Source organism: Lacinutrix himadriensis (genome assembly GCF_001418105.1).
Taxonomy (GTDB): Bacteria; Bacteroidota; Bacteroidia; order Flavobacteriales; family Flavobacteriaceae; genus Oceanihabitans; species Oceanihabitans himadriense.
On sequence record NZ_LIQI01000005.1, the window covers coordinates 1 to 57,671 of the forward strand.

A 57,671-nucleotide genomic window follows, 5' to 3' on the forward strand; every position below is an offset into this window, starting at 1 on the left:
TACCAATAGCAACTCCTTCATAAGAACCTGCATATGCTGGATTAATAACATTCATGTTATACATATACTGTGTGTACTGCGGATCTTGTTGCGCTTGCATTTGAACCACAAACAAGAATGCGAGAATAATATATATTTTTTTCATTTTAATTAATTAGTTTATTAGTTTTCTCTATTTAAATATATCCAAGATGTTTTGGTCTTGTTTCCTTGGTATTCCATCAGATAGAAATAAGTTCCTACAGGAAGTTCATCTCCAGCATCCGATTGACCATGCCATTCATTTGTATAGTTTGTTTTTGAATATACTTTTACACCATGTCTGTTAAAAATTTCTAATCGACTTACTTCAAATCCTCTTAAATCGAAACTATCATTTTTATCATCATTGTTAGGAGATATACCTTGTGAGATAACGCAGTTAATACTTTCTACTAGTACTTCATTTGTTTCCACACAACCACTATTATCAGAAACCTCTACAATATAATTGTATGTACTTCCAGACATTGGTGCTGTAAAGATACTTTCATCTATTACAAATACGTTATCACCAACGGTGTTTGTTTGTAATAAAGTGTTCATATCATCATATAGCGCATAAGTCACAGTGTTTGCATCATAACCATTATTTATTGGGTCGATAGTTAACTCATAAATAGCTCCGTTACAATCACCGTTTACAGTAAAGTCGAATACATCTGTAAGTAAGGTTAGACTTTCGATATTTGACATTGGGCAAACTCCAGCAGTTGTATACTCTATAGAATATGTTTCTCCTGTTGTTCCATTAGTAACTTCTCCAGTCATACCATTAATTACAGCTCCATCACTTGGTGCTGGGTTGAAAGCAAATGTTCCTCCTGTATCTCCATCTATTGTTACTGTTCCTCCTGTACAAGACGCTATCACTGTAAATGAAGCATCTTCTTCTGGTAAAACAGTTACCGTTTCTGTAGTAGTTTCTGGACAAACTCCAGATGTTGTATACGTTACCGTATAAGTAGTTCCTGGTAATCCAGTAACAATTCCTGTTGTATCATCTATTACTGCTGTATCTGTTGGTAATGGATCGAAAGCAAATGTTCCTCCTGTATCACCATCTATAGTAGCTGTTGCTCCGTCACATGCTGCTGTCATAGTAAATGAAGCATCTTCTGATGGTAAAACAGTTACCGATTGCATACTTGTTGCTGGACAAACACCAGACGTAGTATACTCTATAGTATAAGTTACTCCTGCAGTTCCTCCGGTTACAGCTCCAGTTGAAGCATTAATTACTGCTCCATCTGTTGGTGCTGGGGATTGGAAAGCAAACGTTCCTCCTGGAGTTGTTACTGTATCTACAGTACCACCGTCACATGTATCTAACATGGTAAATGTAGCATCATCTGTAATTAAAACAGTAACATCTGCTGTACTTGTATCTGGACATGCTCCAGTTGTTGTATACTCTACGGTATATGTTGTTCCTGCAACACCGTCTGTTACTAAACCTGTTGCTGGATCAATTTGTGCACTATCTCCTGGTACTGGATTAAAAGTAAATACGCCACCTAGAGTACCAGTAATTGTTGCTGTACCTCCATCACATGTAGCATCCATAGCTATAGTTGCATCATCTGCTTGATCTCCTAAAAACTCAACTACTATATCATCTGTAATTGTAGCAGTTCCTCCACTACAAAGTTCATAAGTAATTGCTGCAGTATATGTAGTTGTTTCTGTTGGTGAAACTGTAATAACTTCTTCATTACCTAAAGAAGTAGTACCATCAAACCATTCGAAGCTATAATTTGGATCCCCTTGAGAAGGAGTAAATCTCCAAAACTCGTTATTTGCTGCCCAAACACCTGTATTTCTTCCTGGTGGTACGTAAGCAATATCACCTGCATTATTTTGAATTCCTGTAACTGCTAAGCCGCCATTCCAATCTAAACAAACTGGTTTTTCAAAGACATTAATATCAATAGCATTTGAAGACTCATATAATATGATTTGCGTTGACGATGTTAAGCTATTACATTGAAATCCGAAATGACATATATCTGTAAAGTTGATAATAAATTGTCTCGCTGGTGCTGTACCTGCAATAGTATAATTAATATCACCACAAACACTAGGATCAATATCATGACAAACACCAAATATATTACCTTCTGCTAAGGTTGGGTTTGTATTATTAGGTAATCCTTCTCCTTCATTTAAGTTCCAAGCATTAGTTCCCGGTCCAACATCGATAACATCGATCTCGAAACGTAACGCTCCATTTGCTCCAATTTGCACACGATCATAAACTTCTCCAAAATAACAAAATTCAAAACTTAAGTTAATAGGATCTGTCCAAGAATCATCAATAAATAAACTTGTTGGTGTACCTCCAGAAGCTGGTGGTGTAGGACAATCTAAAGCATTTATTTGGTAAGAACTAGTGTCTTGACCAAAAGCCATAAAGGCTGCTGATAATTCTACGGTATCTGCACAAGTAATACTTAAATCATCTCCCGCGTTAATAATAGGACATTGTACTACTGGTAACGGACAAACAAAAGAAAAAGGCTCACTACTAACCGTACATGTTAAGTTAGAAGTTGGTGCCGTAAAAATAACAGCTTCTATTACACCTCCATCTGGATAAGGACCGAAAGTTAAAACACCTTGTGTTGTTGCCTCTTGACTTGGACTACCTTGGTTATCTGTAACTGTAACCGAACCTGAACTTCCTAAGTTAGTTACATCTACATCCACATAAAACTCTCCATTTTCACAATCTGGAACAATAGTATAGGTAGCTTCTTGAACGATATAAGATTGACATCTCACCGTGTATTCCATAGATTCTTGTGATCCACTTGAACAACTTCCAGAACCATCTGATTGTACCTGTATAGACAATGAACTACCTGTAGAGGTAAATTGTAAACCACTAATGTCACCGCCATTTCCATAAGGAGTAGCTGCATTTAAATTTGTAACACCATCAGAGTCTAAAACAATAAGTTCATCCCAATTATTTTCTACTTGACCAGAATTAAATGTAATTACTACAGGCCCTCCTGTTTGACTTGTAAACATAAAAACATTCGTGTCATTATTTTCATAACAATAGTTACGAACTAATGGACATTCATCACAAATTATTATTGTATTAGGATCTGGTTTTGTAATAAAACTTTCTTCGATACATCCATCTGTTGCTGGACCATTAGCATTATAAGGTACAATAGAAACGTAATATGTTGTTTCATAATCTAGTACTGCTGTAGGTGTATATGTTGTAGTATCTCCTACGTCTACATTATCTGCGATATCATTTCCTCCTGGTGTTGACCCAATAGTAACATTGTAACCGGTTACAAAAATACTTGCTGGAGTCCAACTAATATCTGTATTTAGTTCTACATCAAAAGCTCCATCTACAGGTGCTGTTAATACAGAATCACAATTTGGTACAGCCGTTGTATCTAAACATAAAGCATCAAAATCCCAAGGATCATTCGTACAGTTTACAAAAATACCATCAGAAGTTACTCCTACAGTTATATTATCTCCTGAAGACACAAATACTAATCCTGTAAGGTCACCATTATTTCCATAACCATTATATAAAATAGTTCCGTCAGAATCTGTAACTACTAATTCATCCCAATTGTTTTCCGTTGTTCCTGAATTAAATACAATCACTATTTGAGAACCATCTAAACTGGTAAAACTAAATTCTGAAGTATCGTTATTTTCATAACAGAATACGGTATTAACCACTTGGTCTGTAGAACAGTCTATAAACTGATTTGGGTCATTTTTAGTTGTAAAACTTTCTTCGACACAACCAGCAGTAGCATTCCCATTTGTGTTATATGGTGTAATGCTTACATAATATGTTGTTTCATAATTTAAATCTGCAGCTGGAGTATACGTTAGAACATTTCCTACATCTACATTATCTATAACATCTGTACCTCCTGGAGTAGTTCCTACTGAAAGCACATAACCAGTAACAAATATTGAAGCTTGAGTCCAACTTATTACGGTATCAATTTCTACACCAATCTCTCCATTTGCAGGTGTTGCTAAAGCAGCATCACAATTTGGAGGAATAGTAGTATCTACACAAAACACGCTGAAATTCCATGGATTACCACCACATCCAATAACACTATTATCTGAAGTTACACCGACAGTTATCGTATCACCAGAAGAAGTGAATGTAAGTCCTGCTAGATTTCCACTAGTTCCATAACCTGAATAAATATTAGATCCATCAGAATCTGTAACCACTAATGCATCATAATTATTTTCTGTCTCTCCCGAGTGAAAAATCACAAATAATGGCGCTCCAGAACTACTTACAAAAGTAAACTCTGTAGTATCATTATTTTCATAGCAAAACACGGTATTTCTAGGTGCACCAGAATCACAATCTATAGGTGCATTTGGATCATCGCTAGTTGTAAAGATTTGCTCATTACAATTCTCTGCAAATCCATTATTGTTATATGGTCTTATAGTTACGTAGTATGTGGTTAAAAATGCTAATGTCGCTGGAGGATTCCAAGAAGTAACATTTCCAACATCAATACTATTAGCAATATCTGTTGCACCTGGAGTGCTTCCCACAGAAATCTCATAACCTGTTACCAAAATACTTGCAGGTAACCAATTGATATTTGTATCTGGATCTACATTAATATCTCCATTATTTGGATTATTTAATACTGCATCACAATTTGGTAATGCTGTAGTATCTACACAGAATACATCAAAATCCCATAATACCATACCAGATTGACAACTTGTAAATCCATCGGATTGAATTGTAATATAAATATCTCCACTAGTAGCGGTTACAGATAATCCTGTAAAATCACCACCGTTATCTCCTGTAAATAAGACAGGCCCTGAAGTATTTGTACCGTCATAAATAGTAATACCATCATCTCCTACTTCTATTTCACCAGCATTAAACTGTAAAAATAAAGGGGAACCATCAGAACTCGTAAAACTGAAAAAAGTAGTATCTAAACTTTCATAACAATATACGGTATTAATAGGTGCTCCTGAAGCACAATTTACTGGTCCGTCAGGATCTGCTCCTGTAGTAAATGAAAATTCAGAACAACCTGTTGCTTCTCCACTAGCATTAAAAGGAGTAACATTTACATAATACGTGGTTGCATATTCTAAAACTGGTAAATCATATGTTGTTGACAAACCAGTGTTTTCTCCATCTACAATGTCTACCCCTCCAGAACTTGTACCTACATTTAAAAGATAACCTGTAGGAATTCCTGTTGCATTAGACCATTCTAAATCGGTATTAATAGAAACTCCAATACTACCATTAGCAGGAGTAATCAAATTCACACAAGAAGGTGGATTTGCAACTACTTGAGTTGCTGAAATATTATCTAGATAAACATAATATGCTTGCGCAACTCTGTTTGTGTCTACACGTAATTTAAAATCGGAACCAACAGGTAAACTTGCTGATGGTACTACTATAGACCAGTTTACACAAGTATTTGAAGTTACATGATTTGTATCATTAATAGTTTCAATAGTTACCCAAGTTATTCCATCATCTGTAGAATACTGAACGAACATCTCTCCCCAACCTGCTGGAGTTGCTGTTAATGCTTCCGACCAATCTACTATTTTATAATCGAACGAGATGGTTAAATCTGTCCCGTTTGATTGTCCAAACACATTTGGCGATGTGATTTGTGCATTTAAAGTAGTATCATCTAAAATAGCTCTAATAGATCTACCGTCACAGTTTTGATTAAATGAAACAGCGTAGATATTTCCTGGGCTTGTCCAGCCCGCAGGCAAAGTAAAGCCAGAATCAAAATTTTCTACTAGTCCTATTTGAGAAAATCCTAAAAAGGATATTAGCCCAAATAAGAGTGAAAGGGTAATTTTTTTCATTTTATGATTAAGGTTAGTTACTAATTACTAAACATCCAATTTGTTGGTATACAAATCATTATGTTTAATTGATTTTTTTTAACAAAACACCGTATAAACTTTGATGCTTCAATTAATTTCCTAAAGTATAAAAAAAGATTAGCCCTAATAAATTAACTTTACTTTAATAGATTAAATACGTATTTTCACGATAAAAAGTTTAAAATATTAACAAGTAAGGGGTTTCTGCAAACAGGTTATGCTGTTGGATTTGGAATTATATCATGAACTGCTTTTATCTGCTTTAAAATAACATCATCTAGCTCGACATGTATACTATTAATATTCTCTTTTAACTGTGCCATACTAGTAGCTCCTATTATATTACTAGTAACAAAAGGCTGTTGTGTTACAAAAGCCAAAGACATTTGCGCAAGACTTATATTATTTTCTTCTGCTATTTTTAAATACTGCTTCGTAGCTTCTGTACAAGAATCACTACTATATCTTTTAAACCTTGGAAACAATTTCAACCTTGCATTATCTGCCGCTGTACCTTTTATATACTTTCCAGATAGTACTCCAAATGCCATTGGAGAATATGCCAATAAACCTATATTTTCACGCATTGCTACTTCCGCCATGTCTCCTTCAAAAACACGATTTAATAAAGAGTACGCATTTTGAATGGTTACCATTCTTGGCAAGTTATACTTTTTAGACTCTTCTAAATAACGCATGGCTCCCCAAGCTTTTTCATTAGAGATTCCTACTTGACGAATTTTCCCTTCTTTTACAATTTCATCTAAAGTATGTAAGACTTCCTTAAAATTATCTTGCCACTTATCGTTTGGGTTATGCACATAATCTCTAGTATCAAAAGTATTGGTTTGTCTTTCTGGCCAATGTAACTGATATAGATCGATATAATCTGTTTGTAAACGCTCTAAACTTTTATTTACGGCATCTTTAATTGCTTCGGGTTGAAACCCATTCGTTCTAATGTGCGCCGTATAATCTCCAGGTCCTGCAATTTTGGATGCTAAGACTACTTTATCTCTATTTCCAGATTTCTTAAACCAATTACCAATAATACGTTCTGTTTCGGCATAGGTTTCTGCTGTTGCTGGAACTGGGTACAATTCTGCGGTATCAAAGAAATTCACTCCTTGATCTAATGCGTAATCCATTTGTTCAAAACCTTCGTCTTGGGTGTTTTGGTTTCCCCAAGTCATGGTACCTAAACAAATTTTACTTACTTTAATATTGGTGTTTGGTAGTGTTGTGTATTTCATCTTTTAGTTCCTGCGAAAGCAGGAATCTCATTTTAGTTAAACGTTTATTTTAACAGATTGCCACGTCGTTAATACTCCTCGCAATGACACTAAATATCTTTTAAAAGTTTTGATACTTCATCTAACTTCGGAGTCAAAATAACTTCAATTCTTCTGTTTTTTGCTTTTCCTTCGGCAGTATCATTACCAGCAATTGGTGCAAATTCTCCTCTTCCAGCTGCTGTTAAGTTTTCCGGATTAATCGCATTATTTTCTCTTAATATATTTACAATCGCCGTAGCACGTTTAGTCGATAAATCCCAATTTCCTGAAATTTGCCCAGTTCCTGTATATGGTACATTATCTGTATGTCCTTCTATTAAAACCGCAATTTCTGGATTTTCCCCTAAAACAGTTCCTAATTGTTGTACCGCTTTTTTTCCTTGTACACCAACTGCCCAACTACCAGATTGAAAAAGAAGTTTGTTTTCCATAGACACATATACTTTTCCGTCACGTTGCTCTACCGTTAAACCTTTTCCTTCAAAATCGGTTAAAGCTTTAGAGATTGCATTTTTTAGTTGCGTCATTGCTGCATCTTTGGATGCTATCACATTTTCTAATTCCGCAACTCTATTAGAACGTTGTTCTAATTCGCTTTTCAATTTTTCAAGTCTAGTATTTTCTGCTTGTAAAGCTTGTTCTTTAGCCTCTAATTGCGCTAATAACTCTCTGTTTTTTTGAGAATTTTCGGCTAATGAAGCAGAACTGTTTTTTTCTAAAGCATCATAAGAAGCTTTTAAATTTTCAAGATTCGTTTTAGAAGCATTGTAATCTGCTTGTAATTTATCGCGATTTGCAATAGCTGCATCATAATCGCTCTTCAGTTTTGCGTAGTCGTTTTCGGTTTTATTATTTGCTCCTAATAGCGATTCGTTTGCATCAGAAAGTTTTCTATTCTCCTTTTTCAAGTGTGCATACTTACTTTCTAAATCTTTATAGACTTTAGGCGAAACACATGATGAGATTAAAATTGTGGCAATTGCTATTAATACTATTTTCCTTTTCATATTATATTTGGGTTTACTAATTATAAAATTTTCAGTCTCCGTATCCTGTTTGCAGAAGTGTTATTCTGATAACTGCAACTGTAAACGGACAACTATTTATCTATTTCTACTAAAACCGGACAATGATCACTATGCACAGCTTCTTGAAGGATAACGCTTCTTTTTATTTTTTCTTTTATCGGATTGGAAACCATCGTATAATCTAAACGCCAACCTTTATTATTCGCTCTAGAATTTGCACGATAACTCCACCAGCTATATGCTTGTTTTTCAGGATGAATAAAACGAAAAGCATCCGTAAATCCGTTATCAATAAAACTACCAATCCATTCTCTTTCTATAGGAAGAAATCCGGAAACGCCTTTCATTTTCGGGTTATGAATATCTATTTCTTCATGACATATATTATAATCACCACAGATAACTAGGTTAGGAATTTCCTTTTTTAGATTATTTATATACTCCTGAAACATGTCCATGTATTCTAACTTATGCTCCAATCTTGCAGCATTAGTTCCCGATGGCAAGTACAAACTCATTACAGAAACACCTTTAAAATCGGCACGAATGTTACGCCCTTCAAAATCCATAGACTCTATTCCTGTTCCAAACTCCACATGATCTGGTTCGGTTTTACTTAAAATAGCAACGCCACTATATCCTTTCTTTTGCGCAGAAAACCAATAATTATACTTGTAACCAGCTTCAACAAAAACATCTATATCCAGTTGCTCTTCCATTGCTTTTATTTCTTGCAAACAAATCACATCTGGATCTGCAGCTTTAAGCCATCCTATAAAGTCTTTTTTTAGTGCTGCACGAATTCCGTTTACGTTGTATGAGATTATTTTCAAGAGATTTTTATTTTAAAAAAGTTATGTTTCAGCTAAAATAAATAATGCTTTACATTTACACTATTATATTAATGTCCTTTTAACAAAAAACTATCAACAAAATATTTTAGGTATTTTGCAGTTTTAGTATCGCATGAAGTTTATTTACTTTCTTTTTATATTTTTTATTGGTTTTGCTGCTTTTGCACAAGATCAACAATCTAACTACAAAACGAAAACCGTTGTGGTAAAAGATACTATTGCCATAGATAGCGTGAGTATAAATTCGGCGCACTTTAGTATTAAAAGAAAAGACAATTCGGTAATAGATTCTACATACTATACCATAGATTTTGAAAAAGCCGTCCTTACTTTTAAAAAACCGATAGAAACAGATTCTATAATTATTGATTATTTAAAATACCCAGAATTTTTAACTAAAACCTATAAGCAGTTAGACGATAAAATCATTGTACAAAGCACCGAAAACCAACAGCAATTATACAAAATCAAACAATCTAGCGAAACCAATACTTTTACCCCTTTTGATGGTTTAACCACTTCTGGAAGCATTTCTCGTGGTGTTATTATTGGAAACAATCAAAACTCGGTTTTAAACAGTGAATTAGATTTACAAATCACAGGAAAACTGAATGACAAAGTTTCCTTAAGAGCTTCTATTCAAGATGCGAATATACCTTTACAAGAAAGTGGTTACTCCCAACGATTAGATGAATTTGATCAAGTTTTTGTAGAACTTTTTAGCGACAATTGGAAAATTCGCGCTGGTGACGTAGATCTTCAAAATACACGATCTGCTTTTGCTAATTTTCGAAACGCGTACAAGGGCTTTCGCTTGGCGCAACTATAAATCATTCCGATTCTAAAACCAATATTTTTGCTGCAGGTGCCATTGTTAGAGGCCAATTTACTTCTAGCCAATTTACCGCGCAAGAAGGGAATCAAGGTCCGTATAAACTTCGTGGTCCTAGTGGCGAATTATTTGTACTTGTGGTTTCTGGTAGTGAAATTGTTTACGTTAACGGAATTGCCCTAGAGCGAGGAGAAAACAGCGATTATATTATTAATTATAACGCTGGTGAAATTATTTTCAACTCCACATTTCCTATTACCAGCGAAATGCGAATTACTGTAGATTATCAATACAGCGAACGAAACTATTCTAGATTAGTGGTTTATGGAGGAAGTAATTACGAAAGCGAAAAACTAAAACTTGGCGTTTCTATTTATAGCGAGAATGATGCAAAAAACAATCCGCTACAGCAAAACCTATCTACAGTGCAAGTAGAAATTCTAGCAAATGCTGGAGATGATGAAACACTCATGACTGCACCTTCCGCAACTCCTGAAGCGTATAACGAAAATAGAATTTTATATAAAAAGGAAATCGTAAATGGCGTGGAAACCTTTGTATTTTCTAATAATGAAGACGACGAACTATTTAGTGTAAACTTTTCTTTGGTTGGCGATAATCAAGGAGATTACATAGTGAGTAGTATTAATGCCATCAGTACTATTTATGAATATGTTGGCATAGGTCAAGGAAATTACCAACCTATTACAAGACTGGTGGCTCCCAATAAATTACAAATAGCCGTTATTAACGGAAACTATGCACCAAGCGAAAAAACGAATATTGGCTTTGAAGTTGCCGGAAGTAAAAATGATTTAAACCTCTTTTCTAATATTGATGATACTAATAATGACGGTTTTGCTGCCAAAATAAAAGTAGAACAAGCCATTGTTAAAAAAGATAGCCTTTGGAATTATAACGCATTTGCCGATGCCAACTACATTCAAGAAAACTTTAGAACCATCGAGCGTTTGTATAATGCCGAATTTATTCGCGATTGGAATATCGAGCAACCAACCAGCAATCAAAATGTAATTAATAATGGGAATCAAACTCTTTTTGCTTCCGGAGTACAAGCATTACATCATGAAAAAGGATTCGCAAAATACCAGTTTGAGTATTTAAATTATTCGGAAAACTTTAACGGAAGCAGACATATCCTTTTTGGGGACTTAAGACTTAATAAATGGCAAGTACTTTCAAATTCTAGTGTGTTAAATGCAGCATCCAACTTAAATAATTCTACTTTTTTACGAAGCTACAATCGTATTACTTATAGCTTAAAAAATGCTTGGGTTGGTACAAAACTAGCCATAGAAAACAACGAGCAAAAAAGCATTGAAACCGATTCTTTTACGGCATTAAGTCAGCGCTACAAATCCTATGAAGTTTTTACAGGAATTGGAGATAGCACCAAAATATTTGCAGAAGTTGGTTACAAACATAGAGTTAATGATAGTTTGGTAGCTTCCAACCTTCAAAAGGTAAACAGCTCGAACACCTATTATATAGATTCTAGAATTATTCAAAACAGGAATACCAATCTATCGCTTTATGCAAATTACAGAACACTAAACAATGTGGATGCCGCTTTAGATAACGAAGAATCTCTAAACTCCAGAATGCAATTCAGTCAGAAATTATTTAAAAACATAATTCACTGGAATACCGTTTACGAAACCAATTCTGGAACTCTAGCACAACAAGAATTTACATACGTAGAAGTAGAAGCGGGACAAGGTGCTTACACTTGGATTGATTATAACAACAATGGCATTCAAGAATTAGAGGAATTTGAAATCGCACAATTTACCGATCAAGGAACTTACATAAGAGTCTTACTTCCTAACCAAGTATTTGTAAAAACACATCAAAATAGATTTAGCCAAACACTAACGCTTAATCCGCAACAATGGTCTACAAGTGAAAATAATTTCAAGAAAACGCTTTCTCGTTTTTATAATCAAACCTCGTATTTAACAGATAACAAACAAAAACGAGATGGTAATTCTTTTAACCTCAACCCTTTTAATGATGATGAAGAAAAGCGTCTAGGTTTACAGTCTAATTTTAGAAATGTTTTCTTTTTTAATAGAGGAAAACAGCATTATACAACATCGTATACTTTTTTAACCAATAGCGCCAGAAACCTTTTAACCATTGGTTCTTTGGAAGCAAAATCTAAAAGCCACCAACTGCTCTTTAATCATAAATTCGCCTCAAATTGGCTAGCAAATCTTTTAACTAGTTTAAATACCAATGAAAGTAAAAGCGAAAACTACACAAGTAAAAATTATACGATTGAAGAAACACAACTAAACCCTAAACTTTCTTACTTATTAAACGACTATACTCGTTTTGATGTGTTTTATCAATACACCAACAAAGACAATACCATTGGTGATTTAGAAACGCTGCAACAACAAAAATACGGCGCTTCTTTTTCTTTTTCTAACAAACAACAAATGGCTATTTCTGGAGAGTTAAATTATTTTGCCAATACATTTACTGGAAACGCTAATTCTCCTGTGGCCTACCAAATGCTAGAAGGTTTACAATCTGGAAAAAACTTTACTTGGTCCTTTTTAGCACAAAAAAAACTAACCAAATACCTAGATTTAAACTTAAGTTATTTTGGTAGAAATACAGAAACTAGTAAAACCATACACACCGGAAATATTCAGTTAAAAGCTTATTTTTAACCTTTTGTAACCTTTGTTACCGTTTGATTCTGCTAATTTTGTAATTTAGCACGTAATATGAGTAAAGTTTTAGCAATTACATATTCCTTTTTGATTCTCTTTCAGAGTTTCAACATAAACCTAGAAGATTTTTCTAAGTTTAATGTATTGCTAAACCATGCCGAATTTCATAAAGAAATGTACGGTGATTCGTTTTTTCAATTTTTAGCAGAACATTACGGAGATGCTAAAGAAGCGCATGGTAACGACCACAAAGAACATGAAGACTTACCATTTAAGGACAGTCATCACATGTGCACACACATCAACACTTCTTTTATTAGCATTGCTAATCATTTTGAGTTTACCTATCCCGAATTTATCGAAATTCCTTTTAATTTTCACTACAACGAAACGGTAACAGATTCCGAAAAAACTTCTGTTTTTCAACCACCCAAACACGCATAATTTAATTTAGAACTTAACCCTGTTAACTTAAAACAGGCATTTATTATTTCTTAATTATTATGAATTATGTTAGAAAACATCATAAGATTCAGCTTAAAAAACAAGCTGATCATATTTCTATTTACGGCCTTTATTGTAGGCTTTGGTATTTTTTCATTAACTAAAATACCTATTGGCGCAGTGCCAGACATTACCAATAACCAAGTACAGGTTATTACCACTTCTCGCAATTTATCTACACAAGATGTAGAGCAATTTATAACCTATCCTGTAGAGCTAGAAATGGCTAATTTACCGGGAGTTGAAGAAATTCGTTCGGTCTCAAAATTCGGACTATCTGTTGTTACTATTGTATTTAGCGACGATTTAGGTACTTTTTTACCAAGACAGCTTATCGCTGAAAAAATCAAATCAGCTACAGAGCAAATACCTGAAGGTTTTGGTTCTCCTGAAATGGGCCCAATAACTACCGGTTTAGGGGAAATCTACCAATACATTTTAGATGTAAAACCGGGTTATGAAGATACATATACCACCACCGATTTACGTACCATTCAAGATTGGGTTGTAAAACGTCAATTATCCGGAATTCCTGGTGTGGTTGAAGTGAATACTTGGGGCGGATTTTTAAAACAATACGAAGTCGCCATCAACCCAAACAAGCTAACCGCCATGCATATTACTATCGCAGAAATTTATGAAGCATTAGAAAAAAATAACAGTGTTTCTGGTGGTGGTTATATTGAAAAAAACAACAAAGCCTTTTTTATTCGTGGCGAAGGACTAGTAGCTTCACTAGAAGATATTAAAAACATTGTTGTTAAAAATGATGGTGCGCCTATTTACATTAAAGACGTTGCTACTGTTGGCTTTGGAAGTGCAACCCGATTTGGCGCCATTACCGGAAATGGAGAAGGCGAAAAAGTATTAGGCCAAATCATGATGCTAAAAGACGGTAACTCTAAAGAAGTTATTGATACAGTTAAAGAACGTGTGGCATCTATACAAAGTACATTACCAGAAGGTGTTTATATAAATGGTTTTTTAGAGCGAAGCGAACTGATTGCCAAAACCACATTTACCGTTGCCGAAAACTTAATTTTAGGATCACTAATCGTAATTTTTGTGGTGGTTTTATTACTTGGTAATTGGCGTTCTGGTTTAGTAGTTGCTTCGGTGATTCCATTAAGTTTATTATTTGCTATTATTTTGATGCGTCAATTTGGAGTAGATGCTAACTTGATGAGTTTAGGTGCCATCGATTTTGGAATTATCATTGATGGCGCAGTTATTATTGTCGAATTTATTGCGTTTCAAATCATGTCCAAAGCGGCACATCTTTCCGGAATCAGCAAAAATGAAAAACAAGCCGAAATTGACCAAATAACACTAAAAAGCGCTTCGAAAATGATGAATTCCGCTATTTTCGGACAATTAATCATCTTAATCGTATTTATTCCCATTCTATCTTTAAGTGGTATTGAAGGTAAAATGTTTAAGCCTATGGCAATGACTTTCAGCTTTGCTTTAATTGGCGCCATGATTTTATGTTTAACCTATGTTCCTGTAGTCTCATCGTTGTTTTTAAAACCTAGTAAACAGTCGCCAAAAAATATTTCGGTTAGACTAATGAACTTTTTAAATAAAGGCTACCAACCTATTATTCATTGGGCTCTATCTAATAAAAGAATAGTTGTTGTGCTATCGGCTATTTTATTAGCCTCTAGCGTTTGGATTTTTAGTAAAATGGGAGGTGAATTTGTACCTACTTTAGATGAAGGCGATTTTGTTATTCAACCTGTTTTAAAAACGGGAACATCGCTTGGAAGAACAATAGAAATCACGACAAGAATAGAACAAATTCTTTTAGATAATTTCCCAGAAGTAGACCAAGTAGTAACGCGTATTGGAGCTGCAGAAGTTCCAACTGATCCAATGTCTATGGAAGAAAGTGACGTGATTATTAAACTGAAACCTAAAAAAGAATGGACCTCTGCTAAAAGCAAAGATGCATTGGCGGATAAATTTAAAGAAGCCTTGGCTGTAATTCCAGGAATGGAAGTAGAGTTTACACAACCCATTGAAATGCGATTTAATGAATTGGTTACTGGTGTTCGTGCAGATGTTGCGATTAAGATTTTTGGAGAAGATTTAACTGTTTTAGCCACCAAAGCAAATGAAATTAAAACACTTATTGAAAATGTGGAAGGTGCTGCTGATATTTCGGTGGAAAAAGTAGAGGGATTGCCACAAATGAGTGTGAAATTCAATAGAAGTAAAATTGCACGTTACGGACTTAATATTTCCGATTTAAACGATGTTATTTCCATGGGATTTGCGGGTAAAACTGCTGGAAGTGTTTTTGAAGGCGAAAAACGTTTTGATTTAGTACTGCGCCTTCAGGAAAATAATAGAAAAGACATTGGAAGCCTTGAGAATTTATATGTAGATACGCCTAACGGAAATAAAATTCCGCTTAGCGAATTAGCAGAAATTAGCTATACAACTGGACCTGCACAAATATCTAGAGACGACACCAAACGTCGTATTGTGGTTGGTATTAATGTTAGAAACAGGGATTTACAATCTGTTGTAAATGATGTGCAACAAATTATAGAGAGCAAGTTAAAATTACCTGTTGGTTATACCATTACTTATGGCGGACAATTTGAAAATTTACAAAGTGCAAAAGACCGTTTATTAGTTGCTGTTCCTGTGGCTTTAGTTTTAATATTCATATTACTTTATTTTGCCTTTAATTCCATAAAAGAAGCACTAATCGTGTATTCTGCGATTCCGTTATCTGCAGTAGGTGGTATTCTATTATTATGGATTAGAGATTTACCTTTTAGTATATCGGCAGGGGTTGGTTTTATAGCATTATTCGGAATTGCAGTACTAAACGGCATTGTATTAATCGAGCATTTTAAAGAGCTTAAAGCGGAAGGTTTTTCTAATATTAATGAACGCATCAAAAAAGGAACTTCTGAGCGCTTACGCCCTGTTTTACTAACAGCAGCAGCAGCAGCTTTAGGGTTTTTACCTATGGCTATTTCTACAAATGCTGGAGCAGAAGTACAACGTCCTTTAGCAACGGTTGTTATTGGTGGTTTGGTTACTGCTACCCTATTAACCTTAGTTGTTTTGCCTATTTTATATGCTTGGTTTGAAGAAAAAAAGGAACTTAAAATGAATAAGAAAGCAATAGCTTCTGTAATTGTTTTGCTGTTTACTTTTAGTATTCAGGCGCAAAACAAACCATTAAATGTTGCACAGACTTTAGAATTAGCAATAGAAAATAACGCAAATTTAAAAGCGGAAAACTTAAAAATAGATCAATCCAACGCTTTAGTAAATTCGGCTTTTACGTTTAACAAAACCAATATTTATTATAATTATGACGAAAGCAATTTAGCCATAAATAACGAACCTCTTAAAGTTTTTGGTGTCTCGCAAGACTTTAAATTTCCAACGGTTTATTTTGCTGAAAAGAAAGCAAACCAATCTAAAGTGAAGGTACAAGAAGCCAATTTTAGTTTGCAATTACTGCAAATAAAAAAGCAAGTTTACGCCAATTATTATCAGTTAAGCTATGCTAAAAACAAAGCGAAAAATTATAAATATTTAGATAGTTTGTATCGGGATTTTGCAAGAAAAGCAGCCCGTCGTTTTGAATTAGGAGAAACGAATTATCTAGAAATGATTACGGCAAAATCGAAACAAAAACAATTAGAAACACGCTACAAACAATCCCTTCAAGAGGTTATTTTATATAGGGAGCAACTTAAAAAAATAGTACAAGTAGATTCTATTACTATTGCAGATGGTTTGCTTGAAAAACTAGAAGTCGAACAATTATCGGTCACTCAAAATGCTGGTTTATCTGTTTTTGATGCGTCTATGGATTATCAACAAGCGCAAACAAAACTAGAAAAGCAAAGCGTACTTCCAGACTTAAATGCCGAATATTTTCAAGGCACAAACAGTGGTTTAAATGATAACATTAAAGGCTATCAATTAGGGATTAAAATTCCTATTCTGTTTGGAGGTCAACGTTCTAAAATTAAAGCAGCCAAAATTGCGGAAGAAGTTATTGCAGAACAAAAACAAGATTATCAAACGCAATTAAATGCCGAGCATCAATCTTTATTAGCAAAGCTTCAGCAGTATGAAGAAGCAATAACTTATCATGAAACGCAAGGACAAACGCTTTCCGAAGAAATTATAAAAACAGCAAATAGAACCTTTAAAGAAGGAGAAATCGATTTCTTTCAATACATACAAAGTTTAGAGACGGCAAAAGATATTCAGCTGAATTATTTAGAGCAATTAAATCAATACAACCAAACTGTAATTACCATCAACAACTTAACATTATAAAAAGATGAAAAACATATATATCCTATTATTTTCACTGGTTTTAGTAGCCTGCGGAAATTCAGAAAAAAAAGCAGAAATAGTTCCGGAAACAGAAACACATAATAACGAAATAACCATTACAAAAGCTCAGTTTGAAGGCGAAAAAATGGCATTTGGCACCTTAGCAGCATATGATTTTAATGAAACCGTAAAAGTAAACGGCATGATAGATGTACCGCCAAAAAACAAATCTAGCGTTACTACTTTTACAGGTGGTTATATTACAAAAACACCATTATTAATTGGAGATAGTGTAAAAAAAGGACAACTTTTAGTAACCCTGGAAAATCCAGAATTTGTAGAGCTTCAGCAAAATTATTTGGAAGTTGCAGAGCAATTAAATTATTTAAAATCGGAATACCACAGACAAAAAACATTGTTTGAAGAAAATATTACTTCCGAAAAAAACTATCTAAAAGCGGAAAGTGCTTATAAAAGCAACCTGGCGCATTATAATGGTTTACGTAAGAAATTACAAATGTTAAATCTGAATCCGAGTAGTGTAGAACAAGGACGAATTTCTTCCACTATAAATTTATATGCACCAATTTCTGGACATGTCACTAAGGTTTATGTAAGTAGTGGAACCTATGTTTCACCAAGCGATGTTATTATGGAAATTGTAGATATTGACCATATTCATTTAGAATTATCGGTCTTTGAAAAGGACATTATGCAAATTAAAAAAGATCAGAAAATTCTGTTTACAATTCCTGAAGCTTCCAATAAAACCTTTGAAGCTGAAGTGCATTTAGTTGGGACCACTATTGATGAACAAACGAGACGTGTAAAAGTGCATGGACACGTAGATAATGATAAAGAAAACTTTATTGTTGGGATGTTTGTCGATGCAGATATTATTGTGGATAGCACGAAAAGTATTGGACTTCCAAAAGAAGCTATTATTGAAGTTGGCGACGCATTTTATGTTTTAGTTTTAGAAGAACAACAGGATGAGGAATTTCAATTAGAAAAAGTTAAATTAGAGCTTGGAAAGCAAACCGAAATGCATGTCGAAATTCTAAATACTGAAGTTTTAAAAGACAAAAAAATCTTAGTAAAAGGCAACAACATGCTTTTAAATGATAGTGAAAGCGGACATAGTCACTAATCAAAACTTAAAATAGATATTATGGAGGACCATAACCATGACGGACACAACCACAGCCATAATTTAATTTTTGGAAAAAAAACAGAACTGTATTTTGCTATACTATGTGGTGTTTTTTTAATTACTGGTTTTACTGTTGAAAAGCTAACCGATGCTCCTTCTTGGACATCGGTTTTCAGTTATATTATCGCTTATTTTTTTGGTGGCTATTTTATAACTATTGAAGCGTATCAAAAAATCATAAAAGGTGGTTTTGATATTGATTTTTTAATGATTGTTGCCGCCATTGGAGCAGCCTATATTGGTAGTTGGGCAGAAGGCGCTTTGCTTTTGTTTTTATTTAGTTTAGGTCATGCCCTAGAACACTATGCGATGCATAAAGCTAAAAAAACTATTGAAGCTTTAAGTGATTTATCGCCAAAAACAGCATTGGTTAAAAAAGGAAATCAGCTAATAGAAATACCAATTGAAAGTTTAAAAATTGGCGACATAATCGTTGTAAAACCAAACACTAAAATAGCAGCAGATGGTGTAATCATAACCGGAAACAGTAGCATCAATCAAGCACCAATTACTGGAGAAAGTATGCCTGTGGATAAAACTGCCATTACGACTTTAGATAAGTTACCAGAATTTAAAGACATCGACAAAAAACATATCGCATTTTCTGGAACAATAAATGGAGATAGCACCCTTGAAATACATGTTTTAAAACGAAGTCAAGACTCTACCGTTGCCCGATTAATTAAAATGGTAAGTGAGGTAGAAACCCAAAAATCACCAACACAACGCTTAACCAAAAAATTTGAAAAGTGGTACGTTCCCATTGTGATCATTGTAGTGGTATTATTGTGTTTTGCCTACTTAATTATAGATGAAACCTTTAATGAAAGCCTCTACAGAGCAATAACCGTTTTGGTAGCCGCTAGTCCTTGTGCGTTGGCAATATCTACGCCAAGCGCTGTACTTAGTGGTATTGCAAGAGCTGCACAAAAAGGAGTTTTAATTAAAGGCGGAAAGGCTTTAGAAGATTTAGGAAGTATTACCACTATTGCCTTTGATAAAACAGGAACATTGACGGAAGGAAAACCAAAATTGACTAACGTCATCCCACTAAATGATTTTGAAGAACAGGAGTTTTTACAAATCGTTTTAGAAGTGGAAAGCTTAAGTAATCATCCGTTAGCAAAAGCAATTGCAAAAGACATCGAGAAATTACATAGCATAAGTTTTAAAGGCATTGCAAAAAACATTGAAGCAATACAAGGAAAAGGAATTACAGCCACATACAACACCTCTAAAGTGTTTATTGGTAATTTAAAATTGATGCAGGACGAAGGCATTACAGTTACGAATATTGTCACCACTAAAATGGATAGCCTATTACAAAACGGACATACCGTAATGCTTGTGGCTTTTAAAAAGGAAATTATCGGTATCCTTAGCGTGATGGATGTCCCAAGAAAAACAGCTGCAGGCACACTTAAAAAACTGCGCGCTATTGGTATAAAACGAATGATTATGCTTACTGGAGATCATCAAAATGTTGGAGATACTATTGCTAAACAAATAGGTTTAACCGAAGCAAAAGGAAATTTATTACCAGAAGATAAAGTTACTGCTATTAAAAACTTACTAGCAACAGATGGAAAAATTGCTATGGTTGGTGATGGCGTAAATGATGCTCCAGCCATGGCCTTAAGCACTGTTAGTATTGCCATGGGAGCGGCAGGAAGCGATGTGGCTTTAGAAACGGCAGATGTAGCTTTAATGTCGGATAAAATTGAGAATTTACCATTTGTAATCGGATTAAGCAGAGCGTCCAAACGGATTATAAAAGAAAACATTTTTATAAGCTTAGCTGTTGTTGCCGTACTAGTGCCTGTTACCATTTTAGGATTAACCAATATTGGAATCGCTGTTTTGTTTCATGAAGGATCCACAGTTATAGTGGTTATAAATGCATTACGATTATTAGCCTATAAAGAACACATATAAATACAGTTTTTTGACGCAACCTTTTCATCTTTTCCGCATCTACTAGTGGTATAACTTTTGATTAATTAAAAACGACTTCTCGATACAAAATTGCAGAAAAGCAATTTCACTCGAAGTGACATAAAAAAATAAACCAATGAAAAAAGCCCTTTTAGGATTATTGTTATTTACCTCTTTTGCAACTTTTGCGCAAGAAGATGTACAAGAAGAAAAAGTAAAACACAGTGAAATAAAAATAAATGCTTTTAATCTTATTTTGTTTAAATCTATAGATGTTTCTTATGAATACTTAATAGATTCGGAATCTTCTATAGGTGCTTCTGTATTAATTAATTTAAGAGATACCGATTCTGGGGAAGATATTTATTATAACGAAAAACTTGCCATCACGCCATATTATAGACGTTACTTTTCCAGCAAATATGCTTGGGGATTTTTCTTAGAAGCTTTTGGAATGTATAACGTACAAGATGATGTCTATGAAGAATACAATTACAATATGATTTCTGACCAATATGAATACACCACATCGGACGAAACCTCTAACAATCTAGCTTTTGGAATGGCTGTTGGAGGAAAATTTGTTAGTAAAAAAGGATTCTTATTTGAAGTATTTGGAGGTGTTGGTAGAAATATTATTCAATCTAACGAGAAAATTGGGAGTGAGTTTGTACCACGTTTAGGAGCAACTTTTGGCTGGAGGTTTTAAGCACAAGACTATTTTATAAAACAAAACCCAAGCTTTTCAGTTTGGGTTTTGTTTTAGTAGTATTTTATTTTTCGAGTCCAAACATAAAGAGGTTCGCTATTAACTGTTTTTATTATTTTGGTCCAGTTTCCTTTTTTATCGAATTTGTATTTATAATTTAGAACTTCTGTTTTTCCATTTTCAAAAACAATGGTTTTTATAATATAATCCTCCTGATTATAAAATGTTTTAATAGATTTGAAAGTAGAATCTTTAGATGACGTTTCTTCTTCGTAAATTCTTAAATCTTTTTCATTATAATTATATCTCAACATTTTGTAATTAGTTGTATCTATCATATTATAATAAAGTTTTAATTCTACTAATTTGTTTCGATTATTAAATCTCCAAACATGTTTAGAATAAATTTTATTTCTAGATTCATTATAATTTAGTTGAAGTATTTTATTTCCATTTTTGTCGTAATCATATTCATACATATTCCGTTCTTTCTCTTTAAACTTTAATTGCACACCTTTCGATCTTCTCCAATTAACCAGAAATCTCCTATACGTTTTTATAATTTTTTGTTGTTCATTTAAATCGTTTACAATTGAATAATCTTCACCATCTTCATCAATTATTTTAGTTTCTATTATGTTATTGTTAAGATCCCGAATATAATACCTATGACTAAATTCATTGGGTTCTTCACTAAAATAGGAGCTGCTTGCTATCGCTTTATTTGAGGTATTATAATGGTTTTTTATTAACAAAAATTCATCATCAAAAAACACTTCTTTTTCTTCTATTAAATTTTCATTTTTATCATAAGAATAATAAAGTCTACTTTCTAATTCATTTGAAAAGTCATACCAAAACTCTTGCTCTACCAACCCTTTTTTATTATAAATCATTTTACAATTAATGTAACTCAAATCAATATCTCTAAAGAACGTTTTTAAGTAACCTTTTTTATATCTTGAATTATCCCTAAATATACTGGAATGGTATTCAGTAAGTCTTTTGGGTACACTTTTTCCTAAGAAAACAATTTTTTCCTTAACAGATTTTGGATCCCCAAAAATAGTATCTAAATTCTTTTGGGAATAACAATTTAAAACACAAAATAAAGCAAGAAGATTTAAAGTGACTCTCATCGTTGATTAAAGTTAACCTTACAAAAATCGTAAAACATTTCCATCCTTAAAAATAACAATGAGTGAATACTGCTTTTGATTGAGTAAAAAAAAAAAAAACGCGCAAACAATTATTGCTTGAGCGTTCTATTTATAAGATTCCTTTTTTCAAAGGAATTAGATTATTTCATTTTCATTAGCCAATGTTTCACATCCACCTCTGCTTTAATCAAGTCTTTTAAATCTTCGATCTTCACACGTTTTTGTTCCATAGTATCTCTATGTCTTATGGTAACGGTGTTGTTTTCTAAAGTTTCATGATCTACAGTAATACAAAATGGTGTTCCGTTTGCATCTTGACGTCTGTAACGCTTTCCTACGGCATCTTTTTCGTCATAAAACACATTGAAATCCCATTTTAAATCTTCTACAATTTGTTTTGCTACTTCTGGCAAACCATCCTTTTTTACTAAAGGAAAGATTGCTGCTTTTACAGGAGCCAAAACTGCTGGTAATTTTAAAACCGTTCTTGTCGTATTGTTTTCTAGTTCTTCTTCCATTAAAGCATTAGAAAATACCGCTAAAAACATTCTGTCTAAACCAATAGAGGTTTCTAAAACATAAGGCGTATAGCTTTTGTTTTCTTCATGATCAAAATACTGCAGTTTCTTACCAGAAAACTCTTCGTGTTGTTTTAAATCAAAATCGGTACGCGAGTGAATTCCTTCTAACTCTTTAAATCCGAAAGGGAATTTGAACTCAATATCTGTTGCAGCATCTGCATAATGCGCTAATTTTTCATGGTCATGAAAACGATAGTTCTCTGCTCCCATTCCTAAAGAAAGATGCCATTTCATTCTGGTTTCTTTCCATTTATCAAACCATTCCTTTTGTGTTCCTGGTTTAATAAAGAATTGCATTTCCATTTGTTCAAACTCACGCATTCTAAAAATAAACTGTCTTGCAACAATTTCGTTTCTAAATGCTTTTCCTGTTTGTGCTATACCAAAAGGAATTTTCATTCGTCCTGTTTTTTGCACATTCAAGAAGTTTACAAAAATCCCTTGCGCTGTTTCCGGACGTAAATATAAATCCATTGCAGTTTCTGCAGAAGCACCAAGTTTGGTTCCAAACATAAGGTTAAACTGCTTCACGTCTGTCCAATTTCGGGAACCCGTTAAAGGATCAGCGATTTCTAATTCTTCAATTAGTAATTTAACATCTGCTAAATCTTCTGCTTCTAAAGATTTTCCTAAACGTTTTAAAATAGTGTCTATTTTTTCTTGATAGCCTAATACTCTTCCGTTAGTTGCTAGAAACTCTTCTTTGTTAAAGGATTCTCCAAAACGCTTTTCCGCCTTTTTTACTTCCTTTTCAATCTTCGTTTCAATTTTAGCACAATAGTCTTCCACTAAAACATCTGCACGATATCTTTTATTAGAATCTTTGTTGTCAATTAATGGATCACTAAAGGCATCAACGTGGCCAGAAGCTTTCCATGTTGTAGGGTGCATAAATATAGATGCATCTATTCCTACTATATTATCATTCATTTGCACCATGGCTTTCCACCAGTAGTCGCGAATGTTCTTTTTTAGCTCTGCTCCGTTTTGAGCATAGTCATATACTGCACTTAATCCATCGTAAATTTCACTACTCTGGAAAACGTAACCATACTCTTTTGCATGAGAGATTACTTTTTTAAATTGATCGTCTTGATTTGCCATAGGTTGCAAAAGTAAAAAACCACTCCATATTAATGGAATGGTTTTAATAAAATTATAAGTTATTTTTTATTTTAATGTTATCGAAGTGCTTCCTAAAAAGGTAGCATTTTGAAATACGTCCACATTATAGCTCCCTGGTTTTAGTTTTTCTTTGTCTCTAATGCTAATTTTAAGACAAGCTGTAATTTCTTCAGAAACATTTTTTATGGTTGTTTTTCCGCTATACCCAATTTTCATTCCTTGGTAATTAAGAACACCTCTTTCAGACACTATTTGATCTTTAGTATCTAATATTTGTACGTAAATATTTTTATTTCCTTTATTAGAGAATGTATTACCTTCTAGTAAAATACAAACTTCAAACTGGTCTGCTTCACTTAATTTATTGGTCTCGTATACTTCTGCCTGTGTTGTACTTAATGCTACAGCAGTTATATTACCAGCTTTAAGCGTTCCTGCTTTACTAATAATAGTATTTAGCTTTGCATTCTTTTTTGTTAGAGTAGCTAATTGGATTTTTTGATTTTCAAATTCCTGAGAAACAGAATCTACTTGTATGTGTAGTGAATTATTATCGCGAACAAGCGCATCTATTTGGTCAAAAATAACTTCTCTTTCGTTTTTAAGAGCGTTTATTTGAATTCTATATTTAGATATTAAAGATAAATCGGTTTTCGTATTTTTTACAGCACTTAATATGCCCTGTATTTTTGTCTTAGAATCTTCTAATTTTGTGTTTACAACTTCATTTTCAATAGAAACATCATTATAAAGAGAAATCATTTCTGTTAACTCATGTTGCACAAGTTTAATTTCTTGTTCTAAAAATTCCTCTTGATTTTTAAAGGAATTAAAAGTTGAAATACTATAAGATCCTAAAATAGCAATTGCTATTACCAATGTACCAATAATTAATCTGTAGTTAAAAGTTTGAGGGAAAACTAACATATTATTTATTTTACAATACGAAACTAGATATTTAGATTGGTATAATTTATTTTAATCGATAAAGTATGTGAAATAATTGTTGAAGTAATTTCTTTAAACAGTTTACAATATTTTTTTGTAAGTTTAATACTATGTTTCAAGCTGTTATAGATTTGTTCTTTCCAAAAGTGTGCTATGCGTGCTATTCCCACTTACACGATTCTGAAATGTATATTTGTACTTCTTGCAGACATAATTTACCGGTTACTAATTATCATTTTAACGCAAACACTACTGTTGAAAAAGTATTTTATGGTCGTTCAAAAGTAGAACAAGCCACAGCATTACTTCGTTTTGAAAAAAAAGGTGTGGTGCAACAGCTTATTCATAATTTAAAATATAGAGGTTATGAAGAAATAGGTGTTTTTTTTGGAGAATGGCTTGGCAACGAATTAAAAGAAATAGATACTTTTAAAGATGTAGATGTTGTTATTCCTGTGCCTTTACATAAAAAGAAGCTAAAAAAAAGAGGGTATAATCAAGTCACCAAATTTGGACAAGAAATAGCAAAATCTTTGCAAATAGATTACAATGATACATCTTTAATTAAAATAACGAATACAAAATCTCAAGTCACCAAAAGACGATTTGCACGTTGGCAAGCTGACCATGAACTTTTTGCATTAGAAAATCCGGAATTAATAGAAAACAAGCATATTTTACTTGTGGATGATATTATTACCACCGGAGCAACATTAGAGTCTTGCATACAAGTATTAAATAAAGCTAATAATGTTAAAATAAGTATAGCAACCATGGCAATAGTGGATTGAGTATTTTATAGATTTTGGCATTTATTTTTTTTCTATTTACTAAAAAATTGTTCTTTTGAAGTTAAATTTTGCTTAAACATAAAAAGCTTAAAGGAATACAATGATAAATATGTTGTTACTTTGTGCTAAATCATGAAATTTATAATGCGTAATACCTTATCCAATTTAATTTTAATTCTAACCATAGGCTTCATTATTGTTAGTTGTGCTAATAGAGGGAATCCTAGCGGTGGACCAAAGGACGTTACTCCTCCTCAAATTGTAAAATCTATTCCAGAAAATTATTCTACAAATTTTAATGGCAAAGAAATTAAGATTTATTTTGATGAATATGTGAAAATTAAAAACTTAAGCAAACAACTTATTATATCACCACCAATGGATCCCGCTCCAGAAGTAACACCTCTTGGAACAGCGAGTAAATACATTACCATTAAGATTAACGATACCTTACTTAATAATACAACCTACGTTTTTAATTTTGGAAATAGTATAACCGATAACAACGAAGAAAACCCATATTCCTATTATAAATATATTTTATCTACAGGAAGTTATATCGATTCCCTTTCTGTTAAAGGTGAAATTTCAGATGCTATTTTACGTAAGCCAGATGATTTTGTTTCTGTACGTTTATACGAGGTAGATACCACTTTTAACGACTCTATTGTTTATAAAAAATTACCAAAATATGTAACCAATACTTTAGATAGCACAACTACTTTTAGCATAGACAATATGAAAGCAGGCAAGTATATGCTTATTGCTTTAAAAGATGTTAATGAAGATAATAAATTTCAGCAATTAACAGACAAAATAGGATTTTATAAAAACTACATTACGGTACCAACAGATTCTACTTTTTCTCTAAAACTATTTAAAGAAGAATCCGATTTCACTATCATTAGACCACGTTTAGTTGCTGGTGAAAAAATAGCTTTTGGCTATCGAGGAGATTATAAAAATACAGCAATTGATATTACTTCTGAAGTGCCAGAAAACTTTAAATATACCATTACAAAAGATGCCGAAACAGATTCTTTAAACTACTGGTACAGACCAAGACTAAAAGATACGGATTCTTTACTTTTTACTGTGAAGAACAAAAAATACAGCGACAATTTTACAGTTAAAATAAGCGATCAGCCGAGAGATACCCTAAAAATAGAGACAACAACTAAAGGAAGCTTAAACTTTAAAGACGATTTTAAATTAACAGCAAATGTTCCGTTGGTAAATTTTAATGAACAGAAACTTACTATTTTAGATAAAGATTCTGTAAAAGTGGCCTATAAAACAACCATAGATTCACTTACAAACACCTATTCTTTTGCTTTTGAAAAAACGGAAGACAACAAATATGCTATTCAAGTTTTACCGGAAGCATTTACCGATTTTTTTGATAATAAAAACGATACTTTAAATTATAAATTAAGCACTAAAAACTTTGCAGATTATGGCAATGTAAGAATAACTTTATATAATGCTAAATACCCAGTAATAGCGCAATTAACAGATGTTAAAGGCGTAATAAAAGCAGAATTATATAGTACCGAATCAGAACCTTTAGATTTTAGATATCTAGATCCTGCAAAATATTATTTACGTGTTATTTTTGATGCTAATAAAAATCAGAAATATGATTCTGGAAGCTATTTAAAAAAGCGTCAAGCAGAACGTATTAGCCATTATAATGAAGTTATTGAAGTTCGTGCAAATTGGGATCCTATAATAGATTTTACGCTATTAGATTAAACGCATCCTTATCCCCTAAAAACTGCAATCTCTCTCGATATTTTTTTAGGTGATTTTTGTCTAGCGTTACAATTTCTGTTTGCTCTTTACCTAAAGCGATATTCGATATTTTTTTACCTAAAACATCGTAAACAGCCGAGCTTCCTGAATATTCGTAATTATTAATATCTAAACCTACTCTATTTACACCAACGCAATACGTCATGTTTTCTATCGCTCTAGCTTTTAGCAAAGCATCCCAAGCAGTAATTCTAGGTTTTGGCCAATTGGCAACATACAATAACAAATCATAATCTTCGGTGTTTCTTGCCCAAACCGGAAAACGTAAATCATAACATACCAAAGGGCAAATTTTCCAACCTTTATAAGCTACTATTATTTTTTTATTTCCTGCTTGATACACTTTATCCTCTCCAGCAAGTGTAAAAGTATGTCGCTTATCATAGAGTTCTATTTCCCCTTCCGGATGTACAAATAAAAGTCGGTTGTAGTATTTGTTGTCTTCGGTAATAATTAAGCTTCCAACAATAGCTGCATTACTTTTTTTAGCCATTTCTAACATCCATTTCACGCTTTCTCCTTCCATGGTTTCTGCAAGATTGGAAGCATGCATTGTAAAGCCTGTAGTAAACATTTCTGGAAGAATAATGAGATCAACTTCTTGCGAAATAGAATTTATTTTTTCTGTAAAATGCATTCTATTCTCTTTTGGGTTTTCCCAGACTAAATCGGACTGTATAAGTGCTATTTTTAATTTTTCTTGCATTTTATAAAGATACTTGTTTTTTGTAAAGTTGTAAAACAAAAAATTCCAGAATTGTTCTAAGGAACAACTCTGGAATTTCAAATAACTATAAGCTTTTTTACAATTAAGCTTTTCTTAATTTCTTTTCTGCCTTTTTGATATCACTATTTAAACCTTCCAATTTTTTAAGCCATTTTGCTTCGTCTTCTGGAGATAGTTTTCCTTTCTTTTTCAATTTCTCATATTTCTTTTGAGAGCTCTCTAACTTGCTATTTGCTTTATCAAAAGATTTTTGTGCTTTCTCCTTTTTCTTTAAAGCTTTTTCTGCTTGTTTTTGTTTCTTTTCTGCTTTTTTTAAGTCTTTTTCGTTCTTTTTTAGCTCTTTTTCACGTTTTCCTTCTTCTTTTTCCGCTTTCTTAATCTTTTCCTCTTTCTCCTTCTCTGCCTTTTGTAGCTCCTTTTCCTTCACTTCTTTTAACTGGTCTGCTTTTTGTTTTGCTATTTCCGCTTGTGCTTTTTCTTCTTGCACCTTCAGCTCCATTTCATGCGTAGCAAAAACAGCATTACGTTTTTCCTCACTTAGCGTTTCTGTAACGTCTTTTTCTGCTTGATAAATCTTACCTTCTTTAACGGTATATGTTTTTACATCCACTGGAACTTCTTGAGCATTCATAATACAACTAAAAGCAAAAAGGAATGTTAGTGTAATTAATTTTTTCATCGTTTTATATTTATTGTTCAATAATAGTTAGCAAATATATTGCCAAATGAATTTCGCTAGATTATATTTTATTTAAAATTTCGGCAGCTCTTTTTAAAGTGTCTTCCGTTTTAGCAAAACAAAAACGCAATACCTTATCATCTTTATGATTATCGTTAAAAACCGATAATGGAATGGACGCTAATCCATTTTCAATAGTTAATCGCTTTGCAAAATCCACATCGTATTCTTGTGTAATTTCAGAAAAATCTAAAACCTGAAAATACGTTCCTTTTGCTGCATTAAATTGAAATCGCGAATCTTTTATCCAACTTAAAAACAAGTCTCTTTTCTCTTGATAAAAACCCGAAAGCTCTAAATAATGACTTGGCTCTTTCAGATAATCTGCCAATCCTTTTTGCATCGGGTGATTTACCGAAAACACATTAAATTGATGCACTTTTCTAAACTCTTCCATCAGTTCTTTTGGCGCACAACAATACCCGATTTTCCATCCTGTATTATGAAATGTTTTTCCAAAAGACGCCGTTATAAAACTTCTGGCTTTTAAATCTGAAAACAAACAGGCGCTTTGGTGTTTTTTCCCATCAAAAATAATATGTTCGTACACTTCATCACTCAATACAATTATGTTTGTATTTTCAGTAAGCGCTTGAAGCTGTAACATATCGGCTTCCGAAAAAACACTACCACTAGGATTTTGCGGTGTATTTATAATAATCATCTTGGTTTTCCTGTTGATTTTCTGTTTTACAGCATTCCAATCTACTTTATAATTTGGCGCATTTAATTGTATAGAAATCGTTTTTGCACCTTGTAATTCTATTGCTGGTTGGTAACAATCGTAAGCTGGTTTAAAAATAATGACTTCATCCTCCTGCCTTACAAATGCCGAAATAATAGTAAAAATAGCCTGCGTTGCTCCTGCTGTAACTGTTATTTCCGTTTCCGGATTATAGCTCGTGCCATATAAGAAGTCAAATTTATTAGCAATACGTTGCCTTAATTCCATATTTCCAGGCATTGGCGCATATTGATTGTACCCAGAATGCATAGCCTTTGTCACCAAATCCATTAGTTTTTTATCACTACTAAAACCAGGAAATCCCTGCGATAAATTAATAGCATTGTGTTGGTTAGCCAAAGCGCTCATTACAGAAAAAATGGTGGTGCCTACGTTAGGCAGTTTTGATGTATGTTGCATACAGTAAATATAGTCAGTTATTAGAACATAAATTTAGTCCTTTTTAACAATTTTTACTTCTTGGTTTTTTTTGTACTCAAAACAAATAGTTCTTCGGTTTTTACACAAGTTCTTCTTCCCTTTTTCTGCGTTAAAATTTTCAACCATAACTGTGCTATGATTGAAAATTTTGCCTTGATAAAGAAAACAATAACTACCTCTAAAATTCCCAAAAACTATTTGTTTTGAGTATCTTTGAAAGCATTAAAAAACAAGACTTATGAAACTATTTAAATTCCTCTTACTTTTTATTTCGCTGAATCTTTCGGCACAACAAGGTGGTATGTGGATTCCTTCCTTATTAGAAGGTATGAACGAAACCGAAATGACAAACCTAGGTAGTAAACTTACTGCGCAAGATATATATGATGTAAACAACTCTAGTCTTAAAGACGCTATTGGGCATTTTAATGGTGGTTGTACTAGTGAAGTTATTAGTGATAAAGGATTAATATTAACGAATCATCATTGTGGTTTCGGACAAATACAAGCGCATTCGTCTTTAGAAAATGATTATTTAAAAGATGGTTTTTGGGCAATGTCTTTAGAAGAAGAACTGCCAAACGAAGGCTTATACATTGAATTTATTGTAAGTATTACAGATATAACAGAAGAAGTTCTTGCTGTTGTAAATGAAGATATGACCGAAAAAGAAAAGCAATCGGTTATCGATAAAAATTCGAATGGGTTAATGAAAAATTGGCCTAGAGAAGCTTGGCAAGATGTTAAAACAAAAGCTTTTTATAATGGTAACCAATACTTCTTATTCGTTACAGAACGTTTTGAAGATATTCGTTTAGTTGGTGCGCCTCCAACAAGCATTGGTAAATTTGGAAGTGATACCGACAACTGGGTTTTTCCAAGACATACTGGTGACTTTTCTATGTTTCGTATTTATGCAGATGCCAATAACAGACCTGCAAAATACAGCAAAGACAACCAACCATACAAACCAAAACACTTTTTACCTGTTTCTTTAGATGGTGTTGCAGAAGGTGATTTTACGATGGTATTTGGTTTTCCTGGAAGTACCAACGAATATTTACCAGCAGTAGCGATAGAACATATTACAAAAGAATTTAACCCAACAAATATTGCCATTCGTGAAGCTGCTTTAAAAGTTATCGACGCAAAAATGAAAACGAGTGATGCGGTTCGCATTAAATACGCATCCAAACAAGCACGTATTGCAAATGCTTGGAAAAAATGGATAGGTGAAAATCTAGGAATTGAAAAAAGTGATGCTGTTGCAAAGCGTCGTGCTTTTGAAGCTACTTTTACAAAAGCCTTAAGTGAAAAAGGTTTAGATGCTAAATACGGAAACATTTTACCGCAATTTAATAAACTGTATGCCGATTTTGCACCAATAAATATTAAACGTAGAAACTTTATTGAAGTGTTCTTAGTAACCAATGAGCTGATGCAAATGACTTTTAGAGCATACCAAATGGAAGAAGCTATTACTGCAAATCCAGAAGCTTTTGATAAAGCAATAGAGCGTTTCTCAGGAACTTTACAAAGCATCCATAAAAACTATGATGTAGATGTAGACAAAGGTGTTTTTAGTAATGTGATGCCTTTTTACAATAAAAATGTAGATGCTTCTATTTATGATAAAACCGCTTTTACAAATCTAGACGAAGCTTTAAAACTTTTAGATGGAGACGCTAAAAGTGTACTTAAAAAACTAAACAAAGATGCTGCATACCAATATGCAAAACCAATGATTGCTGAGTTTTACAACACGATAAATAAAGAATACGAAGCAAAAAACGAACCTATTACAGCCTTACAAACCAAGTACATGACTGCATTAATGAAAGCATTACCTGAAGCTCGTTATTTTCCAGATGCAAATAGTACTTTACGTGTAACCTACGGACAAGTTAGAGGTTATGCACCAAGAGATGCTGTGTATTACAATCCTGTAAGTTATTTAGATGGTGTTGTAGAAAAATATGTTCCTGGAGATTATGAATTTGATGTTCCTGAAAAATTATTAGAGTTACATAAAAATAAAGATTACGGACAATACGCAGATAGCAACGGAAAAGTACCGGTTTGTTTCTTAGGAACTAACCATACTACTGGAGGAAACTCTGGAAGTCCAGCAATTGATGCGCATGGAAACTTAGTTGGTTTAAACTTTGACAGAGTTTGGGAAGGTACCATGAGCGACATGAATTACGACCCTGAAATTTGCCGAAACATTATGGTAGATGTACGTTATGTATTATTTATTGTAGATAAGTTTGCTGGAGCGACCCATTTAATTGATGAAATGAAATTGGCACATCCTAAAACGGATAAGCAATAAAAAGTATTCAGTCACAGTTTACAGTTAATTAGACCTCACAGATTTTAAAATTTGTGAGGTCTTTTTTTAACTCCTATTTCTTTCTTTTTTAGAAAATCAGGAACAGAAAGAGTTTCTCTCTTTAGTTAAATAGAGGTGGATTTGAAGCAAAAAGAGCGAAGCGAATTTTAAAAACTATACAATCTTCAACAATTTCAACAACTCTTGCTTATACGTTCTACCAATAGGTAGTCTATTCCCTTGCACATAAATTTCATTTCCGGAAATTTTATCGACATACCTTCTATTAATAATAAACGATTTATGTACTTGTGTAAAACAGGTTTCCGGAAGTTTTTCTTTCCAATTTTTAAGCGAATCAATAAATGAAAGCTTCTTGTTTTTTGTAATTATTGTAATGTAATTTCTATCGGATTCTAAATACAAAATATCGCTAATTATAATTTTATGAAGTGTTTTATCTACATTTAAAAAGAGGGTTTCTTCTTTATTTTCTTCGGAAGAAAGAGCAGATTTTTCGACGCTATTTTCCGCTTTATTAATTGCTTTTAAAAAGCGATCAAATCCAAACGGTTTTACTAAATAATCGACAATAGTTTCTAACTCAAAACTACTAACTGCGTAATCTGGATATGCAGTAGTCATAATAATTGCTGGCGGGTTTTTAATGGTTTTAATAAAATCGATTCCAGAAATATCTGGCAAGTTAATATCTAAAAAAACCACATCTGCAGTATTACATTTTAAAAAAGTATTTGCTTCAATCGCAGCATTAAAAACACCCAAAAGCTCTAGGTTTGGTAATTTGCTTAAATAGTTCTTTAGAATATTTTGAGCAGGAATTTCGTCTTCTATTATAATACAAGTCATCATGACAACTTCAATTTTAAATACACTTTATATACTTCGTCTTTAAAAACCTCTAGTTTATAATCTTCTTTATAAATAAGCTGTAAACGCTTTTCTAGGTTTTGTAGACCAATCTTAAAATCTTCGGTAGTTACTTTTTCTTTATCATAATCATTCAGACAAACACATTCTAAAACGCCATTTTTCTCTGTAATAGAAACCGAAATATCACTTCCCAAGGTACTATGTTTAAACGCATTTTCAATAATACAAATCAGCAATAAAGGCGCAATTTGTTTTTCTGAAGATTGTATCGATTTATTATAATTTATATGCTTTACACCTTCGGTTCTAATCCCTTGAAAAGTCATGTAATTATCTATAAACTGCAATTCTTTTTCTAGCGAAACGGTTTTGGCGTTACTTTCATATAACACATGTTTTAGGTTATCAGACAGCATTAAAATAAGCTCCGGAGTTTCCTTCGGTTTTTCTAAAGCATACGAATAAATGGTATTCAGATTATTAAAAAGCACATGCGGATTTATCTGCGATTTCAAAAACTTCAACTCCATTTCTAAGTGTTCTTTCTTTACTTGTTCTACTTCGTCTTGCTTATCTAAGAAGCGATACAGCATCCAGATAAAAGAGAAGAAAATAAGCGGCACCAAGGTTTGCCATAAATAATCACTCAAGCATTTCATAATAGAACAACCACATTGCGCAAATACATTACAATACAATTGGGTTGCAAAAAAGGAGATTGCCGCAAAAACGAAAACATAAATAATATACAATCGCTTTTTTATAAAGAAAGGTAGCAGCAATAGATTATTTACATAGACGATAACCACCAAAATAGACAGGTACTGCAAAAACGGATTTTCGCGCCAATAATATTGCGAAAAAACAGAAAGAGACACAAACACAAAAAGCATCCAAAAGAGTATGTGTACCAATATTTGTGAAGTATGTTTTTTAAGTGTAATCAAGTTTAAAGTTTAATGGTCACTAGGAGTGATTGTTCTCATACCGACTTAAGTTTTGTTGAAAGTACTCAGAAATGACTTAATCCTCAAAAATTAAGTACAAAAACCTCATTTAGTATTGCAAACGACCTAAAAATTGCTGTTTGTTGTTTTAAGTATGCTGTTGGTACTATTTATTGGTAATAATTTCAAGACTGTATTATGTTTGAATCACAAAAACATCAACAATCATGAATCGAACAATTATTCTATTAATCGCAATTTTAAGTTTTTCAGCAACATTTTCACAAACTGTAAATCATCAAGTTTTAGATGAAAAAGGAAATGAAATGTTATTAGGAACCATCAATAAAAAAGGTTTACAAAATGCCCCTTTTAACGAATGGTTTAACAAAAATCATGACGATTATGCGGTCAATGAAAAAATAGCTAATCAACTAAAGGACTCCTTAAACGATTATACTATTAAAGTATTTCTTGGTACTTGGTGTGGGGATAGCAAAAAGGAAGTTCCGCAATTCTATAGTGTTTTAGAAGCTGCTAATTTTACTGAAAACCAGTTAGAAGTTATTGCTTTAGATAGAAAAAGTGAGGCCTATAAACAAGGTCCGAATGGCGAAGAAAAAGGCATGAATATTCACAGAGTACCAACTTTTATTTTTTATAAAGATGGTAAAGAAGTAAATAGAATAGTAGAACATCCACAAGAAACTTTAGAACGTGATATGCTTAAAATAGTGAACGGAGAACGCTATTCATCAAATTATATAGCTGCAAATTATGTGCAAAATTTATTGGCAAGTAAAACTATAGATAGTTTAAAAATAGAAGAAGCCAATTTGGTTTCTATGTTGTCAGAATATGTAGAAGGAAGTAGAGAATTAAACACTTTAGGTTATGTGTATTTACGAGCGAAAGAATTGGATAAAGCGATGTATGTTTTTGACTTAAACACAAAGATATTTCCGTATAAACACAATGTGTATGATAGTTTAGCGGAAGGCTATTTTGAAACCAAAAACAATAAGGAAGCTTTAAAAAATTATTACAAAGTGTTAAGTCTTAATCCCGAGGATAAAAATGCTCTTGAAATGATTGAAAAAATAAACCAATTTTAATTCCTTTTTAGAGTCGGAATCCAAGAAGAATCGGCAAAATAACTTTCGTTTATTTGTGTTAAATCTAAATCTGGAGAAATCATATTTTGGTTCGGTAATCCGTTAAACTCAACTTTAATATTTGTTTTAATAATTGGATTTACAATACCTCTTTCTCTCTCTAACTTCGCACTTATGTATTTTGATAGATGGACAAAAGTAAAAGGATCCTCCAACATATGGATGTATTGATTGGTGGATACATAAGATTTTCCATCTAATTTATATGTATTGGACGTCTTTCTATCAGTAAGTGTCATACTAAACGCTGTCTCTTTTCTGTTTTGCATTTTCATACGCCAAGAAAACCGTGAAGCAATCCCTGTCCATTCTGGATTATTTGTCAATAAAACATGTCTAAATGGAAATAGTAAATGAAAAACTACAAATACGACAATACAACATGCCATGACTTTTTTTCCTAACGACCAATCTTGTTTTTTAGTTTCAATAACAACCTTCGGCTCATTTGTTATTTTTTGCTTTGCCAAATATTCTTTTCTTTCCTGCTTGTTTTTAAATATTTTTTTAGATGCTTTTCTCGGTATAAAAACATCTAAAAATGCTCCAACTTTTGAAGGATCCAAAAATAAAATTGTGGAGCAAATCATAAAAAACGGAAAAATCCCTATATCACTAAAAAGAACAGTACCATTAAGAAAACTGAATAGCACTACTAAAATAATACCTAGTTTCTTTGTGCGCTTATTAATTAGTAAAAAAACAATACTTAAATCGAAAAGAACACCTCCATAAGTAATCAAATTTGTTAACAAAGATTCTGGTAAAAGCTGGTGTAAAAAGCTTTCATTTGCTTGTTTTATTATAATACTAACAAGATTGGTGTCTAACCAGTTTGATGAAAGTTTTGCGATACCTCCAAAAAAATAAGGAAGAGCAATTAAAAACATCAAAATATACTGATTCCAAGCTGGAATTGTGTTAATCATTTCTTTTTTTGAAAACTTAGAACGCAAGCTATATTTTTTATCTGCATCCATAAATATCATTACAAAGGCAATTAAAGCAACTAAATATAAATGATTATTATATAAGGTTTTGTCGATAAAAGTAAAATAAGAAAAACCTAGAAAGAAAAATATCATGGCATAACGGTACAAAAAACCAATCGTAATTAATATGGCTGAAACAAACATTCCAAAGTGAATAGTCTTTAAGAAACCAATAGATAGAGGTTTTAAAAATGAAAAACCAGAATATGGAAATAGCACTTCTGGACCAGCCATAAACTGAAAAGTATAATCTATTTCATAATAGTACATCATTTGATATACCATAAAACAACCAAAAATAATTCGGAAAAAACTTACAACAGATATATCTATTCTTTTAAATAGAAAATTATATAAAAACATAGGAGAACAAAATTGTTATATCTCAAATATAGTTTTTTTGAAATAAAATGTAAGACAACCATAAAGACAGAATAAAAATTAATCTTGAAAACGTATCTTCTTATTCATTTGTTCATGTAGTATTAAACCTTTTGAAGAAAAGCAAGTCTAACTACAAAACTTGCTTTTTATTAAATGATCTCACTTATAAATAAAAACGCTATTTACTTAGCAATCCTATTATGTTTGTGCTTTAGTTGTAAAGAAAAGAATTCGGCAACAAACAAAACAACTACACCTTCGGTAACGACAATTGGTGATATCCCTATTTACGATTTTAACGACCTAGAACCACTTCTATACACAAACACGAATAAAACCTATATCATAAATTTTTGGGCGATGTGGTGTGCTCCTTGCGTAAAAGAGCTTCCTTATATTCAGGAATATGCGGACAAAAATCCGGACGTAGAAGTTTTATTGGTAAGTATGGATTTTATAAAAGATATAGACACCAAACTCAAGCCTTTTCTAAAAGAAAGAAATATCACTTCTAAAGTTATTTTATTAGATGATCCTGATGCTAATAGTTGGATTGACAAAGTGAATCCGGATTGGTCTGGAGCAATTCCTTTTACCATAATATTTAATAATAAAACCCGTAAATTTTACGAGCGTTCTTTTGAAAACTTAAAAGATCTTGAAAAACAAATAACTACAAATTTTTAATAAAACAAACCCAATTTAACAATGAAAAAAATAAGTATACTAATTGCTACAATCTGCCTATCTGCTGGTATTTTAACTTCTTGTAAAAACGATACAAGTAAAAAAACAGGAGAGGTCACAGAACACAAACAGAACGAAAAAGGTCATGGAGAACATGGAGACCATAAAGGACCTCCACCACATGGTGAAAAAGGAGATCATAAAGGACCACCTCGTGGAGGATCACCAGAACAAACAAGAACATTAGAAGAAATTGGAGGTTATAAAATTGGAGATGTAGCAGAAGATTTTTCTCTTAAAAACGTAGACGGATCTATGGTTTCTTTAGCTAGCTATAAAGATGCAAAAGGATACATTGTAACATTTACTTGTAATGGATGTCCGTTTTCCGTATTATACGAAGACCGTTTGATTGCATTAAACAATACCTATGCACCAAAAGGATATCCTGTAATTGCTATTAATGGTAATAATCATGAAAACGAAAAAGAAAGTTATGAGGCGATGCAAAAACGTTCTGAAGAAAAAGGGTTTACATTTCCTTACTTAGTAGATGAAGGACAAAAAGTATATCCAAAATTTGGAGCAGTTAGAACGCCACATATATTCTTGCTAGATAGCGATTTAAAAGTACAATATATTGGTACTATTGACGATAATGCAAAATCTCCAGAAAACGTAAAAGTGAAGTATGTGGAAGATGCCATTGCTGCTTTAGAAAAAGGAGAAAAGCCAAATCCTAATTTTACAAAAGCGATTGGTTGCCCAATAAAATAAGTAGTAATTTTTAAGAAAGAAAAAGCAAGCATTAAGACATTAGTGCTTGCTTTTTTTATGTTTTATATAATCTCCATTTTCTTCAACAAGAAACTTGCGTTCATGTTTTGGCAGATTCCGTGTTTTAATTTGTAATCAAAAAAAAGCTCATCGTTAATAATTTCGGCATCAAAGTAGTAGTTTTTCACTTCCTCTAATTCCTTTTCAATTTCGCACAAACTTAAATCGTGTGTTGCAATAATTCCTGTTGCGTTTTTAGAAACTAATTTTTCTACAAACTTACGCGAGCCAATGGCTTTGTCTGTAGAGTTTGTTCCTTTTAAAATTTCATCTAGTATAATAAAATAAGAATCCGTTTCTAAAGCATCTACCACAAATTTTAAGCGCGTTAATTCGCTAAAGAAATAACTACTATCATCTGTAAGCGAATCGCTGGTACGCATGCTTGTAATCAATTTTATCGGATTGTATTTACTAGAAGTAGCACAAACAGGCAAACCAACATTTGCCATAACAACATGTAAGGAAACCGTTCTTAAAAAGGTGCTTTTCCCTGCCATGTTTGCTCCTGTAACAATAAAAAACTGTTGATCTGTAATGCTTAAATCACTAGTTATTCGTTTGGATGCATCCAACAAAGGATGTCCTAAGTTTTTAGCTTCAATAACGATGTTATTTGAAACAATTTCTGGAAATACAAAGTCCCGATGATTAAAAGTATAATTACCTAAAGTATTGTATGCATCGAAAAAAGACACCACTTCAAACCAATGTACAACGGTTGTTTTGTATTGGGCAATCCATTGTTCAATATGATATGCATTTTTTATATCTATCAAGAGAAAACCATTACCAAAAATGGTAGAAATTAAATTATTTCTATTGTCTAAAGCATCTATATGTTTTGAAAATTCTTTAAAAATTAAAGACGCCTTTTTTTGTTCTTGCTGAATATATTCTTGTTTGTCTTTTAATAATTTTGAAGAAAAATTTTCCGTTTCTATTTGTTGTAATAAGGAAGCATATTGTTTAAATGTATCTTTAACCTGATCGGTATTAGCAGCTAAATCGTTTATTCTTTTTAGATATACTCCAGAAATACCAGAACCCAAGAGTAACCAAAAAACTAAAAACAAAAAGGAGATCACTTCAAAGATCCCTAAAAACAGAATTATTGCAGAACCAATAGTAAAAGCAAGAGGTATAAAACGCATGCTTGCGGATAAAAAAGACTTGTGCTCTTGTAGCCAATCTGTAATTTTTGATGCTGGCGTTTCCGTTTTAATCAAGCTTGCTACTGCCGAGAAATGTTGTCGCCATTTTGGTTTTTCGGTTAATTCCTTAATTGCTTCTTGACGTGAATTTATCCCTTCAATATTATTTGCCGTCAGTTCCTTTACTAAATACTTTGTACCTTCCTCTGTTGCTGTTCGATTTATAAATTGAAAAAAAGAACCTTTCCCAAAAAGGTCTACATCTAAGCTAAAAGCATGATTTGGGTCTTGAAACTGTAAGCCTTCATTTCTTTCTTTAAAATCTCCAGAAGCGATTTTTAGTTCTTCTTCATTAATGGCAACTAAAGCTTTTTTTAGGTTGTGTTGGTATTTTAAATCGGTGTATTTAGAAAGTAAATAAACAAACGCAATGATGCCAACTACCGCAATTCCTATGGCTATTTGCAGGTTACTATAAGCGAAATAAACACCAATTCCTGTAGCTATAAAAACGGATATTCTAGCAAAACTCAAGCTAGTAAGTTTCTTATATAAAGACTTAACTTCTAATTGATGTGCTTCTAATTCTTGTTTATAAAAGGTATTTGGGTTTTGCATTTTTTATAATTCTATAGTATCTAATTTTTTAAAAACAGCAATAATAGTAGTTACTGCATTTTGATAAAAATTAGGGTGAATATTCTCGTAATCGTCTGTAGGCTTATGGTAATCTTTATGGTCTTCTACGCCAAAATAAATAAAAGGAATCTTTACATCATGAAACGCGGCATGATCGGAAGACTGGGTCCAATCATCTAATGTATCACTACCATCATGACCCATACGAAGTTTTATGTTTTCTGAAGGTTGTATACTTTTAATTGCTGGTTCCAATTGTTTGTAATGATAAGGTCCAACCGCGAATAATTCATTTTTATTATTTCGGCTAATCATATCCATATTGATATTCAGTTTGATATTTTTTACTGGAATAATAGAATTTTTCACAAAATATTTAGAACCAACCAAACCTAGTTCTTCGGCATCTACAGCAGCTAAAATAACAGAATGTTTTGGTGGATTTTTCTGGAAGTATTCCGCGAAAGCGAACAAAGCAGAAATACCTGAAGCGTCATCATCTGCACCATTATAAATTTTCCCGCCTTTGATACCTTCGTGATCATAATGTGCAGAAAGCACAATGTATTCTTCTGGCTTCTCCGTTCCTTTTATTAGTCCGAGAACATTAGTCCCTGCATATTCTTTACTTCTACGTGTAAAGGAAAAATGCTGTTCATAATTTTCGGTAAGTGGTATCACTTGTAACTCTTGAAATTTATTTACGATATAGGCTTTAGCCTTTTTTGCTCCAGCGGTTCCGGTACGTCTACCTTCAAAAACATCGGAAGACAAAACTTGCACATGATGCAATAAAGAATCTGCGTGGAACCAATTTTGTTCTAATACTTCGACTGCAATTTTTGGCGTTTCTGTTTGACCTTTACAACTTGTTAATGAGAAAAACACTAAAAATAAACTGGTGATATATCTATAATTCATATTCAAAAATTAAAGGTTAAAGCTAAACAAAAAATCTCAAGATTGCTCTTGAGATTTTAATTTATAATGAAATCCTGAAACTACACTTCGACAAGCTCAGTGTGACAGTTTGAGATAACAAATATTATCCTTTTAAGGATGCTTTTAAGTATTCTGAATTCATACGCGCGATGTTTTCTAAAGAAATTCCTTTAGGACATTCTACTTCGCAAGCTCCAGTATTGGTACAGTTACCAAAACCTTCTTCATCCATTTGTTTTACCATGTTTAAAACACGATCTGTAGCCTCTACTTTACCTTGAGGTAATAATGCAAATTGTGAAACTTTCGCTCCAACAAATAACATTGCAGATGAGTTTTTACAAGAAGCAACACAAGCACCACAACCAATACAAGTTGCAGAATCAAAAGCCGTATCTGCATCGTGTTTATTAATAGGAATTGTATTCGCATCAATAGTATTCCCTGAAGTATTTACAGAAATAAATCCTCCAGCATGTTGAATTCTATCAAAAGAAGTTCTATCTACAATTAAATCTTTAATAACAGGAAAAGCAGTTGCTCTAAATGGTTCGATAGTAATGGTATCTCCATCTTTAAACATTCGCATATGTAATTGACACGTTGTTACAGCGCGATCTGGACCATGCGCTTCTCCGTTAATATATAAAGAACACATTCCGCAAATTCCTTCACGACAATCGTGATCGAAAGCTACTGGCTCTTCATCTTTATTTATTAACTGTTCGTTTAAAACATCTAACATTTCAAGGAAAGACATATCTGGAGAAATATCGGTGACTTTATAATCCACCATTTTCCCTTTATCACTTGCGTTTTTTTGACGCCAAATTTTCAGTGTTAAATTCATATTCATAGCTTTCCTTATTTGTATGATCTTTGTTTTAATTCTATATCCTTGAACTCTAAGTTCTCTTTATGTAAAACAGCATCGCTAGGTTCTCCTTTGTATTCCCAAGCAGAAACATATGCGAAGTTTTCATCATCACGTTTTGCTTCTCCTTTTTGTTCCCCATCTAATTCTACTGCATCTTCTCTAAAGTGTCCTCCACAAGATTCTTCTCTGTTTAAAGCATCTTTAGCGAATAATTCTCCTAATTCTAAGAAATCTGCAACACGACCAGCTTTTGCTAATTCTTCGTTGTATTCTTCATTAGTTCCAGGAACTTTTACTTCTTTCCAGAATTGTTCTCTAAGTTCTTTAATCTCTGAAATAGCTTCGGTTAAACCCTTCACATTTCTAGACATTCCAACTTTGTTCCACATGATCTTCCCTAATTTCTTATGAAAATAATCTACAGAGTGTTGCCCTTTATTAGTAACAAAGAATTCTAATGTTTTTCTAACTTCTTTTTCCGCATCTTCAAATTCTTTAGAATCTGTTGGAATTGCTCCCGTACGAATATCATCGGATAAATAATCACCAATAGTATAAGGTAATACAAAATAACCATCTGCTAAACCTTGCATTAAAGCCGAAGCTCCAAGTCTGTTTGCACCATGATCAGAAAAATTAGCTTCTCCAATACAGTATAAACCAGGAACGGTTGTCATTAAGTTATAATCCACCCAAACACCACCCATTGTGTAGTGTACTGCTGGATAAATCATCATTGGTGTGTTGTATGGATCTTGATCTACGATCTTCTCATACATTTGGAATAAGTTTCCGTATTTATTTTTAATTACTTCTTGCCCTAATTTTTTAACAAGCGCAGCATCATTTTCATTTAATCCTTTAACGTGTGCAGTTTCTTTTCCGTAACGTTGAATTGCCGAAGCAAAATCTAAGAATACAGCTTCTCCAGTTGCATTAACACCAAAACCAGCATCACAACGCTCTTTTGCTGCACGAGATGCAACATCACGAGGTACTAAGTTTCCGAATGCAGGATATCTACGTTCTAGGTAGTAATCTCTATCTTCTTCAGCTAATTCTCTAGGTTTTAATGTCCCAGATTTAATAGCCTCCACATCTTTCATGTGTTTTGGCACCCAAATACGTCCGTCATTACGTAAAGACTCAGACATTAACGTTAGTTTAGACTGATGATCTCCAGAAACAGGAATACATGTTGGGTGAATTTGCGTGTAACAAGGATTTGCAAAATAAGCACCACGTTTGTGTGCTTTCCAAGCTGCTGTTACATTCGATCCCATCGCGTTAGTCGATAAGAAGAATACGTTACCATAACCACCAGTTCCTAAAACAACAGCATGCGCTGAATGTCTTTCGATTTCTCCAGTAATTAAGTTACGTGTTATAATTCCACGAGCTTTTCCATCTACTTTTACAACGTCAAGCATTTCATGACGATTGTACATTTTGATTTTACCACGACCGATTTGACGGTTCATAGCAGAATATGCTCCTAATAATAATTGTTGTCCTGTTTGTCCAGCTGCGTAAAAAGTACGAGATACTAATACTCCACCAAACGAACGGTTATCTAATAACCCACCATATTCTCTTGCAAAAGGAACTCCTTGTGCAACACATTGGTCAATAATATTTGCAGACACCTCAGCCAAACGGTATACGTTAGCTTCACGAGAACGATAATCACCACCTTTTACAGTATCATAAAATAATCTGTAGGTAGAATCACCATCTCCTTGGTAATTTTTCGCTGCGTTAATTCCTCCTTGCGCTGCAATAGAATGCGCACGTCTTGGAGAATCTTGAAAGCAAAATGCTTTTACGTTATATCCTAGCTCTGCTAAAGTAGCAGCAGCAGATCCACCAGCTAAACCTGTACCAACAATAATAACATCAATGTTACGCTTGTTTGCAGGGTTTACTAAGTCGATATGATTTTTATAGTCTGTCCATTTATCTTTAATTGGACCTTTTGGTATTTTTGAATCTAAAGCCATATTAGATATTTTTTAGTGATTAAAATGATGAAATAATGCAATGAAAACGAATCCTAATGGAATGATAATCGCATATGCTTTTCCGAATCCTTTTAATCCTTTTGTGTATTTATTGTTTGCTCCAACCGATTGGAATGCAGAATTGAATCCGTGTAATAAATGTAATGCTAAGAATATAAAAGCAATACAGTATAATGCCACTCTCCAGATATCTACAAACTTGTGTTGTAGTTCTTCAAAATATCTAAACTCGCCATTGGCAAGTAATCCAGACATATCGCCTTGAATGTATTTTGTATTAATTTCTGGTAACCAAAAATCATAAAAGTGTAAGCAGATAAAAGCTAAAATTGCTAGTCCGCTGTAAATCATATTACGACTCATCCAGCTAGAATTAGCAGCACCATTATTTTTGGCATAGCTAATTGTACGTGCTTTTCTGTTTTTAATTTCTAGTACAAATCCCATTACAAAATGGAAAATAACACCAAAAATTAATACCGGTTGCAATAGATATTGAATTGCCCAAAAAGTTCCCATGAAATGAGAAACATCGTTAAATGCATCTGGACTGAATACCGATAACAGGTTGATTGCAAAATGTTGTAATAAGAAAATCATTAGGAAGAGTGCCGAAAGTGCCATGGCAAACTTTCTTCCAATCGAAGAATTTAAAATTCCGCTCATTATTTTGTGTAGTTAGATTATAATTACACAAATATAACAAGCAACGCTAACGCAAGCAAGTGAAAATGCCTTTTAAAAATTTATTTAGAATGGATTTAATTAATTGACGCTCGGTATCAGGCCACGAAGCCCCATATCTACTACTTGTTCTCCAGCACTTGGCTCGTATTCGCCGTCGGCATGCACTTCTGTCCATTCAAAGCTATTATTTGTGGAAAAGGATAAGGTTACAACAACATCTTCGGTTTCATCACCTGAAATAGCTAGACCGTTTTCAAATTCTCCAGTTACCACACAAGAACCTTGCGGAATTGGTGACGAATCGAACAACGGATTAGGAACTGTGGTCGCTCCTTCCGGCGCTTGACCTTGTGCCGTAAACCCTAAAGTTTCAAAAGCCCAAAAACCTTGTAATCTGTTTGCGTTTACCGCAATATTAGTTCCGTTTAAATTCAAAGTAGAAACATAGGTGTTATAGCCAACAAAACTCGCCAGTGTTCCGGTATAATCGTTTCCGTCTTCACCTAAAAAATCAATATCTCCTTCTTGATACGCTAAAGACACACGAACCCATTCATAATCTCCTGCAGCGACTTGACTTAAAGGAATAGTTAAAAAAGTTTCGTTATTTCCTGCAAATCTTGCATTTTGAAAATCGATAGCTTTTTCGCCTCCAGATGTTGTTTCGCTTCCGGAGAAAACAATTTCACCAGTTCCTAATGCTGTTAACATATTTGGTGCAAATTCAATATAATTCGCGCTCATTCTATTTATACTAGGCGATTGCGCAGCATTTCCTGTCGCAACAGAAACAGGCTCTCCAAAATTACCCAATCGTTCTTGGGTAGAATTAAATGCTAGTTTGATAATTAAATTGGCTTCGGAAGTAGTATTTGGTTCGTCATTAGCATCAGTACAAGAAGACAATAGCATCAAACAGCTACAAAAAATAAAATAGAACGTTTTCATGTTTTATTGGTTTACACTAATAACTTGAAAACAGGAGAAATAGTATTTTAGATACTGCTACTTCACTTCAAATTTCACTTTTTCAGCGTCTATCTGAATAAAATAAGTTCCTTTTGGTAAATAATACATTCCGTTTTTAGCAGCCTCAATATCTATACTTGTATTTTCTTTAAGAAGCGCTTTTCTTCCGTTTTCGGTTAATGACAAATCATAATCTACGTAGTTAAATCCTTTATCTGCTTCCACAGAAATAGTATTTAAAACGGATTGTTTTTCCGAAAGGATTTTAACTTCTTTAGTTTCTGAAGTATTCCCATAAAACTTAATAATTTCTAGAGGTGTATTTGCATCAAACCATTTGCTCCAGGAACTTCCCCAACGTGCCGAATAGCGTACATCTTCAAAAGGAAAAAGCGTTGTGTTTTTACTTAAAATATTCGCATTCATTTTTTGTAACGGAGCAATATTGGTTTTATAAAAACTTCTTCCGTGTGTTGCCAAAAGTAGATCTTTAGCTTCTGGTTGTATTACTAAATCATGTACAGCAACTGCAGGTAAATTTTTATGAAATGCTTCCCATTTCGCTCCTTTATTAAAAGTAACATAGGCACCATTATCGGTTCCTAAATAGAGAATGTTTTCATTTTCGGGATCTTCTTTGATAACATTTACTGGCGACATTGGAATGTTAGAACGAATGCTTTCCCAAGTATTGCCATAGTCTTCGGAAACATACACGTAGCTATTAAAATCGTCCCAACGATAGCCATTTAAAGTTACATAAACGCGTTCTTTTTTGTGTTGTGAAGCGATAACTCTTGTTACCCATAGATCTTTTGGCAAATTGGCTGAAATATTCTGCCAGCTTCCACCTGCATTTTTCGTTATATGTACCAATCCATCATCACTTCCGGTGTAAATAAGTCCGAACGCAAAAGGAGATTCGCTAATACTTGTTAAGGTTCCATAGGCTACATTTCCTTTTTTTCCACCATTAGTTAAATCTTGACTAATTGCTTTCCAATCGTCCCCTTGATTCATAGAACGCATTAATTTATTTCCACCTAAATACAGAATATCCTGATTGTGTGGCGATAGTAATATTGGTGTTTGCCAATTAAATCGATACGGATTTTCGCCCAATTCATGTTTTGGCTGTATGTATTTCTGCGCTTTAGTTTCGCGATTAATTCTATAATAATTACCAAACTGATAACCGGTATACAACAGATTCGCATTTCTAGAATCTATTTCGATTTGCATACCATCACCCCCCATTAAACTCTCCCAAGGATTATGACCACTTTGCTGCCAACCCTTATCTTGTCGTGCATTATTTGCACCAACCCAAACGCCATTATCTTGCAAACCGCCATATACATTATATGGTTTTTCATTATCTACATTTATGGTATAAAATTGCCCAACAGCATTTACATTTAGCTTCTCCCAGCTTTCACCATCATCATAACTCATATTTAATCCACCATCATTACCATTAATTAAATGCCCTGCTTTTTTAGGATTTACCCAAAGCGCCTGATGATCTGCATGTACGTTTTCTTTACTGATAGAAACAAAAGTTTTTCCGCCATCTTTCGATTTTAATATAGGAACTCCCATAACATAAATACCATTTTCATCTTGCGGATCCACGCGGATTTCTCCAAAATAATACCCATAACTGTAATACAAATCGTCTAGATAGTCCTCATGTGTTTTGCTCCACGTTTTTCCTCCATCGATACTTTTATATACCTCAGCGCCAATTACCGGACTATCAAAAAGCATTGCATTTGCATCTTCTAAATAATGCGCTATATCTACTGGTTTTACATTACCGCTACGCACCATTTGCTTTACATTTTCTGCACGATACTTTTCTTGAAAACCATTCATTTTTAAAAACCCATTTAGCTTTTTTTCTTCTAGATTCAAGAAGTCTTCTGAACTCATGGTTTTAAAATCTTCTTTTGTTAAACCACGCTTATCTATTTTTTTTGTGGTTTCTTTTCTTCGGAATTGATTATCATGCAATGCATATATGGTATTATCATCGTAAATTGCCAATCCAATTCTACCAACACCATTTCCTGTTGGAAACCCACTAGCTTCTGTGGAAACTTTTACCCAAGTTTCTCCTGCATCTGTACTTTTATATATCGCGGAATTATTTCCGTTTCCGTTAAAATGCCAAGCTTTCCTATCGCGCTCCCAAGCAGCAGCAAACATGATATTGTAATTATTTGGTGCATGTTGTAGATCTATGATTCCGCTTACATCATTTACAAAAAGGGTTTGCTTCCATGTTTTTCCACCATCTATCGTTTTATACACTCCGCGTTCTGCATTTGGCGAATATAAATGTCCAATAACACCGACTGTTACTTCCTCTGGATTATTCGGGTTAATAAGAATACGACCAATATGATGCGAATCGTGCAATCCAACATTGGTCCATGTTTTTCCGTTATCGTTCGATTTTAGAATACCAATTCCGGCATACGAAGATCGTGAAGAATTGTTTTCTCCAGTACCAACCCAAAGGATACTGTTTTTCCAATCGACAGCAATATCTCCAATATTTTGTGTTTGTGCAGTATCTAAAACAGGTGTAAAAGTAGACCCGTTGTTTAGGGTATGCCATAATCCGCCAGACGCATACGCCACATAAAACTCTATGGTATTTTCTGGATTCACTTCTATATCGACAACGCGACCACTCATTATGGATGGCCCAATATTTTCAAAAGGAATATTTTTAACTAGCGAGTTTTCTATTAATACCTGTTTCTCTTTTAAAGCATTTTGAACCAAGCTGGAAGCTGTTGCTGGTTGTTGCGCTTCCGCAGAAAGAATAAAAAAGATTAAAAACGTAAAAAAGACTCTAATTTTCATAATAGCGATTTAAAGTTTGAAGATACTTATAAATATAAAAGGTACAAAGCAATTAGAAAAAAGGCGCCATATTTTAAGACGCTTTTATAACAATTGTATTTTAAACTTCTTATTTTTGATACACTTAACGGAATTCAAAAATAAAATTCCTTTTCTAAAGGGAATTTAAAACAATTTTTCAATGAAATACAAATTAATAGACAGCCAACTTTTTATAAAAAACCGTAAAAATTTTGCTTCTCAAATGAAGCCAAAAAGTCTTGCTGTTTTCAATTCTAACGATATTTATCCGGTGAGTGCAGATAGCACTTTACCATTTGCACAACACAGAGACATCTTTTTTCTAAGTGGTGTAGATCAAGAAGAAAGCATACTTATTCTTTTTCCAGATTGCCCAAATCCGAAGCATAGAGAAATTCTTTTTTTAAAAGAAACCAACGAACATATTGCCGTTTGGGAAGGTGAAAAACTTACCAAAGAAGCTGCATTTAAAACAAGCGGAATTAAAACCGTGTATTGGTTACAAGACTTAGAAAAAGTATTGTTTGAGTTAATGACACAAGCAGAAACGGTCTATATAAACACCAATGAGCATTATAGAGCAAATGTAGAAACTGAAACTCGTGAAGACCGTTTCACGAAGTGGTTAAAAGAAAAATATCCTGCGCATGCTGTTGCTAAAAGCAATCCTATTTTACAACGTTTACGCTCTGTAAAAGACCAGATTGAATTAGATCTCATTCAGCAAGCTTGTGATATCACTGAAAAAGGTTTCCGTAGAATATTAAACTTTGTAAAACCTGGGGTTATGGAGTATAATATTGAAGCAGAGTTTATGCATGAGTTTTTAAACAATCGCTCAAAAGGTTTTGCCTACACACCAATTGTTGCTTCTGGTAACAACGCGAATGTTCTACATTATATAGAAAACAACCAAGAGTGTAAAGCCGGCGATTTAATATTATTAGATGTTGGTGCAGAATATGCAAATTACTCGAGTGATATGACTAGAACGATTCCTGTTTCTGGAAAATTTAGCGATAGACAAAAAGCAGTTTACAATGCTGTTTTAAGAGTAAAAAACGAAGCAACAAAATTATTAGTACCCGGAGCACTTTGGGGAGAATATCATGTAGAAGTTGGTAAAATTATGACCAGTGAACTTTTAGGCTTAGGCTTAATTGACAAAGCAGATGTACAAAACGAAAATCCGGATTGGCCAGCATATAAAAAATACTTTATGCATGGAACAAGTCACCACATGGGATTAGACACCCATGACTACGGAATTTTAACAGAGCCAATGCAAGCCAATATGGTATTCACGGTAGAGCCTGGAATTTATATTCCGGATGAAGGATTCGGTATTCGTATTGAAGATGATGTCGTGATACAAAAAACGGGAGAACCATTCAATTTAATGCGTAACATACCAATTGAAGCGGATGAGATTGAAGAAATCATGAATAAATAAAAATCATTATACTTATAAAAAAAGCCTCTTTTTAGAGGTTTTTTTATGCCAAATTTTTAGCTAAGTTTATATACTGATTTGCGTTCTCAATGGCGGTGAAAAACACCACCATTGGCGGGTAAAAAAATAAGTAATTCTACCTAAAATCTTCTATTTTGTCTTTTTGCCTTTGTTGGTGTTTTTCACCAACAAACCTATAGAAGAACATAACACACCCTAGAATCTCTCTTATAAATCATACTTTCCATGTTGATGAAAAACACCAACATTGGCTAGAAAAAATAAACATTTGTTGAAAAACCATCTTTGCCTTTGTTGGTGTTTTCCACCAACAAAACCTACTGTAGATTAAGGTTGTATACTAATTTGTGTTCTCAATGGCGGTGAAAAACACCACCATTGGCGGGTAAAAAAATAAGTAATTCTACCTAAAATATTCTATTTTGTCTTTTTGCCTTTGTTGGTGTTTTCCTGCAACAAAGCAAACTAGACTTAATTGCGATGCCATATAAATAAATTTGAAAAGGAAACAACACCTTGCCAGTAAACACAATCAATCGTTAAAGGACCAACAACTTATATTCTACATGTTGGTGAAAAACCTACAGAAGATTATACTATGTAATAATTCACATCCTACATGGCGATGAAAAAACATCATCATGGACTGAATTCACACTTTAAATATTGGTAAAGAACACCAACATTGGCTGCCAAAAACGAGTATTAGTTGAAAGAAATGCGCAAAGCGCTCTTCTAGATATCATCAGTATATTTCAGCCTTCGATGCTGATTTCCGTCAACAACACTTAGCCTTTGTTGGTGTTTTCCACCAACAAAAAAATCATAAAAAGAATCCACTATACCAAAACACTATCACTCTCAAAAACATAACGCTGTAGTTTTTTCAAGCTTTCCACTTTATCACTAGTATTAATTAATAAGGAGATATTGTTATTCGATCCACCATAAGAAATCATACGTACGCTCACATCTTGTAAAATCTGAAATAAGTTTGGTGTATCGGCATGAAAAATAATGGCATTCCCAACCAAGCATACAATACTCATATAATCATCTACTTCTACAATTGAAAAACGTTCTAATTCTTCAACAATAGGTTCTAAATGCGTAGTATCATCAATAGTTAACGATACTGCAATTTCGGAAGTAGTAATCATATCGATAGACGTTTCATAACGCTCAAAAATCTCAAATACTTTCTTTAAAAAACCATGTGCTAGTAACATTCTAGCCGATTTAATTTTTATTGCCGTGATGTTATCTTTTGCAGCAATTGCTTTGATACCTTCTCCATGCACTTCGTTAGTAATTAAGGTACCATAAGATGCTGGCGACATGGTATTTTTTAATCGCACTGGAATATCTAATGCACGAACTGGCATTACGGTTTGTGGATGCAAAATTTTTGCTCCAAAATATGCTAACTCTGCAGACTCATCAAAAGACAAATTAGAAATAGCTTTGGTATTTTCAACAAAACGCGGATCGTTATTATGGAATCCGTCAATATCGGTCCAGATTTGTACTTCTTCCGCTTTTAAAACAGCACCAATAATGGTTGCCGTATAATCGCTTCCACCACGTTGTAAATTCGCAATATTTCCTTCGGCATCACGACTAATAAAACCTTGTGTGATGTAGATATCTGCATCTGGAGTTCCCGTAATAATTCGGTTTAAATTCTGCTGAATATAATAGTTATCTGGTTCGTTGGTTTTATCAATTCGCATAAAATCCAAAGCAGGCAATAAAACTGCATTTATATTTTCTTGTTGTAAGTAACGACTAAAAATAAAGGTAGACAACAATTCACCTTGCGCTACAATTTCGTTATATAATAAGATAGAATAAGGCTTGTTCACCAAGGTTTCCAATTCCTTAAATATAGAATTTACATAGGTAGAAACTTCGGTATGCAAAGCTGTATTACTCAGTAAAGACGTAATGGTTTTACTATAGTTATTTCTTAGGGCATCAATCACAATAAGAGCCTCTTCTATATTTTTGCTTTTCATGTACTCTGAAATAGCAACTAATGCATTTGTAGTGCCTGACATTGCCGACAAAACCACCACTTTTTGTTGTCCGTTATTAATGATATCCTTTACATGAATCATATTTTCTATAGACCCAACAGATGTACCTCCAAATTTTAATACCAACATAATCTTAACTATTTTATAGTGTAAAGCTACTTAGTACGTTGTTGTTAACCATAAAAATGAAAAAATTATACTACTTTTACACAAATTGTTAAATAATTAACAATTTATTTAATTTCGCATATAGCGCGGAAGAACAGAAGCACACCATTAAACAAAGTACCATTTATGAAAACTATTGCCTCTTGTGTAGAAGATATTTTAATCACACAACCCTTTCTAGAAGAAGCCTTGTCCAGAAGTATTATTAACTATTCTGCATTAGCCGAAGAATTAAATACGCCAATAAGCGCTTTATTAGGAAAGCCAGTAAAATCGGGAGCAATCATGATGGCTTTACGCAGATACAATACGCCAAACACCTTACGACATTCTTTAAAATTAAAAAGTACTTTACAAAAACTAGGAGATATTACGGTACGTTCTAACTTGACGGATTTTACATTTCAAAATTCGGAAACCTTAATCCAAAGTCACTCCAAAATTTTAGAGCAAGTAGAAACTAATAAAGATATTTTTTACGCCTTTACTAGAGGGATTTATGAGAGTAATATTATTATTTCCAGCTCCGAAAAGAAAGCGCTTTTAAGATGTTTTACTACCGAAAACCAGATTGGATTGCAAGAAGGATTATCTGCAATTAGCGTACGTTTACCAAAAGACAATTCGAAAATATCAGGTTTATATTATCAGATTTTTAAGCGTTTGGCTTGGGAGAACATTCCGATTTACGAAGTGGTTTCTACTACCAACGAGTTTACTGTTTTAGTGGAAGATCATGTGGTGGATAAGGCGTTTTCGGTAATTAAAAACCTGAAGAATTAAGGTTAAATATGTTGGTGAAAAACACCAACATTGGCTTAATGAACTTATTTCTAACACAAAAACCTTATCGCCTTTGTTGGTGTTTTGCACCAACAAACCTGCAGAAGTCTATATTACTCTCTAGAATTACTATAATAATTTATAAAACCAATGGTAGAGAAAACACCTATATTGACTCAATAAATTAGTCCTTTTAAATGTTGGTGAAAAACACCAACATTGGCCGAAAAAACACATACATTGCCCTATCATTGAGGCTTCACCAACTCCAATTCACCAGAATCCATAGCCTTTTGGTAATTTGCTTTTACATCTGAGTACAATCCGAAAAACTTGGCTCCATCGTTCTTTTTTAAAACGACATAAGTCTTATTCTTTTTTGTGAACACTTCTTCTACCACAACCTTATTTCCAATAACTGGAGCATAGCTTGCTATTTTACCACGCTTCACTAATATATTTAATTGTGGAAATTCAATATGATTATAAAATTGACTAGAAGGCGCTTTAACGATTAATATATCGCCAACTTTTGGTGTATTGTTAGCATAAGAGAGAAAACAAACACAAATAAAGGATACCGTTACAATGAATTTTTTCATGACTTTAAGTTTTAAATCAATATAGCAAAATTCGAAAAATAAAACAAAAAAAAAGCGAGCCTTACTAAAGCTCGCTTTCACACTAAAAACTATTAATCAAACAACTACTCTACTGTTAAAGTATATTGTGGTGTTTTGTTAAAAGGACAAAAATATTGGTAGGTCCCCTTGGTAAGTGTTACTTCTTTTGAAGATTCTGTTTTTCCATGTTTTACCATTTGCGATACATAAGCATCTGCAATATGGTTTTTAGGATCTGCTCCATCTTTTCCTGCTTCTATTAAAACCAATCCTACTTCTGGCGCAGCATTATTATTAGAAACTTGAAATACATAAGTACCTTCTTTAAGTGTTAATTCTTTCTGCGTGAATTCTCCTAATGTTTGTTCTAAAACAACAGTGGTTGCTGTTGTACTCTTAGTCATTTTGTCTTGTGCTGTAGCTGTAATTGAAAATGCTACTAAAAAGATTGCGATAAATAAATTTTTCATGATTTTGTATTTTATGATTTGTAATTATTAGAATATTAGTTGTTAGTTACTGTGAATTTTCCTGTTTCTACACTTGGGAAATCTACTTCGGTTTCTGCAATGTGATTTACATAGTTGGTAAGCGTATTAGAAACTACGTTTAAAACGATTTCTAAAATATCCCCATCGGTATAACCTGCTTCTTTTACTGCTTGAATAGCCTCTGTAGATACTTGTCCTCTGTTTTTAGTTACGTCTTGCGCAAATTGCAAACCTGCTTGTGTTTTAGCATCTGCAGCAATTGCTTGTCTGCTTAATTCGGTTTGCTCTTGCGTTAAACCGTTCATTTTACCAATTGCTGTGTGTGCAGATAAGCAATAGTTACATGCATTTTCTTCGGCAATTGCTAATGCTAATTGTTCTCTAAATTTGTTGCTAAAGTTTCCACTTCCTGTTAACTCTCCTAAACTTAAATAGGTTTGTAAGGTTGCTGGCGAATTACCAAATACTTTAATTAGGTTTGGAATAAATCCTAATTTATTCTGTACTGCATTAAATAATTCTTTTGATTTTCCTGTAGTTGTTTCTGGATCTAATGTTTCAATTCTTGTGCTCATAATATTTGTTTTTTTATTTTAATAATGTTTGTTAGAAGGCTTTTTTCTTAATACCAAAAACTTCTCGATACTATTTTTTCGTGCCTCAAAAATCACTCGAAGTGACCTTGTTTTGTTTACTCTTGACTTTTACAATCGCAAATTTTATTGTCGGGTTGTTTTTCGTCGTATTCTTGAAATCCCCAACAATTTGGACATTGTATATTTTGTTCTGTTTTCATAATTTTTGATTAGTTATTAATTACACTGCAAAGATGCGACAGGAATACGCTTTGAAAAATGGACAAAAGTTCCTTATGCTTGGACATGCCTATTTTATTATGCTTTTGAAGCATAAAAACCTATAATTATTGCGTGAAGGATGGAAGTGGCATCCTTTTTTTGCTGCCATATATGGCAAAAAAAGATTTAACGTACAGCCTGACCTTTATGGTCACGCCAAAAAAATTAATATTCTTTTTTAAACTGAAGTGGTGATTTTAAGGTTCCTTTTTTAAAGAATCTTGTAAAGTAGGCAGCGTCATTGAAACCTAAATTGTAGGCGATTTCTTTTACCGAATCATTAGAGTAGATGAGTTGGCGTTTGGCTTCGAGGATAATTCTGTTTTTAATAAAATCGCTTGGTGTTTGACTTCCTATTTTATTAAAATGTTTGGTTAACGATTTTGGGGAAAGTCCTAATCTATTGGCATAATCGGTTACACTGTGCAACTTTTTATAGTTTTGCTCAACCAATACGCTAAAGTCTTTAAAGAGTTTGGTTTCTACGTCTTCTTTAATAGTAAGGTGTTGTTTTTGCACGCGAACGGCATGAATAATGAATTGCTTTAAATAGGTTTGCAGCATATCATATTGCGCAGCTTCGTTGGTTTTAAATTCCTCAATTAAACCTTCTAATATAAAATCTAGTTTCTGGGTGTCACTGGTACAAGGCTTCACAAAAGGAGTTTCGTAGACATTATTAAAAAGAACGCCATTGCAAGCGACTTCTTTATCGTGGGTTTGAATGCAGTAGAAATCTCGAATAAAAGATATTTTGTAGGCTTCTTGAATTTTTTCAGAATCTACAGCAAACACTTGACCAGGAGATAAAAAGAACAGCACGTTATCTTGAAAATCATAGCTTTCAAAATCGATATTATAGGTGCCTTTTCCTTTTTTAATCCAATAGATATTATAGGCATCTACTTGTTCTGGCTTATTAAAAACGCAGGCTTTTTCAAATTGAACAACGCTCAATGAAAATATATCTTTATACGAATATCTTGTGATGTCCTGCTCTGCCATGTGGTACCTATTGGTTCGTTATGGCTTTAGTCGTAAAAGTTTTGAAATTTAACAATATAAACCCAAAAAAAGCTGGTAGCACCCAACCTAAGCTATGACTTGCAAACGGAATACTTGAAATTACTTGTGTTAAATCTGTGGAAGGGCTTAAAAAATTAAGCACATCTGGAATACTAAAAATAAAGGTTAGTAAAACCACTACTCGAAATACGGTTTTGGAAGCAAATCTATCTGGGATTGCGTTTAGTAAAATGAGCACAATAGTTATTGGATAAATGAATAATAGCACTGGTAATGCAATGACGATTATAGAATTAAAATCTAACTGGCCAACCACCACACCAATCACACATGCCAACACTGCTGTAATGACATACACGGTTTGCGAATCTTTTATTAATCCTTTAAAATAATCTGCTGTTCCGGTTACAATACCTACTGCCGTTGTAAAGCAAGCCAATGCAATGAGCACGCTTAAAATAGTATTACCAAAAGTCCCCAATGCTTTTTTACTAATTCCTGTTAACAGATTTGCGCGTTGCATATCACTACTTAATGTGCTATTCACATCTATTTCAGATCCATAAAAAGCACCAACAGCAATAAGCCCAGCGTAAATAACGAAGAGTCCAAATCCTGCGATAAATCCCGATTTTTTAATCAGTTCCTTTTTAGCTTCAAAAGAATCTTTAACTTTTAAATTAATAGATATAATAATTACTGCTCCAACAACCACTGCTCCAATAGCATCAAAGGTTTGATAACCTTCTAGAATTCCGTTTACAATTGGCGCTTCAAATTGCGAAGGATTAGTAAGCATTTGTGAAGAGAACAGACCAATACCAATTACCAAAAGCAACATAATCACTATAAATGGGGTTAGGTATTTACCAATAAGGTTTAATATTTTAGACCGATTTAATGCAAATACTAACACCAAAATAAAATAGATACTACTCGTTAGTAAAGGGGAAGTATTAAAGTTTGGATGTATTGCAATTTCATGAGTAGCTGCTGCAGTACGTGGTGACGGAATTGCAACGGCAACTATATAAATAAGCACACAATAAATAAGACTAAAAGCTGGGGACACTTTTTTACCAAAATCATACAAAGTACCTTGTAATTTGGCATGTGCATAAATACCTATTATAGGAATTACTACCGCAGTAATTACAAAACCTATAATTACCCAAAACCAATTCTCACCTGCCTGATACCCCAAAAGTGGTGGCAATAGTAAATTTCCTGCTCCAAAAAACAACGAAAACAAGGCAAAGCTTGTAATTAATAATTCTTTAGTTTTATTCATATTCTATTGCTGTAAAAGGAAATGTATTATTTTAAATATAGAGTCGCAATTTATTACAAACCCTTAATTATCTTTGCACAATATAG

The 57,671-nt window shown here is 33.2% G+C and carries 42 protein-coding genes; 15 read left to right on the forward strand and 27 right to left on the reverse strand.

Annotated features, from left to right (window positions below):
* The 5 genes from AMD28_RS18285 to AMD28_RS00115 form a co-directional block, all read right to left on the reverse strand.
* The coding region (locus AMD28_RS18285) for a type IX secretion system membrane protein PorP/SprF (RefSeq protein ID WP_152975499.1) at window positions 1-145 on the reverse strand (145 nt) is incomplete at its 3' end.
* A 17-nt stretch (window positions 146-162) separates the two neighbouring features.
* Entirely contained in the window at window positions 163-5,928 is a 5,766-nt protein-coding gene (locus tag AMD28_RS00100) for a T9SS type B sorting domain-containing protein (protein ID WP_055442132.1), read from the reverse strand.
* A 236-nt stretch (window positions 5,929-6,164) separates the two neighbouring features.
* Window positions 6,165-7,202, reverse strand: coding sequence for an aldo/keto reductase (locus tag AMD28_RS00105; RefSeq protein WP_055442133.1), 1,038 nt, complete (start codon window positions 7,200-7,202; stop codon window positions 6,165-6,167).
* 89 nt (window positions 7,203-7,291) lie between these two features.
* Window positions 7,292-8,251, reverse strand: coding sequence for an OmpA/MotB family protein (locus AMD28_RS00110; protein WP_055442134.1), 960 nt, complete (start codon window positions 8,249-8,251; stop codon window positions 7,292-7,294).
* Between the two features lie 92 nt (window positions 8,252-8,343).
* Window positions 8,344-9,105, reverse strand: coding sequence for an exodeoxyribonuclease III (locus AMD28_RS00115; protein WP_055442135.1), 762 nt, complete (start codon window positions 9,103-9,105; stop codon window positions 8,344-8,346).
* Window positions 9,106-9,238: 133 nt separating this feature from the next.
* Here AMD28_RS00115 and AMD28_RS19055 point away from each other — a divergent pair, with 133 nt between their 5' ends.
* The 7 genes from AMD28_RS19055 to AMD28_RS00145 all read left to right on the forward strand — a co-directional run bounded on the left by AMD28_RS19055 (window position 9,239) and on the right by AMD28_RS00145 (window position 21,344).
* Entirely contained in the window at window positions 9,239-9,955 is a 717-nt protein-coding gene (locus AMD28_RS19055; protein ID WP_338035216.1) for a hypothetical protein, read from the forward strand.
* 140 nt (window positions 9,956-10,095) lie between these two features.
* Window positions 10,096-12,660 carry a hypothetical protein gene (locus AMD28_RS00120; protein ID WP_338035217.1) on the forward strand — a complete coding sequence of 855 codons (2,565 nt, stop codon included), beginning with the start codon at window positions 10,096-10,098 and terminating at the stop codon, window positions 12,658-12,660.
* Between the two features lie 57 nt (window positions 12,661-12,717).
* Window positions 12,718-13,107 (forward strand): hypothetical protein, encoded by a 390-nt coding sequence (locus AMD28_RS00125; protein ID WP_055442136.1) that lies wholly within the window; start codon window positions 12,718-12,720, stop codon window positions 13,105-13,107.
* A 66-nt stretch (window positions 13,108-13,173) separates the two neighbouring features.
* Complete coding sequence (locus AMD28_RS00130) at window positions 13,174-17,487, forward strand: CusA/CzcA family heavy metal efflux RND transporter (RefSeq protein WP_055442137.1); 4,314 nt, start codon at window positions 13,174-13,176, stop codon at window positions 17,485-17,487.
* Window positions 17,488-17,491: 4 nt separating this feature from the next.
* Window positions 17,492-18,637 carry an efflux RND transporter periplasmic adaptor subunit gene (locus AMD28_RS00135; protein ID WP_055442138.1) on the forward strand — a complete coding sequence of 382 codons (1,146 nt, stop codon included), beginning with the start codon at window positions 17,492-17,494 and terminating at the stop codon, window positions 18,635-18,637.
* A gap of 21 nt (window positions 18,638-18,658) precedes the next feature.
* Complete coding sequence (locus AMD28_RS00140) at window positions 18,659-20,635, forward strand: heavy metal translocating P-type ATPase (protein ID WP_055442139.1); 1,977 nt, start codon at window positions 18,659-18,661, stop codon at window positions 20,633-20,635.
* Window positions 20,636-20,771: 136 nt separating this feature from the next.
* A complete protein-coding gene (locus AMD28_RS00145) occupies window positions 20,772-21,344 on the forward strand; it encodes a hypothetical protein (protein ID WP_055442140.1) in 573 nt (190 codons plus the stop codon).
* A gap of 53 nt (window positions 21,345-21,397) precedes the next feature.
* Here AMD28_RS00145 and AMD28_RS00150 read toward each other — a convergent pair whose 3' ends face one another.
* From AMD28_RS00150 to AMD28_RS00160, 3 genes are all read right to left on the reverse strand, one after another.
* Window positions 21,398-22,240, reverse strand: coding sequence for a hypothetical protein (locus AMD28_RS00150; RefSeq protein ID WP_152975500.1), 843 nt, complete (start codon window positions 22,238-22,240; stop codon window positions 21,398-21,400).
* A 404-nt stretch (window positions 22,241-22,644) separates the two neighbouring features.
* Complete coding sequence (locus AMD28_RS00155) at window positions 22,645-24,189, reverse strand: glycine--tRNA ligase (protein ID WP_055442142.1); 1,545 nt, start codon at window positions 24,187-24,189, stop codon at window positions 22,645-22,647.
* Between the two features lie 66 nt (window positions 24,190-24,255).
* Window positions 24,256-25,137, reverse strand: coding sequence for a hypothetical protein (locus AMD28_RS00160; protein ID WP_055442143.1), 882 nt, complete (start codon window positions 25,135-25,137; stop codon window positions 24,256-24,258).
* Window positions 25,138-25,268: 131 nt separating this feature from the next.
* On the opposite strand from AMD28_RS00160, the gene AMD28_RS00165 reads away from it, so the two are divergent.
* On the forward strand, window positions 25,269-25,949 hold the full coding sequence (locus AMD28_RS00165) for a ComF family protein (protein ID WP_055442144.1): 681 nt from the start codon (window positions 25,269-25,271) through the stop codon (window positions 25,947-25,949).
* A 132-nt stretch (window positions 25,950-26,081) separates the two neighbouring features.
* On the forward strand, window positions 26,082-27,704 hold the full coding sequence (locus tag AMD28_RS00170) for an Ig-like domain-containing domain (RefSeq protein WP_241492402.1): 1,623 nt from the start codon (window positions 26,082-26,084) through the stop codon (window positions 27,702-27,704).
* On the opposite strand, the gene AMD28_RS00175 is transcribed toward AMD28_RS00170, so the two are convergent.
* The 3 genes from AMD28_RS00175 to AMD28_RS00185 form a co-directional block, all read right to left on the reverse strand.
* Window positions 27,688-28,470 (reverse strand): amidohydrolase, encoded by a 783-nt coding sequence (locus AMD28_RS00175; protein ID WP_055442146.1) that lies wholly within the window; start codon window positions 28,468-28,470, stop codon window positions 27,688-27,690. The two genes, AMD28_RS00170 and AMD28_RS00175, sit on opposite strands and share 17 nt — an antisense overlap.
* 103 nt (window positions 28,471-28,573) lie before the next feature.
* Complete coding sequence (locus AMD28_RS00180; protein WP_055442147.1) at window positions 28,574-29,170, reverse strand: hypothetical protein; 597 nt, start codon at window positions 29,168-29,170, stop codon at window positions 28,574-28,576.
* Between the two features lie 61 nt (window positions 29,171-29,231).
* Window positions 29,232-30,374: a methionine aminotransferase gene (locus tag AMD28_RS00185; RefSeq protein ID WP_055442148.1), complete on the reverse strand. Its 1,143-nt coding sequence runs from the start codon at window positions 30,372-30,374 to the stop codon at window positions 29,232-29,234.
* A 259-nt stretch (window positions 30,375-30,633) separates the two neighbouring features.
* Here AMD28_RS00185 and AMD28_RS00190 point away from each other — a divergent pair, with 259 nt between their 5' ends.
* Entirely contained in the window at window positions 30,634-32,730 is a 2,097-nt protein-coding gene (locus tag AMD28_RS00190) for a S46 family peptidase (RefSeq protein ID WP_055442149.1), read from the forward strand.
* Between the two features lie 174 nt (window positions 32,731-32,904).
* Here the strand turns inward: AMD28_RS00190 and AMD28_RS00195 are convergent, their stop codons facing one another.
* Both AMD28_RS00195 and AMD28_RS00200 read right to left on the reverse strand, forming a co-directional pair.
* Window positions 32,905-33,603, reverse strand: a complete 699-nt coding sequence (locus tag AMD28_RS00195; protein ID WP_241492403.1) for a LytR/AlgR family response regulator transcription factor — start codon at window positions 33,601-33,603, stop codon at window positions 32,905-32,907.
* The gene (locus AMD28_RS00200) at window positions 33,600-34,571 is read right to left on the reverse strand and encodes a sensor histidine kinase (RefSeq protein ID WP_241492405.1); all 972 of its coding nucleotides are present in this window, start codon (window positions 34,569-34,571) and stop codon (window positions 33,600-33,602) included. The genes AMD28_RS00195 and AMD28_RS00200 overlap by 4 nt, the downstream gene beginning before the upstream one ends.
* A gap of 227 nt (window positions 34,572-34,798) precedes the next feature.
* On the opposite strand from AMD28_RS00200, the gene AMD28_RS00205 reads away from it, so the two are divergent.
* The gene (locus tag AMD28_RS00205) at window positions 34,799-35,686 is read left to right on the forward strand and encodes a TlpA family protein disulfide reductase (RefSeq protein WP_055442152.1); all 888 of its coding nucleotides are present in this window, start codon (window positions 34,799-34,801) and stop codon (window positions 35,684-35,686) included.
* On the opposite strand, the gene AMD28_RS00210 is transcribed toward AMD28_RS00205, so the two are convergent.
* Complete coding sequence (locus AMD28_RS00210; RefSeq protein ID WP_055442153.1) at window positions 35,683-37,101, reverse strand: HTTM domain-containing protein; 1,419 nt, start codon at window positions 37,099-37,101, stop codon at window positions 35,683-35,685. The genes AMD28_RS00205 and AMD28_RS00210 overlap by 4 nt on opposite strands.
* 174 nt (window positions 37,102-37,275) lie before the next feature.
* Between AMD28_RS00210 and AMD28_RS00215 the strand changes: the two genes are divergently transcribed.
* The gene (locus tag AMD28_RS00215) at window positions 37,276-37,809 is read left to right on the forward strand and encodes a TlpA family protein disulfide reductase (protein WP_055442154.1); all 534 of its coding nucleotides are present in this window, start codon (window positions 37,276-37,278) and stop codon (window positions 37,807-37,809) included.
* 21 nt (window positions 37,810-37,830) lie between these two features.
* Window positions 37,831-38,586: a thioredoxin family protein gene (locus AMD28_RS00220; RefSeq protein WP_055442155.1), complete on the forward strand. Its 756-nt coding sequence runs from the start codon at window positions 37,831-37,833 to the stop codon at window positions 38,584-38,586.
* A gap of 62 nt (window positions 38,587-38,648) precedes the next feature.
* Here the strand turns inward: AMD28_RS00220 and AMD28_RS00225 are convergent, their stop codons facing one another.
* From AMD28_RS00225 to AMD28_RS00255, 7 genes are all read right to left on the reverse strand, one after another.
* A complete protein-coding gene (locus AMD28_RS00225) occupies window positions 38,649-40,418 on the reverse strand; it encodes a MutS-related protein (RefSeq protein WP_055442156.1) in 1,770 nt (589 codons plus the stop codon).
* Between the two features lie 3 nt (window positions 40,419-40,421).
* Window positions 40,422-41,360 carry a M28 family peptidase gene (locus AMD28_RS00230; protein WP_055442157.1) on the reverse strand — a complete coding sequence of 313 codons (939 nt, stop codon included), beginning with the start codon at window positions 41,358-41,360 and terminating at the stop codon, window positions 40,422-40,424.
* Window positions 41,361-41,484: 124 nt separating this feature from the next.
* Entirely contained in the window at window positions 41,485-42,231 is a 747-nt protein-coding gene (locus AMD28_RS00235) for a succinate dehydrogenase/fumarate reductase iron-sulfur subunit (protein ID WP_055442201.1), read from the reverse strand.
* A gap of 14 nt (window positions 42,232-42,245) precedes the next feature.
* Window positions 42,246-44,258, reverse strand: a complete 2,013-nt coding sequence (locus AMD28_RS00240) for a fumarate reductase/succinate dehydrogenase flavoprotein subunit (RefSeq protein ID WP_055442158.1) — start codon at window positions 44,256-44,258, stop codon at window positions 42,246-42,248.
* Between the two features lie 12 nt (window positions 44,259-44,270).
* Window positions 44,271-44,945 (reverse strand): succinate dehydrogenase cytochrome b subunit, encoded by a 675-nt coding sequence (locus tag AMD28_RS00245; RefSeq protein WP_055442159.1) that lies wholly within the window; start codon window positions 44,943-44,945, stop codon window positions 44,271-44,273.
* Window positions 44,946-45,044: 99 nt separating this feature from the next.
* Window positions 45,045-45,914 (reverse strand): hypothetical protein, encoded by an 870-nt coding sequence (locus tag AMD28_RS00250; protein ID WP_055442160.1) that lies wholly within the window; start codon window positions 45,912-45,914, stop codon window positions 45,045-45,047.
* Window positions 45,915-45,971: 57 nt separating this feature from the next.
* Window positions 45,972-48,812 (reverse strand): WD40/YVTN/BNR-like repeat-containing protein, encoded by a 2,841-nt coding sequence (locus tag AMD28_RS00255; protein WP_055442161.1) that lies wholly within the window; start codon window positions 48,810-48,812, stop codon window positions 45,972-45,974.
* Between the two features lie 181 nt (window positions 48,813-48,993).
* On the opposite strand from AMD28_RS00255, the gene AMD28_RS00260 reads away from it, so the two are divergent.
* Window positions 48,994-50,286, forward strand: a complete 1,293-nt coding sequence (locus AMD28_RS00260) for an aminopeptidase P family protein (RefSeq protein WP_055442162.1) — start codon at window positions 48,994-48,996, stop codon at window positions 50,284-50,286.
* 860 nt (window positions 50,287-51,146) lie between these two features.
* On the opposite strand, the gene AMD28_RS00265 is transcribed toward AMD28_RS00260, so the two are convergent.
* Entirely contained in the window at window positions 51,147-52,475 is a 1,329-nt protein-coding gene (locus AMD28_RS00265) for an aspartate kinase (protein ID WP_055442163.1), read from the reverse strand.
* Window positions 52,476-52,640: 165 nt separating this feature from the next.
* On the opposite strand from AMD28_RS00265, the gene AMD28_RS00270 reads away from it, so the two are divergent.
* Window positions 52,641-53,297, forward strand: a complete 657-nt coding sequence (locus tag AMD28_RS00270; RefSeq protein WP_055442164.1) for a hypothetical protein — start codon at window positions 52,641-52,643, stop codon at window positions 53,295-53,297.
* Between the two features lie 248 nt (window positions 53,298-53,545).
* Here AMD28_RS00270 and AMD28_RS00275 read toward each other — a convergent pair whose 3' ends face one another.
* The 5 genes from AMD28_RS00275 to brnQ all read right to left on the reverse strand — a co-directional run bounded on the left by AMD28_RS00275 (window position 53,546) and on the right by brnQ (window position 57,585).
* Window positions 53,546-53,899, reverse strand: coding sequence for a hypothetical protein (locus AMD28_RS00275; RefSeq protein ID WP_055442165.1), 354 nt, complete (start codon window positions 53,897-53,899; stop codon window positions 53,546-53,548).
* A 104-nt stretch (window positions 53,900-54,003) separates the two neighbouring features.
* Window positions 54,004-54,390: a cupredoxin domain-containing protein gene (locus AMD28_RS00280; RefSeq protein WP_055442166.1), complete on the reverse strand. Its 387-nt coding sequence runs from the start codon at window positions 54,388-54,390 to the stop codon at window positions 54,004-54,006.
* 35 nt (window positions 54,391-54,425) lie between these two features.
* A complete protein-coding gene (locus AMD28_RS00285; RefSeq protein ID WP_055442167.1) occupies window positions 54,426-54,986 on the reverse strand; it encodes a carboxymuconolactone decarboxylase family protein in 561 nt (186 codons plus the stop codon).
* Window positions 54,987-55,433: 447 nt separating this feature from the next.
* Window positions 55,434-56,273, reverse strand: a complete 840-nt coding sequence (locus AMD28_RS00290; RefSeq protein ID WP_055442168.1) for a helix-turn-helix domain-containing protein — start codon at window positions 56,271-56,273, stop codon at window positions 55,434-55,436.
* Window positions 56,274-56,280: 7 nt separating this feature from the next.
* Window positions 56,281-57,585, reverse strand: a complete 1,305-nt coding sequence (gene brnQ, locus AMD28_RS00295; RefSeq protein WP_055442169.1) for a branched-chain amino acid transport system II carrier protein — start codon at window positions 57,583-57,585, stop codon at window positions 56,281-56,283.
* Window positions 57,586-57,671: the final 86 nt, after the last annotated feature.

Coding starts and splice junctions, on each gene's coding strand:
- AMD28_RS00235 (WP_055442201.1), bottom strand. CDS start 42,231: ATGAATTTAACACTGAAAATTTGGCGTCAAAAAAACGCAAGTGATAAA.
- AMD28_RS00240 (WP_055442158.1), bottom strand. CDS start 44,258: ATGGCTTTAGATTCAAAAATACCAAAAGGTCCAATTAAAGATAAATGG.
- AMD28_RS00185 (WP_055442148.1), bottom strand. CDS start 30,374: ATGCAACATACATCAAAACTGCCTAACGTAGGCACCACCATTTTTTCT.
- AMD28_RS00110 (WP_055442134.1), bottom strand. CDS start 8,251: ATGAAAAGGAAAATAGTATTAATAGCAATTGCCACAATTTTAATCTCA.
- AMD28_RS00180 (WP_055442147.1), bottom strand. CDS start 29,170: ATGAAAAAATTAATTACACTAACATTCCTTTTTGCTTTTAGTTGTATT.
- AMD28_RS00155 (WP_055442142.1), bottom strand. CDS start 24,189: ATGGCAAATCAAGACGATCAATTTAAAAAAGTAATCTCTCATGCAAAA.
- AMD28_RS00245 (WP_055442159.1), bottom strand. CDS start 44,945: ATGAGCGGAATTTTAAATTCTTCGATTGGAAGAAAGTTTGCCATGGCA.
- AMD28_RS00100 (WP_055442132.1), bottom strand. CDS start 5,928: ATGAAAAAAATTACCCTTTCACTCTTATTTGGGCTAATATCCTTTTTA.
- AMD28_RS00230 (WP_055442157.1), bottom strand. CDS start 41,360: ATGAATTATAGATATATCACCAGTTTATTTTTAGTGTTTTTCTCATTA.
- AMD28_RS00145 (WP_055442140.1), top strand. CDS start 20,772: ATGAAAAAAGCCCTTTTAGGATTATTGTTATTTACCTCTTTTGCAACT.
- AMD28_RS00275 (WP_055442165.1), bottom strand. CDS start 53,899: ATGAAAAAATTCATTGTAACGGTATCCTTTATTTGTGTTTGTTTTCTC.
- AMD28_RS00280 (WP_055442166.1), bottom strand. CDS start 54,390: ATGAAAAATTTATTTATCGCAATCTTTTTAGTAGCATTTTCAATTACA.
- AMD28_RS00175 (WP_055442146.1), bottom strand. CDS start 28,470: ATGCAAGAAAAATTAAAAATAGCACTTATACAGTCCGATTTAGTCTGG.
- AMD28_RS00220 (WP_055442155.1), top strand. CDS start 37,831: ATGAAAAAAATAAGTATACTAATTGCTACAATCTGCCTATCTGCTGGT.
- AMD28_RS19055 (WP_338035216.1), top strand. CDS start 9,239: ATGAAGTTTATTTACTTTCTTTTTATATTTTTTATTGGTTTTGCTGCT.
- AMD28_RS00130 (WP_055442137.1), top strand. CDS start 13,174: ATGTTAGAAAACATCATAAGATTCAGCTTAAAAAACAAGCTGATCATA.
- AMD28_RS00255 (WP_055442161.1), bottom strand. CDS start 48,812: ATGAAAATTAGAGTCTTTTTTACGTTTTTAATCTTTTTTATTCTTTCT.
- AMD28_RS00215 (WP_055442154.1), top strand. CDS start 37,276: ATGATCTCACTTATAAATAAAAACGCTATTTACTTAGCAATCCTATTA.
- AMD28_RS00270 (WP_055442164.1), top strand. CDS start 52,641: ATGAAAACTATTGCCTCTTGTGTAGAAGATATTTTAATCACACAACCC.
- AMD28_RS00135 (WP_055442138.1), top strand. CDS start 17,492: ATGAAAAACATATATATCCTATTATTTTCACTGGTTTTAGTAGCCTGC.
- AMD28_RS00190 (WP_055442149.1), top strand. CDS start 30,634: ATGAAACTATTTAAATTCCTCTTACTTTTTATTTCGCTGAATCTTTCG.
- AMD28_RS00225 (WP_055442156.1), bottom strand. CDS start 40,418: ATGCAAAACCCAAATACCTTTTATAAACAAGAATTAGAAGCACATCAA.
- AMD28_RS00140 (WP_055442139.1), top strand. CDS start 18,659: ATGGAGGACCATAACCATGACGGACACAACCACAGCCATAATTTAATT.
- AMD28_RS00125 (WP_055442136.1), top strand. CDS start 12,718: ATGAGTAAAGTTTTAGCAATTACATATTCCTTTTTGATTCTCTTTCAG.
- AMD28_RS00150 (WP_152975500.1), bottom strand. CDS start 22,240: ATGATTTATAATAAAAAAGGGTTGGTAGAGCAAGAGTTTTGGTATGAC.
- AMD28_RS00210 (WP_055442153.1), bottom strand. CDS start 37,101: ATGTTTTTATATAATTTTCTATTTAAAAGAATAGATATATCTGTTGTA.
- AMD28_RS00250 (WP_055442160.1), bottom strand. CDS start 45,914: ATGAAAACGTTCTATTTTATTTTTTGTAGCTGTTTGATGCTATTGTCT.
- brnQ (WP_055442169.1), bottom strand. CDS start 57,585: ATGAATAAAACTAAAGAATTATTAATTACAAGCTTTGCCTTGTTTTCG.
- AMD28_RS00165 (WP_055442144.1), top strand. CDS start 25,269: ATGTTTCAAGCTGTTATAGATTTGTTCTTTCCAAAAGTGTGCTATGCG.
- AMD28_RS00205 (WP_055442152.1), top strand. CDS start 34,799: ATGAATCGAACAATTATTCTATTAATCGCAATTTTAAGTTTTTCAGCA.
- AMD28_RS00260 (WP_055442162.1), top strand. CDS start 48,994: ATGAAATACAAATTAATAGACAGCCAACTTTTTATAAAAAACCGTAAA.
- AMD28_RS00265 (WP_055442163.1), bottom strand. CDS start 52,475: ATGTTGGTATTAAAATTTGGAGGTACATCTGTTGGGTCTATAGAAAAT.
- AMD28_RS00170 (WP_241492402.1), top strand. CDS start 26,082: ATGAAATTTATAATGCGTAATACCTTATCCAATTTAATTTTAATTCTA.
- AMD28_RS00105 (WP_055442133.1), bottom strand. CDS start 7,202: ATGAAATACACAACACTACCAAACACCAATATTAAAGTAAGTAAAATT.
- AMD28_RS00160 (WP_055442143.1), bottom strand. CDS start 25,137: ATGTTAGTTTTCCCTCAAACTTTTAACTACAGATTAATTATTGGTACA.
- AMD28_RS00290 (WP_055442168.1), bottom strand. CDS start 56,273: ATGGCAGAGCAGGACATCACAAGATATTCGTATAAAGATATATTTTCA.
- AMD28_RS00195 (WP_241492403.1), bottom strand. CDS start 33,603: ATGATGACTTGTATTATAATAGAAGACGAAATTCCTGCTCAAAATATT.
- AMD28_RS00285 (WP_055442167.1), bottom strand. CDS start 54,986: ATGAGCACAAGAATTGAAACATTAGATCCAGAAACAACTACAGGAAAA.